Origin of the sequence: Nonomuraea sp. NPDC000554 (assembly GCF_040300065.1) — a bacterium.
GTDB lineage: Bacteria > Actinomycetota > Actinomycetes > Streptosporangiales > Streptosporangiaceae > Nonomuraea.
In genome coordinates, this window is the sequence record NZ_JBEPDC010000017.1 from 57,378 (window position 1) to 112,357 (window position 54,980).

A 54,980-nucleotide genomic window follows, 5' to 3' on the forward strand; every position below is an offset into this window, starting at 1 on the left:
TGCGTTCGATCGAGGGCGGGCGACACGCGATCGCGGTGGAGTTCGCGGACACGATCGCCCGCTGCGTGCGCGAGTTTCTCGGGGTGAACGCAGCATGAGCGGCACGGCGCACATCCATCGGCACGACGTCAGGTACGTGCGGCAGGGGTGTACGTACCCGACGTCGTGCTGGCCTGGTCGCTCTTCACCCTCGCGACTGTCGCGACGTCCGTGTCGGCGCGCAATCAGCGGGGCGCGCCCGCGACCAATGCGGCTCCGCAGTCATGACTGACGCCGGCCGCGAGGTCGCGAACCGGATGGCCGAGGCAGCCCAGGCGTGGCTGGACTCCCTGGACGCGGACCAGCGCGCGGTGGCGGTCGGCCCGGCGCCGGGCACTGATGGCGCGGCCGAGGCCGAACGCACCCGCTGGTTCTACACGCCCACCGATCACGGAGGCCTGACCTTCCACCAGCAGCGCCCCGCCCAGCACCGGTTGGTGATGCGGCTGGTCGCGAGCGGACTGTCCGAAGCCGGCTACACCACCGTCGCCACCGTGCTCGGCCTGGAGAACGTACTCGACCGTACCGAGGGCTTCTCGGTGAACTGGGGGCGGGAACGTACCCGCGACCCCGGCATGTACTACATGCGGGTCTTCGGTGAGCCCGGCGGACGGCGGCCGTGGGGATGGCGGTTCGGCGGCCACCACGTCTCGCTCAACAACCTCGTGGTGGACGGGCGGGTTGTTGCCTCCACGCCGTGCTTCCTGGGCGCGGACCCGGCCGCGTCACCGCTGCTGGGCGGCGCGACGCTGCGTCCGCTGGGGACGGCCGAGGACCTGGCCCGCGAGCTGGTCCGTTCCCTGCGCCCCGAGTGCGCGGCCCGCGCGGTACTGCTGCCCCGCGCCCCGAACGACATCGTGGCGGGCAACAGCACCCGGATCGACGACCGCGTGGTGAAGCGCAGCGAACTCTGGCGGCCCGGCCCGCACATCCCGGACGGTGCCCAGAACCCGGCCACAGGCCTCGACGGTGCGAACCAGCGGGCGCTGGCCCTCACCCTGACGCCCAAGGGCGTGCCGGGCGCCGAACTCGACGCCGCGCAGCGGGAGATGCTGCGCGCCCTGCTCGGTACCTACCTCGACCGCGTCCCGGACGGGGTGTCCCCGCTGCCCCGCTACGACGACCCGGTGGCGCTGGACGCCGTGCACCTCGCCTGGGCCGGCTCCACCGTGGCGGGCGAGCCGCACTACTACCGCCTGCAGGGCCCGCGGCTGCTCGTGGAGTGGACCAACATCCACCGCGGCGTCAATCACGCCCACGCCGTGTGGCGGGACCCTGAGACCGACTTCGGCGGTGACGTCCTCGCTGCCCATCACGCAGCCCACCACGTGTCCTGAGAACGGGATGTGAATGGCATGGCCGGTCAACAACCGTCACCGACCGACGCTCCACTCAGAAGACGCGCCCCACGCTGCGGGGATCATTCGGCATGTTCGCGTCGACGCACTGGCCGGCTTCCGCGACGGCCCGGTCCGTACTGGAGCAGGGTGGCGACGCGTTCGACGCGGCGACGGCCTGCGCCTTCGTGCTGCCCACCGAACCCCATGTCAACGGGCCGGGCGGTTATCTCGTCGCCGTGTTCGCGACCGCGGCGGGCTCGTCTCCGCTCGTGCCGGCGGGACAGAGGCCACGCTCCTCGAGGCATTGAAGACGGCCATGGTTGGCCGGGAGGCCCTCTACGGACATCCGGCGGACGCGGCGAACGCGGCCACGACGTGACCGTCTCCGGGCCATGGAGCCAGGGCCGGCTGTCAGTCGTCACGCGTGATCCGAACAGCGGCGACCTTCAGGCGGCGGCAAACCCGCGCGGTGCTCAGGGTTACGTGGCAGGGCGATGAGCGGCGTTGCGTCCGGTACCCGCACCAAGGGCCGGCTTGTGCGACGGCGTGTGACGCCGCTGGGTCTGATGCTCGCCCTCACCTTCGCGACGGGTGTCGTCGACGCTGTCGGATACCTGCGCTTGGACGGGGTGTTCGCGGGCAACATGACCGGCAACGTGGTCATCCTCGGGATGGCGGCCACGGGCGGGACGGGGTTGCCGGTGCTAGGTCCGGTCGTGGCTCTGGTGTCCATTCTTGTTGGCGCGGCCGTGGCCGGGCGGGTGCTGCGCACCGCCGCCCCGGGCTGGCGCCGCCGGTGCACGGGTCTGCTGGGCGGCGCCGGGCTGGTCCTGGCCGCCACGGCGCTCGGCCTGGCCGTAACCGGGGCGGGCGCCCCCGGCGCCCGCGCGTTGATGGCGTCGTCGCTCGCCCTGGTGATGGGTGTGCAGGCGGCGACGGCCCGCCACCTGGGGGTGAAGGACGTCACCACCGTGGTCGTGACCTCCACGCTGACCGGCCTCGCGGCAGACTCCCGGCTGGGAGCGGCCCGCCGTCAAGGGGCACCGCGGCGAGGTGCGGCCGTCACGCTCATCATCGTCGGAGCGGCCACCGGCGCGGCGCTGTGCCAGGTGCACGAAGGTCTCGCGGTGGTGGCGGCAGCGCTCGTCGTGCTGGCCACGAGCGGCCTCGGCCACGCATTCGCCCGCTCCGCCGAATACGAAGTGGCAGCCACGACTGGATCGGCCACGTCCCCAACGAGCAGTTCCGCGACTGTGCCATCGCCGGGCTGCGCGGGCGGCCGCGCTACGCATACGGCCGACCCCTTATTCGCCCAGCAACGGAAAGGACGCTCATGACCGCGACCCTGGCCCTCCCGGTCCCCATGGGGAAGGCCGCTGTCAGGGCCCTCGGCATGCTGGCAGTCGCCAGCGGTGCCTTGGAGTCGGTGGTGGCACCGACGCTCCCGCTCCTGCAACGCGAGCTGGACATGAGTCCGGCCGAAGGGGCGCTCCTCAGCATCGTGCTCGCCGTCACCGGCGCGCTTATCACACCGCTCGCAGGCAAGTTCGGCGACCGCTACGGCGGAAAACGAGTCCTGATCCGGCTGATGGCGGTGGTCTCGGTCGGAGGCCTGGTGTCGGCCCTGGCGCCCAACCTGCCGGTGCTGCTGCTCGGTCAGATACTCCAGGGGGCCATGGTGGGTGCACTGCCCCTCTCGTTCATCGTGGTGCGCAAACACCTCCCCGCGAAGGAGTCGAAGGTGGCCATCGGGCTGGTCAGCGGGATGTTCGTGGGCGGCTCGATGGTGGGACTGCTGTCGGCCGGGCCCGCGGCTGAAGCACTCTCCCGACACTGGATGTTCGCGGTGCCGACGTTCGCGATCATCGGGTTCACCCTACTGGTGAACAGACTGATGCCGTCTGATCCGCCGGGCCGGTCGGACGACGCCGGGATCGACTGGCCCGGCCTGTTTCTCTTGAGCGGGATCCTGGTCACGCTCATGCTCGTGTTCGCGCTGGCGCCCGAGGCCGGCTCGCAGCCGCTCATGCTCGGCGCCCTCATCGTGGTTCTGGCCGCCTTCGTGACCGGATGGATAGCAGTCGAACGTCGCGCGGCCGCGCCTATGGTCGATCTGCGCATGCTGGCACGGCCCGTGATCTGGAAGTCGTGTGTGGTGACGTTCGTGGTATGCCTCGGTACCGCGATGGGGGTCTATCTCGTTCCGCAACTGCTCGGCCTGTCCGGCGACGGATACGGTTTCAGGGCCAGCCCCACCGAGATCGGCTTCATCCTCCTGCCTGGCGCCGTGGCCGCGACGCTGGCCGGACCAGCTGGTGGGATCGGGGAGCGGCGCTTCGGCTCACGCGCCGTGGTCACGACCGCGACCGTCATCATGGCCGCCGCCCTGCTCGCCCTGTCAGCCGCACACACCGAGGTCTGGCACATCGTCATCGGCAAGGCGCTGATCGCGCTTGCCAACGGCCTGTGCGTCACGGCCATGATCACCAGTATCGCCTCTTCCGTCGATGAAAGTGACACCGGTATCGCCACCAGCCTGGTCCTGGTGACTCGCGTGTTGGGCTCCGCCGTGGGCGGCATGCTCGGTGGTGCGCTCCTCGCCTCGGGGACCCCTTCCGGGTCGGATGTCCCAACTGAATCGGCCTTCGTCACCGGCTTCCTCATCGCTGGCGTCGTCGCGGTGCTGTCTCTGCCTGTCGTCCATATCATGAGCAAAGGAGTCAAGGAATGACCCACACCGATCAGCTGACGGATGTCCGTAGCACACCGAGGCGCAAGGTCCTGATATCCGGGGCCAGCATCGCGGGTCCCGCCCTCGCGTTCTGGCTGAACCGCTGCGGATACGCGGTCACGGTGGTGGAGAAGGCAGGCGCGCTTCGTAGCGGTGGTTACCCCATCGACGTGCGCGGCACCGCACTGGACGTCGTCCGGAGGATGGGGATCCTGCCACAGCTGCAGGACGCACACATCGACCTGCGCCGGCTGACCTTCCTCGACGGGAACGGCAGCGAGGTGACCTCGCTGCACCCGCATGCCGTCACCGGCGGGGTTGCGGGACGGGATCTGGAGGTGCGGCGTGGGGATCTGACCGACGCTCTCTACATGGCGGTCCGAGACGACGTGGAGTTCGTGTTCAACGACTCCATCGACACCCTCGACCAGTCCGACCACGGGGTCGACGTCACCTTCCGCGGGGGCGGCAGCCGTACGTTCGACATGGTATTCGGTGCGGACGGCATGCACTCGCGTACCCGGGAGATGCTGTTCGGTCCCGAAGAGCAGTTCCACCGGTACCTCGGCTACTGCTTCGCTGTGTTCACCATGCGCAACACCTTCGGGCTCTCCCACGAGACCGTGATGTGGAACACTCCGGGCAGGGCCGCCGCACTCTACGCTGTGGGGGACGACGAGGTGCACGCCTTCCTGAACTTCGCCCAGCCGGAACCGCCGTTCGACGCCTACCGGGACCCGGATGCCCAACGCGACCTGGTCGCCAAGGTTTTCGCCGACGCGGGATGGGAGGTCCCGGGCATGCTGGCCGCCATGCGCGACGCGGATGACGTGTTTTTCGACGGGGTCAGCCAGATCCACATGCCCCGCTGGTCCAGCGGCAGGGTCACGCTGGTGGGCGACGCCGCGTACGCGCCCTCGTTCCTCACCGGACAGGGGACCAGCCTCGCACTCGTCGGCGCGTACATGCTCGCCGGTTCCCTGGCCGACCGAGACCACGCCGCGGGCTTCGCCGTCTACGAACACGACACCCGTGAGTTCGTGACCCTGAACCAGGGGCTGGTCGACGAGGGCGGTGCCACACTCTTCCCGACCACCGCCCAGGCCCTGGAGCAGCGCAACAACAGGCTACGCAACCTCAGCTCCATACCCTTCGCGGAGGGACGACCGGCCCATTCGGCCCTCACCCTGCCCGAGTTCACGCCCATGACGTGAGCCCGGTCCGGCTATCCAGGCCCGGCCCTCCAACGGCACGATGGTCCGCTCGTCATGGTCGGGCGGGTGCTGTCGGCGGGACTGGTGCGGCCGATGACCGTTGTCATGATCGGCATACTCACCCAGCACCAACCGTGCCGTTCGTCGTAGATCAGCATCCGGTCGGTACATTCGGCCCGCAACGTACGCACCCACCCCTCGGCATAGCAGTTCGCCAGCGGCGTTCGCGGTGGCGTCTTCACCACCGCGATGCCCTCACCTGCGAAGACCTCATCGAATGCCACAGTGAACTTTGGCGTCCCGGTCACGGATGAGGAGGCGGAATGATGCCGCTCGCTCATCGAGACAGGATGCGCCGCACGGTCGCCTCACTGACTCGGTGGCCGAGCCACACCAGCTCACCGTGCACCCGTCGATGGCCCCACACTGGATTCTCTCGCGCCAGACGGACGATCAAGTCCCGGATCTCCCGGCTCGTCCTCGAACGTCCGCCACGATGCGGGTAGATCCATGCGCGTCGGAGCAGGCGACAATGCCACGCCAGCAACGTCGCCGGAGTGACCAGCCGATGAGCGCGCAGCACCGCCGGCAGCGACCGGGCCAACGCCGCGAGAACGGCCCGATCAGCCCAGTCCGGCTTCGGATGCCCAACCTGACGCCGCAACACCGCCACCTCAAGCCGCAACACCATGATCTCCACATCCTTCGACGCCTGGCTACGGCCCAGCAGCATCAGCCAGCCGAACACCCGGACCGTGAGCAGACAGAGCAGGCGAAGAGGCACACGACGTGATCTTGTCGGCGCGGGGAGGCTGGGTCAAACCCCAGCTCGATGCGGTAGCGAAGGTGTTTTGACGCGCTACAGGTGCTTCGCACGCCTTCCAACGCGCTTCGCGCGGAGAATCGGCCGTGTTCGTCGACCCTTACCGCAGGCCCGTCCGCTATTGAGAGGTGTCCCCCGCGTCCCCGAACCGCTACCCACCTGCGCAAAATGCGGTTGTCTATCTGGGACAGTCGAGGGACACGGGGCTACCGTATGTCCCTCGGAGGTGTCCTTGGTCCGACGCCCAACTCAACAGTCTGTCTGAGCGGCCGAGCCCGTTGGCCCGGATCGGGCGCTGCGCGGGGCCCCCGCCGGTTCCGCGCCCGGCGTGCCTGCGCCCACGCAGCGTCCGGTCATGACCGGCGGCTCAGAGGAGCTTCCATTCCTGATAGGGCCGGTCTTTGGAGCACCCCTGCTGCACCACGCCGACCCCGTTATTGAGATTCCCGTCCGGCACCTCCAGGCACTTGCCGCTGTTGCGGGCGACCACACTGAAGAAGCCGTTGCGCCGCTGGACGAGCCGCCATTGCTGATTGGTCTTGGCAGGGCCGCACGTCATCTGGTGCACCGTTGCCTTGTCGGCGGTGCTCCCACCCGCGACCTCCAAGCACTTGCCGCTGTGGTCGGCGCGGATGGTGTAATAGCCGTCGGCGAGGTAGCCGTCGGTGAGGTCGCTGTCGCCAACAGCGACGAAGTTCCAGGTCTGGTTATCGGGCGCGTCGTAGCACATCCACTGCTGGACGAACGCCGCGTCAAGCTGGCTCGCTGCCGCGACGTCCAGGCACTTGCCGCTGTGATTGGCCATCAGCTTCGCCCTGAACAGCGGGGCGTTCTCCGCCAGCGCGGCCGAGCCGGCGTTCAGCATCGCCCCGCTGACCGCTAGGGTGCACAGGCTGGCGGCGAACGCTCGCCTGGGTGCCTTCAAGGTGATCTCCCTCGGTTCAGGCCGCCCTTTGGGCTTGGGCAGCACACCCCAGCATTTATACAATGAGTGATCGACTACTAGCTGTAGGTAGTGATCTCCGCGCGCCTCGGTCGCTCTCGTCCACACCTGTTGGTTACACCGGGCTACGCCGATTGTGGCGTGAGCCAGCCCGAGGCCTCTATGGCAGGCCACCGTCTACGCTGACCAGCACCACTGTCCCTCTCACACTTGCTTGGCCTTTACACCGCTCCGTGGAGTACGCCCAGAGATCTGGAGGTGATCGCTGATGCGGTCATGACCTGATCGGAAGCTCGTCGTCGCCAGCCGGCGCAAGTCCGGTCCGGGTAATCGTCAGGGAGCCCGGTAGCAGGCTGGCGGCCCGGCCTGGAAACGGGCCGGGCCGAAGTCCAGCGTCGAAGGCCCTATAAGGGGAGGCGAGTGTGCGGTCCGCAGCGTCAAGCGAACTCTGCCGCGCCGTTAGTGCGCCCGCCATGTGCGGGGCAGGGGCGGCCGGCCGGAGGCGTACTGCCACCGCGCAATCCAGCAGCTTCTCAGTCGCACTGAGGCGGCGACGCGAGGCGCGGACCGCTCTCGTCGGACTCGGGGCGATCGGCGCCGACCGCGCGCAACAGCAGCTCGTGAAGGGTTGCGCGCTCCTTGGGGCTGAGCGCGTGGAGAATCGTGCCCTCAACTCTCGTGAGTCGCGCCTGAGCCGCCTTTAGTTCCGTCTCGCCACCTTCGGAGAGTTCGACGATGTGCCGTCGGCGGTCGGCCGGGTCGCGACGGCGGATTGTCAGCCCACGCTCCTCGAGTTCGTTGAGGAGTCCAACGACGTTGCTTGGATCTAGGCCGAGCATCTCCCCGAGTGCCTGCTGGCTCATGGCCCCGCGTTGGCTCAGCAGGTTGAGCGCGATGACCTGTCGGTGGCGAATACCGCCGGGCTCGGTCGACGCGTCGACGGCACGCCGCCCCATGCGCGCAAGGTGGGCAATCAGCGGCATGGACAGGCCCTCGAAGGTCGTCCGCGTGCTTTCCATTCTGCAAGCGTATCCCTGTCCAGCATGATTTGCGTTCTGCAATGATTGGTGTTCTGCAATGACTAGCGATACGCTCACGATCTGTTGATCACAACCCGGAGGTGCGGATGTCCAAGCTGAAGATCATCGTGGGAACCACTCGCCCGACCAGGGCGGCGGATCGGGTGGCGCCCTGGGTGGCGTCCGTCGCGGCCGCCCACGAAAGCTTCGATGTCGAGGTGCTGGACCTGCGGGACTGGCCGCTGCCGTTCTTCTCCGAGCACTTCGGCACCCTCGGCGATATCAACGACCCGACGTACTCCGAGCCGGTCGTGAAGGCATGGAACCGGAAGATCAAGGACGCGGATGCCTACATCGTCGTGACGGGCGAGTACAACCACAGCCTCCCGGGTGTCCTGAAGAACGCCATCGACTCGGCCTGGCAGTCCAACGCGTTCCGCAACAAGCCGGTCGCCGTCGTCGGCTACAGCGCCGGCATCGGGGGCGGGATTCGGGCGATCGAGCACCTCGCCCAGATCGTGGTGGAGACAGAGGCCGTGCCGCTTCGCAACACGGTCGTGATCCCGTTCGTCAACGACGCGTTCGATGACGCCGGCCGGCCGACGAGCCCCCTGACGAACGTGGGACTCGATGTCGTACTCGACGATCTGGCGTGGTGGTCGGTGGCACTGGAGCAAGCCCGCGCAGCCGGGGAGTTGGTGCCGGGCCGGATCCGGCTGCGCACCGCGATGCTCAACGCAGAAGCCGCCAAGGAGTCAGCGGCATGACGTCGCCACCAACGGACGTCACACCATCACCTACCGGCAGCCAGCGCCAGTCCAGCCAGAGAAAGTGGGAACCCGTGTCCGACACCCTCTCCGCCGTCCCCGAACCGGACGAGGCCACAGACCGTAGGCAGGCCGCGTCCCCGAAGGAGCACCCGGGGCCCATAGTCTTCACCATGCGGCTGCAGGCCCGGCCGGACAAGATCGAGGCAGCCGAGCGGGCGCTGGAAAAGATCGCCGGCCCGACCCGTGCCAACCCGGACTGCCTGGAGTTCCGCATCTTCCAGGATCGAAACAACCCGCACCTGTTCACCCTCCTGGAGCACTGGGTCAGCGTCCAGGCCGTCATGACCCACGGTCAGCGCGACTACATGGCCGAATACGTGGCCACGAAAGACTTGATCTTCGAAGACATGTCCGGCGAGCACGTCCAGGAGATCCACCCGCTGAACGCAGCGTCCTAGGGCCTGTACGGACTTCGGATCTTCAGATCGGTTGAAAGCTTCGGATCCACAAGATGACTCCCCGTAAATGAAGGCCGGCCAGACCCATACTGCAGTCGAGGTCCTCCACCACGCCTATCGGACACGTTCTGCTCAGCGAGCCAGGAGCTTGCGGAGCTGCCGACGATGGCCTGCGGTGGGTGCCGCATAGTGCTGCGCCGGTAACACAGGCGACCGCTTGCCCGCCGCGGCCGGCGCCAGACCTCGTCGACTTCGCTCGCCGCCCGATCACGACCGGTGGTCGGGCACGTGATCCTCGGTGAATGCGGGACTAGCCGCTGCGGCATCGGGCGCGCTGTCGGCCGGATTCTCCTCGAGATTGGCGACAAGCCTTCTCAGTAGGTCCAGAAGGAGATCGACCTCTTCGGCGCTGAAGCCTCGCAACGCCTGATCGTTGGTCTCGAACAGCGCTGAGCGCACCTGTGTGAGCTTTGCCAGGCCGTCCTCGGTCAGCGAGATCAGGCTGACCCGTCGATCATGCTCGGCGGGGGTGCGCCGGATGAGACCGTCGCGGTCCATCCGGGCGAGCAGCTGGGCCATGGACGGCTGCTCGATCCGGGCCAGCACCGCCAATTCCTTTTGAGAGAGCGCGTCGGCCTTGCTCAGCGCCGCCAGCACGGGCATCTGCGCGAAGGTCAGCCCCAGCGGTCGCAGTCGCCGGTCGTTGACCCGGGACAACGCACGCGAGGCGATGTTGATCAACGCGGCTGGCGCGGAGTCGAACCTGGGGAGCGTCACGCCACGAAGTGTATAGGACCCTATTGACCTATTACATAGGCACCTATACGGTCCTGAGTGCATAGGAGCCTATGCAGTTGGTCGTCCAGACAAGGGAACACACGTGATCATCCGTAATGTGACCGTCATCGACGGACAGGCAGCCGCGCCGATCGCCGATGCCGAAGTAGTGGTGACCGACGGGCGGTTCAGCGCTATCCGCCCGGCGGCTGACGCGCGACCGGCGGCCGGCGAGGATCCCGTGATCGACGCGCGGGGCGGCTACCTGGTGCCGGGCCTGTGGGAGAGTCACACCCACCTGAGCGGACACGCCTACTCCAAGCCCGAGAACAAGCGCGCGGAGTACATCTCCCAGCTACTCACCGACTTCCTGAATGTCGGGGTGACCAGCGTCGTCAACCTCGGCGGTCCACTGGACATCGAACTCGCGGTCCGCGACTACCGCAGCACCGCCACCGACGCCGCCGCCAAGTTGTTCTTCGCCGGGCCGGTGTTCACCGGGATCGAGGGGTGGCCGGTCCTGAGTGATCCGAAGCGTGCCTCCATCGCCTACCAGACCGACAACGCCGACGTCGCCTATCGTCAAGCACTGGAGCTGGCCGACCAGGTCGACTTCATCAAGTGCATCTACGACGACGAACCCGGCGCTCCGGACAAGCTGCCCCTTGATGCCCTCAAAGCCATCGTCGCGGCCGCACACGAGAAGGGCAAGAAGGTGCTCGTGCACGTCCACGAACGCACCGATCTGGAGGAGGCGGTGGCATCCGGCGCGGACGGCATCGAACACGCCTTCCGGCCGCAGGACCCCAGCAGTACCGCGGAGGCCCACGATGTCGCCGCACTGCTGGCGGAGACGAACACCTATTACTGCCCCACCCTGGTCACCTGGGAACAGATCGCGAACAACGGCGATGCCGGCTACTTGCGGCAACTGGTCGACGAAGGCTTCGCCACGCACGAAGACATCCCGCAGATCACCAGCCGCCCGATCTACGGACGCGAGTTCCCCCGGCATTCCGCGCGGGAATCCCGTGTCCGTTTCGACTATGCGATGCGCACTCTGGCCCTGATGCACGACGCGGGAGTGAAGATCTCCGCGGGCAGCGATGTGGCCATGCTGCTGCCCGCGCCGCCCGTCGCTTTGCTGCGCGAACTGCGCTTGCTGGCGAAAGCCGGTCTGCCGATGCCCGCGGTCTTGGCGGCCGGCACCCGGCATTCGGCCGAGAAGATCGGCCAGCAAACGACGTCACCGGGTACGATCACTGCCGGATCCGTCGCCGACGCGCTACTGCTCGACGCCGACCCCTACGCGGACATCGCGCACCTGGTCGACCGTTCACACCACATCGGGACGTTGCGGGCCGGGCGGCCAAGCTGGGAGGAGGGCCACCCCACAGCCTGACACGGCCGATTCCAGGTTCAGACGCGCCAGCTCGACAGATGCGGATTCCTCGAATCCCGTTGGTGCACACCAACAGGCGAGACAACGGTTCCTGGTCTCAACGCCACGAGCCCGCGCTGCCGGTGGCTGATCTCATCCCGATCACCGAGGACAGATCTACAGGGACGGCTGCCCTTGGATCGAGTACCTGCGCGGCTACACACACGGCGACCTCCACCCGGGCAACGTCCTGGTCCCACGAACCCGGGCGGGCGAACTGCTACCCGACCAGTTCCGCCTCGTGGACCTCACCACCTACGAGGCGGCGGCGCCGTTGACCAGGGATCCGGCCATGCTCCTGCTGTCGATCGTCGCGAGGAGAGTGCCCGGCGATCCCTCTGCCCAGGAAGAACTGTTCGACCAGCTCATCCGAGGCGGTGGCCGCGACGACCTCATCGGCCCCCATGATCAGGATCCTGCACGATGGGAAAGCCGCGGGTTGATCGCAGAGGACTTCCGCGACGACTGGCTGAACCAACTGCCTCTGTCGTTGCCCGCGGGGTCTGCCGTCCGCGCCGCACCCGAGGCCGAGAACGCCGTACACGCCATACCCGTGGGGTTTGCCGATCGGAAGAGGACATGTCGATTAAGAAGCTGAGGCCCCAGCTGACGACATTTCGAATTGTCAAGGGCTCGCCGCGTGGGCAGTTAGATGCCGATAAGCCCGGCGTTCCGGTTCTCGACTCTCTTCTGAGAGGCGAAGACGGCCGAGATCATGCTTGCCCATATGACCCATGATCGAAGCCGCTGCGGATCGGGCGAGGAGGCGCGCCCTGAAGGACGAGCAGGCAGAGGAGCGAAGCCCGGCGGGTTCGGAGCCGACTGTCGTCACCCCCGCGAGCCCTGGCCCGACACCGGCGCCGTCGATGACGGACCCGGCGAGCACCTGACGGCCGGAACCCGACAGCCAGCGTGGAGGTGGCGGTTAGTTGTCGAGTCTGGCCGCCTGCATGGTGCCTAGCCGCCGCACGAACAGGGCAGTGACGATCGTTGTCGGCACGACCAGCGCGTGCACGGCCAGGCTGGGCCAAGTTCTCAGCCTGAACTCGTACGTCAGGATCTCGCCACCCTCCCGGAGTATGGAGCTTGTCCTGAGAAGTGTGGTCCATTCGATCCAGAACAGGGGCCAGGTCAGGAGCGTGGCCAGCCACAGAGCCCACCACGCGTGCAGGAGCCAGGCCGGCGCGGTCGTGCCGTCGCGTCCGGGCGGGCTGGAGGCGTGCCAGATGTCGTCGGCGATCTGTTTGGGCAGCAGCAGGTTGCCGATCGGGATGAGCCAGCCGTACACGGCCATGGAGGGCTGGTATCGCAGCCGGCCGGGCGCGAGCTGTTCGGCTGCGACGCGTGCTTGGTGGAACCAGAGCAGCCACGAGGCCGCCAGCCCCAGGCCGGAGACGATCTGGGCCGCCCATAGGACGGCGCCGACCCTCTCGTGGATATCGCGCATGCCGTCGAAGGTCGACTCGTCGTAGTACCGTCCGGCGTCGTCGAGGACGGCGATCTGGTGGGCCACCGTGGACACCGACACCAGGGCGAACAGGGCGAGCAGCACGTACACGGCGATCTGGTAGCCGGTGGAGGGGAACTTCGGTTCGCTGCCGCGGCGTCGGCGGCGTTCGTTGACCAGCAACGGCTGGGGTGAACGCTGCTGACCAGTGTGCTCTGGCGGCGGCGGCATCTGCTGGAGACTGCCGGTTGCAGCGGCCGGGTCGTGCAGGGCGGTCAGTGCCGTGGTCCGGCGTTCGGTGATGACCTGGGTGAGCGCCTCCGGCAGCCACCGTCCCTGGCCGGGAGTCGCGAGGGCGGTGAGGCGGGTCAGCACGTACTGCAGGCCGGGCCGGGCGGCGGGGTCCTTGGCCAGGCAGGCGGCCACGAGATCGGCCAGCGGGGCGGGCACCGCGCGCAGGTCGGGTTCAGCGTGCACGACGCGGTAGACGACCGCGTGGGCGGGTCCTGTTCCGAACGGGCCGCGGCCGGTGGCGGCGAAGGCGAGGACACAGCCGAGCGAGAACACGTCCGAGGCCGGCCCGATCTCCTGCGCCATGGCCTGTTCAGGGGACATGAACGCCGCGGTGCCCAGCACGGTGGCGGTCTGGGTGTGGCTGGTGGCGTCCAGGGCGCGGGCGATGCCGAAGTCGATCAGGCGGGGACCGTCCTCGGCGAGGATGACGTTGGCGGGTTTGAGGTCGCGGTGCACCATCCCGCAGCCGTGCACGGCGGCGAGTCCTTCGGCCAGCCCCGCGCCGAGCACCGCGGCCGACTCCAGCGGGAGCGGCCCGTGCTCGTCGACGGCCTGGTGCAGGGAGGGGCCTGGGATGTAGGCGGTGGCCAGCCACGGCCGGGCGGCGTCGGTGTCGGCGTCCACGACCTGCGCGGTGTAGAAGCCGCCGATCTTACGGGCCGCGTCCACCTCGGCGGCGAAACGACGCCGGAAGTCGGCGTTGTCGGCCAGTTCTGGCCGGACCACCTTGACTGCCACCAGGCGCCCGCCCGGGGAACGGCCCAGGAACACCTGCCCCATTCCTCCCCCGCCGAGCCTCGCGTGCAGCCGGTAGGAGCCGATGAGGGTCGGATCGCCGTCGTGCAGGGGGTCGGCCATGGCACCTCTTTCGCGTCGAGATCTGCACCGGTCGGGGACGATGATCCCAAATGGGCGCGTGTCCCGAAGGAAGATCTTGTCGCCTGGGGTAGGCCTGTATACCAGCTGACGTGGTCTCACCGGAATCATGCGTCTCGCAGCGAGCGCGTCGGGATGGCGAGTGCGTATGCTCACCTGGGCGTCTGAGCGGCCGGGAGAACCTCGGGCAGAGGCACGATGGTTGTGGCCGTGAGAAGCAGCAACGTTTGTTCGCTGGTCTGAGCGACGGCCGCGTGGTAGTCGGGGCGGTGATGTCGATGAGATATAGCGACAGTGTCATGGGGTTGCATAGGTAAAGCGCGGGCGTGGTGCCGATCTGCCTCCTGCCGCCGAACTTGAGGCGTCGCCAGCGAAGCCGAGGCAGCTGTCGATCTTGACCGCTATGGTTGGCGGGACTTGATCGCCAGATCGCTTCGAGGTCCGGGTCGCAGCGGTCGGCGCGTTGTCACCGACCCTGGAGCAAGCCGTTGATCGAAGTTCTGACACCGATTCGCAAGATAGGGATCGAGCATGCGTACATCCCCGAGGCGCGAGCGGTCCTCCCTGACGGGGACACCTGTGCGGTCGTCGACGCCTACGGCCAGTTGTTCACCGTCTCGCTGTCCACCAGTGAAGTGGTCCGAGTGGAGTCGGGCTCGCTAGGGGTCTCCGCGCTTTCGGTGACCCCAGATGGTCGGCTGATGGCCACGAGCATGCACGCCTTCGGCGAGTACGGCATCCGGATCTGGGACGTGGCGAGCTGGACGGTAGCCATGGAGTTGCCCGGGCACAGCCACCCGATCTTGGCGGTATCGGCGGTGGGTCGAGTCGTGGTCACGGCGGCCCGGGACGGTACGCGGGTCTGGGATTTGCGCCAGGGATCCTGCAGATTCACGCTGCCGGGCACGGAAGAGGTGATGTGGGTCGCGGTAACCCACGACGAGCGCCATGTGATCACGATGAGCTGGGATCGTTCGATCGTGCTCTGGGACCTGCGGACAGGCGTACCGATCCGGACGCTGCGGGACGCCGACTCCCGATTTCCAGCCTTGAGCTCGCCCGCGAGTGACAACGGGGTCTGGATCCGGACCGTCCTGGCAGACTCAGTACGCGATCGCGTGCTGGCGGCCGACGGTCAACTGTGCGTGGGCGGCCTCGACGGCCGGCGTCCCCTGGCGAACTGGGAGACGATACCCCGACACGACAGGGTGCACATGATCCCGGGAAAGGACATGGTGCACACCTGCGTGGCGGCGCTGAATCCGGCGGACGGGACCGTGGCCGTCGACTACGGCGGACGCGTATACCTCCTGGACCCAGGCGGGCAACCGCTCGCAGTGATGGGACCGGAACCGGGGCCGGGATGGATACCGGTGAGCACCATGACCTTCACTCCGGATGGTCGGCTGGTGTGCTCCTTCCCCGGCGCCTTCGCGGCCGTGGAGGTGTGGCCGGCGCTCTCAGAGCTCACCGAATGAGACATCTGTGCTCACCAACGGGTCACAAGGGGCTTTGAGGGGTGATGGTGTAGTTGGTGGCAGTGGTCAGCCAGTGGCTACGTTCGCCGCATGGCCTGCGCTTCGACCTTGGCACCCTGCAACCGCAAGTGCGCAGCATGTCCTCGTCGCTGTGGTCCAGACAGCAGTGTTTTTCGATTATCTGAAATCCTGTCGATGTGCGGAGGAGTCATCCGCCCCGGCCGGCCTGCTCTGCAACGGAGTCGCCGTCTTCGAGGGCACCGGCGAAGTTTTGCCCGACGGACGCAACATCCCTGACCACCGCAGCCTATACAGATGTGCGGCATGAGCCAGACCGAGCCGCTCAAGGCCGTTTCGGGAACCGGACGCCTACGAGCCTGGTCGGCGAACTCGCCACCCAGCCGCTGCACGGCCCCGGCGCCCAGATCGCCTCCTGGGCCTTGCCGCCTCATCCGTCCTCGGTGCTCAAGGCGCGACATTTGACGTGCGCTCGGCTGACCGCCTGGGAACTCGAAGGGTTCAACGGGGTGATCGACCTGCTCGTCAGTGAATTGGTCACCAACGCACTGCGTCATGCACCGGGACCGATCCGGCTCACTCTCTGGTTCACCGACAGAACCGCCCCCGCAAGCCTGTACTCAGCGCCCTTCGCGTGCCGGACAGGAAGCCCGCTAAACCCTCCGCACGCCCGAGCCTGAGCGCTCAGGATCGATGGCGTCCAAGGTCGTCGTCCTCACCGGAGTCGGGATCGTCTCCCTGCTCGTTGTCGGACCCTGCGCAGCGCACGAGGAGGTCGGCGCGGACTGCGTGGACCTTGCCAGCAGCCGCCTGCTCGACGGGTCGTATCTGGTCGTGGACGACGACAACTGCGACGACCCGCGCTACGGCGGGTCGCACGGGGCTTACGACTGGTACTACGGCGGGACACGGATCGGCCCCAGGGTGGCGCGCGGCACGGCGGTCCGACCCGCCGACGTCATGATCGTCAGCCGCAGTGGCACCGTGATCCAGCGCGGCGGATTCGGCGGCCGCGGCTCCGGCGGCGGCTGAATCCGCCGCTCAGAACGCTTACAGGAAGGCCGAGAACGGAATCGAGTCACGTAGGTCTCGACGAGTTGCGCTCGTTCCTCGTGGTCGCGGAGATGCAGAATGTCTCGCGCGCCGCAGCGATGCTCAACATCTCGCAACCGGCGCTGTCGCGGACCATCAGACGACTCGAACAGGCTTACGGTGTGGAGCTTTTCGACCGGCCGAACCGTCGCCTTCGGCTCAATCAGTACGGCCGAGCGCTGGTCGCCCGTATCGAAGCCGCGCTGCGTGAGCTGGCCCAAGCCGAGGACGACATCGCCCCCATACGTGGCCCGCGCACTGGCACCGTGGAGCTCGCGTTCCTCCATTCGTTCGGCACCTGGCTCGTGCCGGATCTCCTGGGCGAGTACGCCCCGACCGGTCCTATGTCGAGCTCGTGGAAGTCCTCCACGAGCGCTTCATCGCCATGCCGGCAGGGTTCGGGCTTCGGCAGACCACCGATGCCCTCTTCGCGGCCCGCGGGGTTCACATGGACGTCGTCCTCGAAAGCGCGGAGATCGCGACCATCAAAGCGCTAGTGCGGTCCGAGCTCGGCGTTGCGTTCGTTCCGGGCGGGGCCACGGCACCGGCAGTCGCGGGTATCACTCTCGTGCCGTTGAGCGACGAGGACGCCTTCCGGACCATCGGGGTGTCGTGGCATTCAGATCGGCGCCTGCCTGCCGCTGCCGGACGCTTTCGCGGATGGGTGTTGTCGCGCCCCTGGACCGGCGGCTCGCCGGGAGGCGGCCAGTCGCCGTCCGCCCCGGCGGCCGGCGACGGCGAACCGATCGATCACGACTTCGCGATGTCAGGTCAACGACGACGTCTCGCCGGCCAATTAGCCGCAGTGGACGCCTCTCTTCATGACCACGGCCTTGCCGATGTATCCCCGGACGTCGATGCACTGGCCCCGTGCGGAGACGTACACAGGACCCGCGTAGTAGGTATAAGTTCCCTCATCCACGTCGCTCCAGACTTTCCCCGCCAGGCCGATGGCCACCTGCTTGAAGCCGGAGCGGGGTTTGGTGGCCCGGGTGATAGCGCAGTTCTTCCCCTTGGCGGAGTTGTAGTACACCTCCAAGGAGCCCAGCGATCCGATCTGGTAGTCGCCGGCCTTCACATAGCCAGCCCCACACTCACCGGCCGCACTAGCCGGTGCAGCGCTTGCGATGAGCCAGGAAGCGGCCACCGCCACGCTGGCCAGAGCTGCGACCTTGCTGCGTATCCGCACTGCAATTTCCTTTCGTCGATCATTCTTTTCAACGGAAGCGTGGTTCTCTCGACAAAAGATCGCCACGAAGTAGTCGACGCCGAGCTGAATCATCCGATCCCTGCGGCGCACGCCAGGAGAAGCCGGGCAAGCCGAATGACCTGCGCGGATGACATCATCGATAGGCGGAGGTTCGCTCACTCCTCTGTGATCTGGACGATCATCTTGCCGGTGTTGCGCCCGCCGAGCATGCCGATGAAAGCGTCGACGACGCGGTCGAATCCGGCGACGACGGTCTGGTCCACTACGACACTGCCCGACTGGATGTGTGGGATGAGCAGTGCCTCGAGCTCGGCCTGCAGATGCCCATACTCGCGCACGAGGAAGCCTTCCAGGCGGATGCTCTTGCCCACCACGTCGTACAGGTTGCGGGGGGCGGCGGGCGGGTGGCCGAGGTCGTTGTAGGTGGACACCGCGCCGCACCACACGATGCGGCCGTGGGGGCGCACGCCGCTGATCGCCGCCTCCAGATGCTCGCCGCCGACGTTCTCCAGGCAGACGTCGACGCCGTCAGGCGCCGCCCGCGCGAGGAGCTCGGCGACGTGCCCCTCGTGATAGTCGAAGGCCGCGTCGAAGCCCAGGTTCTCGGTGAGGTGCTTGACCTTGGCCGCCGATCCCGTGCTGCCGATCACTCGCTCGGCACCTAGGATTCGGGCGAGCTGCCCGGCCGCGGTGCCCACGCCGCCGGCGGCTCCGGAGATGAACACCGACTCCGCCGGCTGGAGCTTGGCGACGCGCGTGAGCGCCACGTAGGCGCTGAGCCCCGTGCCGCCGAGCAGGCTCAGGAAGGTGCTGGTGGGAACACCGTCCACCCGAGGCAGGACGCGGGCCTCGTCCGGGCCGACCACGGCGTGCGTCCGCCACCCCTTGCGGTGGAAAACCAGGTCGCCGACCGCCAGCCGGGGATCCCTTGACGCGATGACGCGCCCGATCGAGCGTCCTTCCAGCGGGCTGTTCAGCTGCCATTCCCCGTCCATGCACTCGCGCATGTAGGGGTCGACCGACAGGCAGAGGTTCTCCACCAAGGCCGTCCCTTGGGCGGGTGAGGGGACAGGGCCGGTGACGAACGCGAACTCCTCCGGCGTCGGCGCCCCCTGTGGTCTGGCCGTCTGGTGAACGGCGATGAAGTCTCCCATGATCTCCTCTTTCATCGGGTTTCGCCGGGCGAGACCGCGAGGGTCAGCGCTTCGGCGATGGTGTCGGCGGACGGGATGACGGCCTGTGCCAGTGCCGGCGCGGCCGGGATCCGGGTCGGCGGGGCGCCGACCCGGATCGGGGGCCGCCGCAGCGGTATCCCCGCCTCGGCCACCGCGGCGACGATCTCGCCGCCCACCCCGCCGGTGACGTGCGCCTCGTGTACCACGACAAGTCGTCTGGTGCGCTTGACGCTGCCCAGCACCGTGTCGAGGTCCAGCGGCCTGATCCACCTGGCGTCGACGACCTCCGCTTCGACCCCCCGCGCGGCGAGGCGGTCCGCGGCCTCGAGCACCCGGTGCTGCATGGCGCCCCAGGTCACCACGGTCACGTCGGCGCCTGGTCGGCGGATCCGGGCTCCGCCGATGGGCCGCACCTCGCCGCCGATCAGGACGTCCTGCCTGCCGGCGTGATAGAGGGTCCTGTTCTCGATGACAACCACCGGGTCGTCGCACCAGATGCTGGACAGCAGCAGGTCGTAGGCGTCCTGGTGGGTGGCGGGCATGCACACCCGGAGCCCTGGTACGTGGGCGAAGAGCGCCTCGAGGCTCTGCGAGTGCTGGGCGCAGGCGCCGGGCGCGTGGCCCTGCTGCGTGCGTACGGTGATGGGCGCGCCCACCCTGCCGCGGGAGACGTAGCGGACGTTGGCCGCCTGGTTGACCAGCTGGTCCAGCGCGACCAGCGAGAAGTCCGCCCACATGATCTCGGCGATCGGCCGGGCGCCGAACATGGCGGCACCGATGGCGCCGCCCAGGATGGCGGACTCGGAGATGGGCGTGTCGAACACCCGCTCCCCGAACCGCTGGCGCAGCCCCTTCGTCACGCCGAAGACACCACCGGGGACGGCGACGTCCTCGCCGAAGAGCAGGGTCGTCCGATCCTCGGCCAGTGCGCGGTGCAATGCGGCGTTCACGGCCTCGGCGTAGGAGAGGTGCAAGGTCGACTCAGGCATGGAGGTGCTCCAGTACGGTCGAGGGATCGGCGAGCGGGTCCGCCAGCGCGCGCCGCGACGCCTCCGCGATCTCGGCGCGAACCCGGTCGGAGCGGGTCTCCAGCTCCGTCTCGGACACCCCTGCCTTCTTGAGCACCGCGAGCAGCCGTGTGATCGGCTCCTCTGCGCGCGCCCGATCGAGCTCCCCCGCGGGCCGGTAGTGCTGCGCGTCGCCGATGTAGTGACCGACGATGCGCTGCGTCATGGCCTCCAGCAGCACCGGGCCCTGGCCCTCCCGTGCACGCTGGACCGCTTCAGCGACCGCCCGCTCGACCGCGCGCGGGTCGTTGCCGTCGATTCGCGCGCCCGGCATGCCGTACGGCGCGGCACGTCTGAACAGCGTGTCCACCCGCGCCATGGCGGAGATCGGGGTCAGCTCCGAGTAGAGGTTGTTCTCCACGAGAAAGATCACCGGGAGCCGGCGCACGGCGGCGAAGTTCATCGCCTCATGCACGGCGCCCTGGTTCATCGCACCGTCCCCGAAGGCGGCCACGGCAACGCGGCCCGACCCGTCGAAGGTGGCGGCCAGCGCGGCACCGGCCGCGATCGGCGCGCCCGCGCCCACGATGGAGTTCTCGCCGTACATGCCATGGTCGGGCGCCGTGAGATACGCCGACCCGCCGCGGCCGCCGTTGATCCCGCTCTCGCGCCCGAGCAGCTCCGCGAACAGCGGGTACGGCGGCGCCCCGCAGGCCAGCGTCCATCCATGCCCGCGATAGGTGGGGAAGACCGCGTCCCTGGTCAGGTCGAGCGCCGCGCAGGCCCCCACGTAGATCGCTTCCTGACCGTCGCACAGGTGGACCGAGCCGACCACGTCACCGGCTGCCCGCAGCCTGGCGACCTCTTCCTCGAAGAACCTGATCCGCCGCATCGACTCGAGGAAATCGAGCAACCTGGCTGTTTCCGGCATGGGGGTACCCACGCTCCTTTCGTCGAAGTGATCCGGGCAGAGCTTGTGACGCTCAGCGCACGGCCTGCGGCACCGCCAACCGGCCGGTACGCAGCAGCCCGGTCGCGATCGAGGAGGCTTCACGGACCTCCGTGGTCAACCATGCCTGCCGTTCGAGAAAGCGGGTCATCGGAACGGACACGGTGAACGCGCCGACCGGACATCCCGAGCCGTCGAAGAACGGCGCGGCCACGCAGGACACACCTTCGCTGAACTCCTCACGATCCAGGGCGTAGCCCTGCCGGCGCACCAGCGCCAGCTCGGCGATGAACGCGTCGTAGTCCGTGATCGTCCTCGGGGTCAGCCGCTCCAGCTTTACCCCCTCGAACATGGCGGCCACCTGCTCCTGGGGCAGAAAGGCAAGAACCGCCTTGCACGAGGCGCGCGCGTGCATGTGCCCGGTGTAGCCGACGTCGAGGCCGCCGACGCTCACGGCGTGCAGGCCCAACAGGTAGTGCTGCATGGTGAGCGTGCCGTGCCGCCACCCGGACAGATAGGAGGCCTCCTGGGTCTTGTTGTGCAACCTGGTCAAGATGACCGCGAGCTCGGGCGAAGGCCCCGCCCGCTGCTGCAGGTGCCGACTCAGCGATGCCGCGCGCGGACCGGCGTCGTAGCAGCCGCCGGGGAGGCGGACGAGGTAGCCGGTCGCGACCAGAGTGCGCAACAGGTGGTAGCAGGTGCCGAGCTTGAGGCCCAGCTGGCGGCTGAGCACCTTCGCGGTCGCGGCGCCGTCGGCGGCTGCGACGGCCTCGAGCACGAGGAGGCCGCGCTCCAGCGTGTGGAGCACGGTCGTCTTCTCCCGCTCGTCGTCGCTCTGCTGCTCAGACATCGTCGGTCACCTCCTCCGGATGGTCACACTGTGCCGCCCTCGCCCTGGTTTTCGCACCAGGTTGAAACCAATTTTCGACTATCTGAAATCAGCCTCGCAGGCGGCGCGGGCGACCGGGGGCTTGCGTCTAGCGTGAACCTGGATGAACGCGTCGCGAGGAAAGAGACCGCCTATGATCCGCCGCTGGAACCCGGCCGCCATCGCCCCGCCCATCGGCCAGTACAGCCATCTGGCGAGCGTGCCGGCCGACCACGAGCTGGTGTTCGTCTCCGGCCAGGTCGGCGTGCTGGACGATGGCACCCTGGCGGGCTCTGACGCACGGTCGCAGACGCGGCAGATCTTCGCCAACATCGAGCGGCTGTTCGACTCGCTCGGCGTCGGGCCCGAGCACCTGGTGAAGCTGATGACGCTGGTGGCGGGCACTGAGCACCTGTACGGCTGCAGAGCCGCCCGCCAGGAGGTGTTCGGCAGGTGGTATCCGGACGGCGACTGGCCTGCCCACTCCCTCGCGGTGGTCGTCGCGCTGGCGACCCCGGAACTGGCGGTGGAGATCGAGGCCGTGGTCGCGGTCCCGCGCCGATGACCCCGGCACAGTTCCGCGCGTTGTTCCCCGCGCTCGCGTCGACGGTGTGGCTCGACACCCCTGGCGCTCCGCCAGGCGCGCGGCCCGTGGTCGAGGCGTTGCGCGAGACGCTGTCGGCCTGGTCCTCAGGCGACTTCGACTGGCAGGACTGGGACGCGGCCGCCGCCACTGCCCGCACCCTGTTCGCCGAGTTCACCGGTGTGGATCCGGCGACCGTGTCGACTCTCGGGTCGCTCGCCGAGGCCGCCGCCACGGTCGCCGCCTCGCTGCCGCCCGGCCGGATCGTGGTGCCTGCCGAGGAGTTCCGCAGCAACTTGTTTCCCTGGTCGGCACGGCACGAGGTGGTGGCGGTGCCCACGCGGGACGGGGTGACGCGGGTGGAGGACCTGGTCGACGCGCTGGACGACCGGGTCTCCCTGCTGGCGGTGAGCGAGGTGACCAGCAGGGAGGGGCAGCGGCTCGACCTGGCCGCCCTGCGCGCCGCGACCGACCGGGTGGGCGCGCGGCTGTTCGTCAACCTGACCCAGTCGCTCGGGGCGCTCCGCTTCGACGCCGCCAGGATCCGCCCCGACTACTTCGCCGTGCACGGCTACAAGTGGATGCTGTGCCCGCGCGGCGCGGCCTGGCTGGTCACCAGGCCAGACCGGGTCGACGGGCTACGGGCCCTGGCGCCCAGTTGGAAGTCGACGAGCCCGCCGTACGGCTATTTCGGCGGTCCCGCGGACCTGGCGCCCGACGCCGCGCGCTGCGACGCCTCCCCGGCCTGGTTTTCCTGGGTCGGGGCGATCCCCGCGCTGCGGCTGCTCGCCTCGCTGGACGCCGAGCGGGTCGAACGGCACTGCCTCGCCCTCGCGGGCGAGCTGACCGAGCGGGCCGAGGCCGCCGGCCTGCGGCGGGTGACGGACGGTCCCGCCTCCCACATCGTCGTCCTGCGCACCGGCCAGGCCGACGGCATCGCCGTACGGCTGCGCGAGCGCGGCGTGCGGGCCACCGCCCTGGGCGACCGGGTCCGCTTCGGCTTCCACTACTTCAATGACGAGCACGACGCCGCAGCCGCCGCGAGCGCCCTGGCCCACGGCGGCGCCCCTGCTGGTGCTGTGACCGGAAATGATCATCGAGTTGAGTGAGAGTTTCAGGCTGCGGTTGTAAGTGGTCTGCCACCCCAGCGGATGCCTTTCTCGCTGCGGATGCGGGCGCGTTAGCGGCGTAGGGCGGCCAGGATGTCGGGGGTAGCGGGCGTGGGTGTTGCGCCAGCGCAGATAAGCGTTTTAGCGGTGTGGTTGGGGTGGTCGGAATTGGCCAGGATGTACTGGCGCAGCGGACCGAAGTGCGCCTCGATCGGGTTGACCCAGGAGGCATACGTGGGCGTGAACAGCAGCCTGACCTTGTTCTTCCTCGCCCAGGCGCGGATGCGCCAGTTCTTGTGCGCCGACAGATTTTCCAAGATCACGTAGATCGAGGCGCCGTCCGGGCGGGCGGCGCGGATCGAGCGCAGCGCGGCCCAGGTGTGGTCCGGGACGGCGCGTAGCGGAACTGCCTGAGCCAAGGCTTGATGGGCTCGGTGCTCGTTATAGAACTCCTCATACTCGCGCAGCGCATGCCGCAGACGGCGTTCGTTCCAGAGCAGGCAGCGGTCCAGGAGCTCTCGGCGGCACGACTGCACCCGCCGCTCCATCACCGCGTTCATCCGCGGCATCCGGATACCGGTAAGCACGGTCCGGATGCCGGCGTCGGTAAGGATCTCCTCCATGAGCGCTGGGAACTTCCCGTCCCGGTCCCTGATCAGATAGCGCGCCCGGCAGCCCGCGTCCTCCAGGTCCATCACGAGATTCCTGAACGCCTGGATGACCCAGGCCGCGGTCGGGTGAGCGGAAGTGCCCAGCATACGGACCCGCCTGGTGGCGTGCTCGATGACCGCCAGAATGTATTGACGCTGCCCGTTCAAGGTGACGGTCTCGATGAAATCGCAAGCCAGCAGTGCATCCGCTTGGGAACGCAGGAAGTCCGCCCACGTCACCGATGCCCGCTCAGGAGACGGATCCACGCCTTCCTGCTTGAGGATCTCCCAGACGGTGGAAGGCGCGACCTTGATGCCGAGGGTGGCGAGCTCGCCGTGCACTCGCCTTAACCCCACGAGGGATTCTCCCGGACCAGCCGCAAAATGAGCACGCGGATGGACCGCACAGTGGGCGGGCGCCCCGGCCTCGTGGGCCGACAGGAGCGAGCGTGGCGCTGCTTCAGCAGATCGCGGTGCCAGCGAAGGACGGTATCCGGACGCACGAGGAGCCGCAGCCGACGCAGAACTTCGCGCGGTAACGACGTGAGGAGCGCGGACAGGAAGGCGCGATCCTCGGGAGCGAACCTCACCCTGGTAGCGACACCGAGCTGCCGTTCAAGCACGGTGATCTGGTGACGTAGAGCAAGGATCTCGGTGTCCTTGTCCCTATCCCCCATCGGCAACAACCGCAGCGCGGCAAAGGCATTCGTGACGGTCAGATAGGCCAGACGAAAGAGCACAAGCGATCATTCTGCCGCGATCGGCCCCTTCCGAGGGCCGAAGCGGAGCACACCAGGAACAGCCGGGCAAGCCGGATGACCTGCACGGATGGCATTATCGGCAAGGACACAGTTGCTCAGCCGCCCACTGCTCGGTCCACACGTCGGCCGGATATCCGGGACGCCGGACCCCACGCGAGGTGACCGTCTCGATCCAGGCGAGCATCTCCGCGGCGGAGGGCACGTCTTCCATGCCTGGGTCTAACCATTGACAACAACCTCCTGTGAAGCAAAAGATACGGTCATCCGTACAACATGTGGAGGTTGTATGAGGCTTCTGGCCGCGGTGATGCTGCTGTTAGGAATCAAGGCCTCCCCCGCGCAGGCCGCTAGCGCGATCGAATCCCACTACAAGGTCGCCGGACCGTGGGCGGTGGCCACCGCCCACGTCGGCAGCGCGTACAAGCTCTACTACCCGGCTAACCTCGGCGCCGGAGGTGTCAAGCACCCGATCGTCACGTGGGGCAACGGCACGTACGCCGTGCCCATGCAGTATCCGGGCGTGCTCCACCAGCTGGCGTCCTGGGGCTTCGCGGTGGTCGCCTCGACGGACAAGACAACGGGCACCGGATCGGAGATGATCGAAGCCGCGCAGTACCTGGTGGCCAGGAACGCTGACTCCACCAGCGTCTTCTACGGCAAGCTCGACGTGACCAAGGTCGGCGCCGTCGGCACTTCGCAGGGCGCGGGCGGCGCGGTCAACACCGCGACCAAGTCGGACGGCCTGATCAAGTCCGTGGTACCGATCGCCCTGCCTGCGCCGAAGTGGGTGGGGTCGGGCGACAAGTTCTTCGTGGACCAGCTCACCTGCCCCGTCCTGTTCATGAGCGGCACCAACGACGGCATAATCTCGCCGCACTCCGCCGTCCTCGGCTACTACGACGCCGTCCCGGGCGCCGCCGCCAAGGCCATGCTCAAGGGCGCTGGGCACAACACGATCCAGGGGACGGGCGGCGGCTACCTCGGCTACTTGACCGCCTGGTTCATGTACACCCTCCAGGGCGACACCTACGCCAAGGGCGCGTTCGTCGGCTCACCACCGGAGATCAACACCAACGCCTCCTGGAAGAACGCCGCCCAGAAGAACCTCCCCTAACGCCAATGCCGGGTGGTTAGGGCTTGCAGAGGATTAACCCGTAGCGTCCAAGGTTCTGGCTCGATGTTGTGGTATGGGCGTGGCGGAGGAGACCGACATTGACGCCTTAACACCAGACGAGGCCAATCGAGCGTGCTATTGCTCTTCAGGCCCTGACTACCCGGCATTGCCCAAACGCAGGGCGAAGGCGGCCTGAGCGTTGCCGATCAGAGCCGCCTTCGCCACCTCGCCGAGTCCCGCGGCCTCCAGCCGCGGGACGAACGTCTCCAGCAGGTACGGCAAGCCCGGGCCGCCACCGAGACTCGGCCAGTAGGACCTGCGCGCCAGATCCATGCCGAACAGCAGCCGGTCCCCCAGCCCCCGCGCGGCAAGCGCCTCGACGAGCGCGACGATGTCGCTGTCCGGCCCGTACTTGATCCGCCCCGGCCGGTCAAAGGCCAGATAGGCCCCACGCTCGGCCAAGGAGGCGAGATATCCGGCGTCGGGGTTGTGGTCGATGTGTCCGAGGACGACCCGGTCCACCTGGAGCGCGTCCAGCAGCTCGTGTCCCATGGTGCCCTTGTCACAGTGGGTGACCACCGGGACCCCGACCCGCTGGGCGGCCTCGGCGACGGCCTTGATCAGCCGTTCGCCGGGCAGCCTGTGGTAGCCGGCCGCCAGCTTGATGGCACCGGCCCGCGCGGGCGAGCGCCGAATGATCGGCCCGACCAGGCCGAACTCGTCCATGCCCTCCTCGATCTCGGCGACCAGCAGGCCGGCGATCTCGTCCACGGTGTAGTGGTGCAACCAGTGCGCGTCGCTGTAGTACGTACTCTTGTGGAAGCCGGTCACGGCCACCACGTGCAGCCCGGTCCGCTCGGCGAGCGCCCGCATCAGCCGTGGGCTGCGGCCGAAGCCCAGCGGGGTCATCTCCACGACGGCGGACAGGCCGAGCCGCTGCGCCGCGGTGACCTCCTCGACGGCGGCCTCCAGCGAGTCCAGCCGGTAGTCCGGCTCGTTGCGCACTGCCCAGTCGCCGGTCATGAACAGGTGCTCGTGCGCGTAGGTGACGCCGAGCTCCTCGACGTCTCCCAGCACGGTACGGACACTCACAACAGCGCTCCTTCCGCCAGCAACCTGCTGCGCAGCACGTTCACGTCGATCTCGGCCGGATCCAGTGAGCCCTCAACCGCCAGGGCGGCAGCCGTACCCGCCGCTTGGCCCATCGCCATGCACTGCCCCATCGAGCGGGCGGAGGCATGTGCGTCGTGTGTCGCCGACAGGCATCGCCCTGCGACGATCAGGCCTGGTGTCTCGACCGGCAGCAGGCATCGGTACGGGATGCCGTAGGTGCCGAAGTCGCGGACGTACTCCCAGCGCGTGCCCGATCCCGAGTCGTGGTCCTCGATGGGCGCACCGCATCGGGCGATCGTGTCGGGATGATCCCGCCCGGCCAGCACATCCTCTGCGGTCAGGACGTACCGCCCGACCAGCCGCCGCGACTCGCGCACTCCGATCCTGACGTTCGTGCCGAGCAGGACGGCGGAGCCGTACCCGGGGACCTTCTCGCGCAGGAAGCGCACATACTCGCCCACCTGCCGCCGCCCCTCGCGCTCGGCTTGCGACAGCTCCATCGGATCGGTCGGGTCCAGGCCGGTCACCCGGGTGAGGTTGGTGTGCACGATCCCGTCGTGCACGGTCCTGTGCACGGACCCCTCGCGCCTGGGCAGGTCACTGTCGGCCATGAGCGCGTGGAGCTCGGCCGTCGAGGTGGCGGACAGGTCCACGCCGCCGAGCCTGAAGGTCGCTGTCATGGGCTGCAGCCGCATGCCGGGCCTCTCGAGCGCAGCCCCGGCCCGCCAGGCGAGTTCGGCGTCGCCGGTGGCGTCGATGACGACGGGCGCCTTGACCTGGAAACGCCCGGCGACGGTCTCCACCTCGACTCCGGGGCCGCAGACCCGGGCGTGCAGCAGGACGGTGACGCCGGAGGTGAGCTCGTCCCACACGACCTTGAGCGCTTCAGGCTCGTAGGTCACCCCGGTCCCGGCCCCGTAGGTGTTGGGCCGCTCGAAGGCCGACCCGGTGTCGAACAGCCGCTCGCACACCTCCCACCCGATCCCGCCGACCACCCGCGGTGACTCGGGGCCTGGTGCGTAGAAGCCGTAGAAGGTGTCGAGCACCGCGGCGCCGGTGCCGCCGAGGAACCCGTTGGACTCCACGAGCAGGCAACGGGCGCCGGAGCGGGCAGCGGCCACGGCGGCGGCGCACCCCGCACTCCCACCTCCCGCGACGATCACATCGCCTTCCCAAAGGACCTTCATCGCAGATGCCAGCCGCCGTCGACAGGGATCACCGCGCCGGTCGTACAGCCGGAAGCCGGGGAGAGCATCCAGAGGACGGCGGCGGCGACCTCCTCCGGTTCGCAGAGCCTGGCGCCGAGCGGCATGAGCTCGGGCAGCCTGGCCCGGATGGCGTGATCGGTCTGGGCGCGGCGGCTCATCGCGGTCGCCACGAGCCCGGCCGAGATCAAGTTGATCCGCACTCCGCGCGGAGCCGCCTCGCGGGCCGCCGACCTGATCAGCGGTATGAGCGCGCCCTTGGCCGAGGCGTAGGCCACGGTGCGGAAGCCGTCGTCGAGCGAGGTCCCCAGCGCGGAACCGATCACCACGATCGACCCGCCCTCCCCCATCGCGGGGACCGCGGCGCGCAGCAGCCTGAAGACCGACTCGTGGTTGACCCGGTGCACCTCGCTCCAAGCCTCGTCGCTGCATTCGGAGATGCCGCCGTCACCCAGGGACCTGCCGGACATGCCGACCGCGTGCACCACCCCGGTGAGCTTTCCATGTACGGCTATCGCCTGCGCGACCGCCTGCTCGGCGCCGCCCGGCCTGGTGATGTCGATGCCGTCGCCATCGGCGAAGTCGACGCCGAACGCCGTGCCTCCCTCCGCCTCCACCGCCTCGACGCAGGCCCGGCCGATGCCCCCGGTCGATCCGGCGACCAGAACGGTCATGAGACCTCCTTCGACGGCCTCACGACCGCGAACGGGCTGTACTGGATGATGACCTTGCGATGCTCGGTCAAGGCTTCCTCAAGACCTCGGCCGCCCGGCGTGCGTGCTCCAGGTAGGCGCTTTCGAACAGCTCCTCGGCGCGCCGGCGGCCGACGAGCTTGGCACTGGAGATGACGGGCGGGACCAGGCCGTCCATGGCGAGGTGCTCGGCCGCGCGTACCTTGATCTCGTTGACCACCGCGACGGCCGCGACCGTGCTACCGGGGCCTACCGGCTCGGCCAGCCCGTCGACCTCGCACATCGCGTCGCCCACAGGGGTGCAGAGGTCGATGACCACGTCGGCGTGGTCGGCCAGCCTGGTGCCGCTCGGATGCCCTGGCTCGACAGCGGTCGTCTCGCGCATCGACGTCACCACGATCACGGGCAGGCCCGCCTTGCGCAGCCCCATGGCCATCTCGATGGGGACGGCGTTGAGCCCGCTGACGCTGAATACGATGGCCGCGTCGGTGGGCCGGAGTTCGTAGTTGGCCAGGATCTGGTCGGCCAGCCCTTCGACCCGCTCGATGAACATCGCCTGCCGCATCCCGTTCGGGCCGGCGACCTGCGTGTAGAACGTCGACGACAACTCCACGATGGGATGGAACCCCGGGTAGGAGCCGTACCTGGGAAACAGTTCCTCCACGCCCATCCGGGAGTGCCCGGTGCCGAACGTGTGCACCACGCCACCGGCCCCGATCACCCGAGCCGCGGTCGCGGCCGCGGCCGCGATGGCCTCCTCCTGGGTTCGCTCGATCTCCCCGAGCAACTCGACCGCCCGCTTGATCCACTTCACTAGGATTTACCTCCATAAAGAGCGGCACCGATCGCCCCGGCCAAGGGGCCGAGCACAGCGGGCAGCACCGCCACGTCACCAATGAGCGGCCTCCGCCGCTCGAACACGTCACGCATGGCGGGCCGCATGAGATCGAGCGCTCCGGCCACGCCACCGCCGACGACAACCGTCCGCACCCCCAGCAACGCCACCGCGTCGCCAAGCCCCACCCCCAGCGCCCACCCAGCCCGGCTCAACGCCTCCGTCCCTGCCCGCTCCCCCCTCCGCGCCGCCTCGGCAACCTGAGCGGGAGTAACCCCACCAAGGACGTCGTCGCCCCGGTATGTCCGGACGATGCCTGGGCCTGCGGCGAAGGCTTCGACGCAGCCGCGGTTGCCGCAGCAGCACTCCGGGCCGTAGGAGTCGACGGTGATGTGGCCGACTTCGCCGAGGTTGTCCCTGGGGCCGGGCAGAACCTCGCCGCCCAGTGCCACCGCCCCGCCGACCCCCGTTCCGAGCACAGCGAAGAGCACGTCGGACAACCCCTTGGCCGCGCCCATGCGGAGCTCGGCCAGCGCGAACGCCCGGGCGTCGTTGATCACGGCCACTGGCAGCCCGGTCCTGGCACTCAGGGCGGGCCCGATGGGAAAGCCGTCCCAGTCGCCGGGCGGGTTGGGCACGAACAACGCGACTCCCGAGGCCCGGTCCACGTGCCCGGGCAGACCGATCCCGATGCTCTCAACCCCCGCAGGCAGCAGCTCGGCGACCAGCGCCACCACTGCTTCCGGCCCAGACGGAGTGGGAACCGTCCCGGAACCGACCACCTTCTGGTCCTCCAGGAGCACCCACTTCACTGTGGTGCCTCCGACGTCGATACCGAGACGTGTCACCATGCGAGAGCCGTACCGGACAGGACGCCGGACGGGGTGACCACCTCGACCTCGCCGGCGGCGGTCAGCCGCCCGGTCCCATCGGCCGAAACCGTCAGGAAGCGGCTCTGGAACGAGGCCCCGCCACCCACGCGGAGCCGGCCTGAAGCGTCGGGCTCGACCCCGAGCAACCGCAGGTAGGCGAGCAGCGGCTGGGCGTGCGCGTGCAGGTTGGCCACAGGGTAGGCCTGCATGGCGACACCCACCTCGGCCAGATCCCACGTGCGCCCAGGACGTTCGGACTCCGGCGGGAGGTAGGCATCAGGGCCGGACAGCGTGCCTTCCCAGACATCGGGATACACCTCCGCATGGGTGTTCGTCGACATCCGCCGCCACCAGGCCCACCCCAGTTCGGGGTGGTGCTCGGCGGCAGCCCAGATGAGCGTCATGTTGATCGCGTACCAGATCGCGCTGTCCTCAGCCCCGTTGCCAGACAGGACCGGCCAGTTCAGGCGAGGACCGAGCGGCGACTCGGCGCCCGCCGTCATCTCGATCGTCTGCAGCAGAGCGCGCGCCTGCTCGGGCGAGGCGGCACCGCACAGGATCGCCCACGGCTGGACCTCCAGCCACAGGTCGTCCTCGCCGACCACTGCTCCAGGCCCGTAGGCGCGCCGGAACCAGCTGCCGTTCCACTCCCCCTCCACCGCGTCGCACAGCTCGGCGCCAAGCTTGCGCGCCTCAGCACCGGTCGCCTGATCGCCGAGCCGCTCTGCCACCGCCGCGTAGCGGGGCAGTACCCAGGCGGCCATCGCCGAGTTGAGCACGGACTCGCCGCGCTCGATCATCTCCTCGTGGGGCACGCCGCTCCTGGAGATCGCCATGTCGTTCCAGTCGGCGTTGAGTATCCGCACGTGCCCGTGCTCGCCTCTGCCGACGACGTCGGCGAAGAACCGGAACTGCCGCCGCAGATTCTCCTCCAGCGACACGGCCGAGGCACCATGCACCTGGTGGTACGGCACCCCCGTGCCGAATGCCTGGATGTCCCCGGTCGCCGCGAGGTATTCGGCGGCGAGCCACAGAGCCCACAGATTCTGGTCGGAAGGCCGGAATACGTCGGTCCACGGCGACTTGTCCGGTCGCAGCGCGTACGGCAGGTCCCCATCGGGGCTCCCCCACGCGCACGTGTTGCGCAGCACGGACAGCGCCAGGTCAGGCTCGGTGTACACGAGAGGCAGCGCGTGCTGCAGCGGGTCACGCGCGGCGCCGTTGAACCCGTGTCTGAAGGAGTAGCACGACCCCTGATCCAGCGTGTGCCCGCCGAGCACCCCGTCGGCACACGCGCCGCCCGTCAACAGCGCCGCATGCCACGGCACCTCCCGCTCCGCCTCAGGAGCCTGTACGGCTCTCGCCACCGGCAACCGTTCGGCGAGCCCGCGCAGGCTGTCCTCAAACCCGGTCACGTCGTCGTCCAGCAGGCCGTAACGCAGGTCCACCACCGTCGAGGCCCCTGCATCGAGCTCCAGCGCCAGGTCCAGGCGCCCGGACCGGGTCCGCTCCCCGCCGAGCACCTCCAGCTCCAGCCCGGGATCCTCGGCGGGAACCGGACCGCTGATCAACCGGACGTCCGCGGGATGCGCCGCCCATTCCTCGGTCAGAGGCAGCCGTACAGGATTGCCTGTCAGGTTGCGCACCACCAGCCTGATCAGGACCCACGGCTGCTCCCCCTCGGGGCAGAGCACCGTACGTTCCAGCGACACCCGCTCATCGGCCACCCTGACCACCGCGAACGTCGGCCCGAACAGGCGCTCGGTCGTCGACCCTGCGGTGGTCAGGTCGCCGATGCTGCTCACGCCGGTGCCGCGGGTCAGCCAGCGCAGGCCGGTGTGCTCGTCGAACAGGTCGCAGCGCCCGTAGTTGTCGGCGACCAGTGTGACGCGCCGGTTGCCGAGGTGGACGAAGTGCCGCCTGCTCGGCGGGTCGAGGATCGGGTCCCAGGTAGCACGCGGATCGCGTTCCTGGTCCATCGTGTAGGAGAAGGCGGGCAGGCCGTGGACGCTCGTCCACTCGCCGAAGGAACTCATCGTTTGACGCCCCCAAGGGTCAGTCCTGCGACGTAGTAGCGCTGGAGGAAGAACATGAGCGCGATCGGCGGAACCGCGGTGACCAGCGCAGCGGTGGTCATCAGGCGGATGTCGTAGCCGATCTCGGTCTGCAGCTGGGAGATGCCCACGGGCAGCGGCCACAGCGACGGGTCGTTGGCGACGAGCAGCGGCCAGAGCAGGTTGTCCCACTGCGCGAGGAACTGCAGCAGGAAGAGTGTGAGCAGCGCGGGTCTGAGCAGCGGAAGCGCGATCGTGACGAAGATCCGGAACTCGCCCGCGCCGTCCACGCGGGCCGCGAGCAGCAGCTCCTTCGGCAGGCTGAGCGCGAACTGGCGGACCAGGAACACCCCGAACGCGCTCATCATGCTCGGCACGATCATGCCCTGGTAGGTGTCGATCCAGCCGAGCTGGTGGACGATCACGTAGACCGGCACCATGACCACCGTCGGCGAGAGCGCCAGCGTGCCGACGACCAGCGCGAACAGCGCCCGGCTTCCGGGGAAGCGCAGCATGGCCAGCGCGTAGCCCGTCGCTCCCGAGAAAACCACGTCGAGGAAGCCGATGCCGAGGGAGAGGATGAGGCTGTTGCGGAAGTAGACGGGGAAGTTGCCGCTGGAGAACATCTCGGTGATGTTGGCGAACAGGCTGAACTCCCCGCCGCCGCCTTCCGGCTGCGCGGCCACGACCAGCATGACGCCGATCGGCAGCAGCATGACCGCCACGACCAGCGGGAGCAGGACTCTACTCATCGCCGCCTCCCCGCAGGAAGCGGAACTGCACCAGCGACAGCACGATCAGCACCGCCAGCAGCACCATCGCCATGGCCGACGCGTAGCCCATGCGCTCGAAGCTGAAGGCGGTCGCCCACATGTAGTACGGCAGCACCTCGGTCGCACCGGCAGGCCCACCGCTGGTCAGCAGGAACGCGGGGATGAACGCCTGCATCGACCCCACAACGGCAATGACCAGGACGAACAGCAGCGTCCGCCGCAGCAGAGGCAGCGTGATGGACCAGAACGTGCGCACGGGGCCGGCTCCATCAAGCGCCGCGGCCTCGAACACGCTCGGCGACAGCCCCTGGAGCCCCGCAGCCAGGATGATCACGAAGAGCCCGAGATGTTTCCAGATGACCATCAGGACCAGCGCCCAGACGGCCATGCGCTCGTCGGTCAGCCAGGACACCGGCCCGAGACCGACGGCGCCGAGCACCGCGTTGGCGGGACCGCCGTCGGCGTAGATGATCCGCCACACCACCGAGGTGGCGACCAGGGGCATGACCGCCGGAATCATGATCAGTCCGCGCAGCACGCTGTTGAGCCGTCCAGGCCTGGCAAGAGGTACGGCTATCGCCAGGGCCAGCAGGATGGACGGGATCACCGAGCCGATCGTGTAGATGACTGTGACCTGGGCGGAGTTCCAGAAGCCCGGGTCCTCCAGCATCCGGGCGTAGTTGCCGAGGCCTATCCATTGGGGCATACCCGCCAGGTCGTAGCGGGTGAAGCTGAGGTAGAGCGCCGACAGGAAGGGCAGGAGCCAGAAGACGCAGAAGAAGATCGCCGCAGGAAGCGCCAGCAGCCCGCCGACCGTAGCCTCCGCGCGCCGCTGCCCCTTGGCCGGCAGCGCGACGGGAGTCGCCAACCGTACGCCGACCGTGGTCATAGCGCGAGCCGCATCGCCCGGTCGAAGTCCTGCGCCGCCTGCTCCGGGGTCTTCTTGCCATAGGCCACGGTGTCGCCCGCGTCGGTCAGCGCCTTGGCCATCTCATTCCAGATCGGGGTCTGCGGCCCGAAATCGGCGTGCGGGGCCGAGGCGACCATGATGTCGATGGCCTTCTGGTCGGCGCCGCTCAGCTTCTCCCATCCGGCGATGGGGGTGAGCGATCCCGCCTCGCGCAACTGCTTGGCGGCCACGTCGGGCCGTTGCAGGTAGTTGATGAAGTGCCAGGCGGTGTAGGGCAGCTTGGACTTGGCCGAGACGCCCCAGCCCCAGGTGTAGGCGGGTGCGACGGCCGGTCCCGCGTCGAAGCGCGGCATCGGCGCGATGTCGAAGTTCTTGCCGAACTCCAGCTTTTTGCTGAGCGTCGGGAACAGGTCCATGGCGAACAGGCCGGAGACGAGCATGGCCGCCTCGCCCGTGCCGAACAGCCCGAAGCCGGACAGCGGGTTGGAGAGCTTGGGGTTGCCGACGCTCGCGTAGTAGCGCAGCGCGTCGACACCAGCGTCCGTGGCCAGCGTGGCCGTGGTGTTATCGGGGCTGAGAATGCTGCCGCCCTTGCCTTTGACCAGGGCCAGGAGCTGCATGACCGTCCACTGCGGATTGCCGAGGATCCACTGCAGGCCCACCTTCTTGCCGTCGGCGGAGGTCAGCTTCTTGTTGTACTCGGCGACCTCCTCCCAGGTGGTGGGCGGCTTGTCCGGGTCGAGCCCGGCCTCGGCGAAGCGGTCGCGGCGGTAGTAGAGGTAGCAGATCGTGTAGTCGGTCGGCACGCCATACAACTTCCCGTCGTATGACAGGGAGTTGATGGCCGTCTGGTCGTAGCCCCCGGCGACGGCCTTCGCATCGGCCGCGCCCAGCGGTTTGGGCATGATCAGAGCCAGGCGGCCCTTGCGTGCGTGGCCAGGGAAGGTCCAGCCACCGATCCTGAACACGTCGGGCGCCGCGCCACCGGCGAAGGCGGTGAGCAGCTTGGTGTCCAGCTGGTTGACCGGGACGTAGAGCGGGGTGACGTCGACGCCGCCGAACTCCTGGACGTACTGGTGCACCAACGGCGTGAAGACCGCGTCGTAGGCACGCGTCTGGTGCAGCCAGACCGACAGCTTGCCGCGTGGCACGCCGTCGGCGGGGACGGTCGGCTCAGCGGGTCCGCCGCACGCGGCGAATAAGGGGGACAGTGCGGCTGCGGCGAGTAGCTGCCGCCTCGACGGATGGTTCAACGTGGCTCCTGACCCATGAGGGCGTTCTTCGCGTCGTTGAGCTCGACAGAGAAGACGGCGAGGTCCCCTCGCGCGTGCCGGATCGTGTACTCCAGTGGCAGCCCGCCCTCGGTGATCGTGGTGCGAGCGGTGGCCAGGAGGGCTGCGGCCATGGGCACGTGCAGCAGCCCGGCCAGCCGGTAGTCGGCGTTGACCGCGCCGATCGTCTCCCTGCCCGAGGCCGGGGTGAGACCGTACTTGAGCCCCAGCAGGCCGTAGAGGGACCCGGTCAGGTCCTCCTCGAGGATGCCCGGTACCAGTTCGGACGGGAGATGAGCGCTCTCGATCATGCAGGGCTCGCCGTCGAGCAGCCGAATGCGCTCCAGGAAGACGACTTCGGCGCCGGTCTCGAGGCCGAGCGCCGGTGCCACCTCGGCCGTGCACACCTGCATCCGCGCCTCGAGCAGCTGCGTGGTGGGCCTGCGTCCCAGCCTGGCCATCGTCTCGGTGAAGCCTGCGGGCCTCGAGCCCAGCTCGGAGGCGACTCCCAGTGGTGCCGTGTAGGTGCCGCTGCCCTGCCTGGCCACCAGCAGGCCCTCCTGGACGAGGTCGCCGATCGCCCTGCGCGCGGTCGCCCTGCTCACTCCGGCGAAGACCATCAGGTCCTTCTCCGCCGGTATGGAGGTGTTGGGCTCGCACTCGGCGATCACCAGGCGCAGTCGCTCGCGCAGCTGGTAGTAGAGCGGCACGGCGGCGCCGGGTTCCAGAGCCAGCCGCCGCGCCCAGTCGATATCGCTCATCCGTCCCTCAATGCCTGAGAAGTTGTACGGACGACCGTATCTTTTATGGATCGCGCCGTCTCTGTCAACGGCGAACTCGCCGACTACGTTGCGCAGTTGCTCGATTACATGTCAGGCCATGGTCGGCCGCCCGGTGAGGCGCTCGATCACGCCCGGGCCCATCCCGGACTCGCCAGTCCGTACACGATCGAGCGCATCCCGCCCGAGACCCGCACCCTGTGGGGCTCGAATATTCAGTCACCGCGTCCGATCTGCGGATTCACTCGACGCGTCGAGTCTCGCACCCTTCGATTGGAGCCGTCGCTCACATAGTTGTGAGCAACCGCTCAGACTGCAGCACTCAAGACCTGCAAGCGCGCAAAGAATCACAGGTCACCACGTGAACCGAATATTCGAGCCCCACACGGTTCTAGCCGATCTGCAGGACGGGCTTGCCGCGTGCCTGTCCTGACTGGCTCAGCTCCGCGGCCGTGCGCCAGTCCTCGAGCGGGAACACGCCGGCCACTGGTACCGAGAAGCGACCCTTGGCTGCTAGCTGTGCGTATGCGCCGAGCACGTCGTTGCGCACGGTGCCCTCGCCGCCGGGCCCGCTGAAACGCACGCCCAGGTCGTCGGCCGCGGCGAAGTCGCTGAGGGTCAGCACGCGTTCGGGCGCCTTGACGGTACGCACGAGGCCCGGCAGCGCATTGCTGGCCGGTGCCGCGTCGAGGGCGAGGTCGACCGGTCCGCCCGCGAGTGCTCCCACTCGCTCTGCCATGCCGTCGCCGTAACCGGCGACTTCGGCGCCGGCGGCGCGCAGGGCCTTGGCGTACGTCTCGCCGACGGTGGCAATGACCCGTGCCCCGCGCTGAACCGCGATCTGCACCGCGACTGCGCCCCACAGACGGCGCGCCGCGGAACTGACCCCGGCACCGGAACTGCGCGCCCGGCGTCTGCTGTCGGCCGCGCAGGCGGCCATGTTCGCCGGCCACCCGCAGTGGGTCGGTGAGATCAGCGGGCGCGTGGGCGACCTGACCGAGGACCCGCAGCTACGCTCCGAAGCCTCCCTCCTGGCCGGGTGGGCCCTGGGGGTCACACTCCGTCACGAGGACGCGCTGACACTGCTGCTCGGCGTGGCCGAGTCCTGCGCCGCCCAAGCTCCGGACCTGGCGCTCGGCACCCTGAGCACCGCCGCGACGTCCGTCTACAACTCCGGGGCGCCGTTCTACCGGGCGGAACTGCGGCGGATCAGCGCGCTGATCGGCGAAGCCGACAATCCCGCCGCCCTGGCCTGGTCCCAGGCGGTCATCGATCCGCATCACCGGCGGGCGAGGCTGATGGAGCTGCTGAAGACGGGGCTGGCCGACATGTCGCAGGAGTCGCTGGGGGACCTGACGGCGCTCGGCGGCACGACCTGGATCCTGGACGAGACCGAGCAGGCCGTTCGCATTCTCGGGCAGACCATGGACGTCCTGCGGCGAGCCGGCAGCGCGGGCACGAACGCGACCGTCACCCAGGCGCTCGCCCTCGCCCTGTTCGAGAGCGGTTCATGGACAGCGGCCCAGTCCGCGGCGGAGGACGCCCTCTGCATGGCCACGGAAGCGGGCGCCGACAACGTCACCGTGGGCTCCCGCATCCTCCAGGCCACGCTGCGGGCCCTGCGGGGCGACCATGCGGATGCCCGGACGCGGGCGTTGGAAGCCGTGCAGGACGTGGACCTGCGCAGATCCTTGAGCCTTCAGGTCCGGCACCGCCATGCCACCGGTATGGCCGCGTTCGTCGCCGGAGATCACGCCGAAGCCTACGATCAGCTGCGCGCGGCCTTCACCCGCGACTTCCGCCCCGCTTCCGTCCACTATCACGCCTCGCCGTACTACCTGGGCGATCTGGCCGCCGCGGGCGGGCGGACGACGCGCGCACGGTGGTCGACGCCGTCGAGCACGGCCTGGGGCCGGACAGGCCACCCCGGCTGGCCGCCGTGCTCCACCGGGACACAGCCCTGCTGAGCGGCGCCGACGACGCCGAGGAACATTTCCACGCCGCCCTCGCCGACTCCATCGTCGACTGCTGGCCCTTCGAGAAGGCACTCACCCAACTCGACCTCGGTGAGTGGCTGCGCCGGCGGCGCCGCAACGCCGAGGCACGCCCGCACCTCAGCGCGACGCTGGAGTGCTTCCGGCGGCTCGATGCCCAGCCCTGGATCGATCGCGCTGCGGCGGAGCTGCGGGCGGCAGGAGCACCCGCGGCAGGTGCGGGCCCGGCGAGCGAGCTCACCGCGCAGGAACAGCAGATCGCCGAACTGGCGGCCCAGGGCCTGACCAACCGCGACATCGCCGCCAGGCTCTACCTCTCGCCCCGGACTGTCGGCTACCACCTGTACAGGATCTTTCCCAAGCTCGGCATCAGCGCCAGGGCCCAGCTCCGCGACGCCCTCTCGCAGGATCCGCCGCAGTGAACCCGCTGGTTCACTGGGACTAGGGCCCGTCGGTCGGTCGGGTGGGGATTCCTACCAGCCGCCCCGGTGCAGCTGGCCGCGTACGGCGCCGCCGGGGAATTCGCCGGTGTGCAGGTTGGCGTACCAGAGGGATGCGCCGCGTCAGGGGAGGCTTAGAACGATCTTGCCGCGGGTGCGCCCCCGTTCGCCGCGCCTGTGTGCCTCGGCGGCCTCGTCGAGTGGCAGCACCGCCTCGACCTCGACGGTGACCTTGTCCCGGTCGATGAGGTCGGCGATGCGGGCCAGCGCCGTCCCGTCGGGCTCGACGAGGAACGGGGTGGCGCGCACGCCGACGGCCAGGGCGCTGTCCAGCAGTTCGGGTGACACGCCCGAGGGGATCGCGACGAGGAGCCCGCCGGGACGCAGGACCTTCAGCGAGCGGTGCCCGTCTCCGGTCAGGTCAAGCACCACGTCGACGTCTCGGGCCACGTCCTCGAAGGCGGTGGTGGTGTAGTCGATCGTCTCCGCGGCGCCGAGTTGGCGCAGCCACTCGTGTCTGCCGGCGGATGCCGTGGTGATGACGTGCGCGCCCAGGTGGCGGGCGAACTGGATCGCCAGATGGCCGACACCGCCCGCGCCGGCATGGATCAGTACTCTCTGCCCGGTCTCCACCTTCGCGGTGTCGACGAGCGCCTGCCAGGCGGTCAGGGCCGCCAGCGGCACGGCGGCGGCCTGCTCGTGGCCGAGCGCGGCCGGTTTGCGGGCGAGCTGGCGGGCCGGGGCGGTGACGTACTCGGCGTAGGCGCCGGCGGGACGGGGAAACCACGGCATGCCGTACACCTCATCGCCCGGCTTCCACCGGGTGACACCGAACCCGACCTGCTCCACCACTCCCGAGACGTCCCAGCCCAGAATGAACGGCGGCTCCCCCAGCACTCCCGCCATGCCGCCCCCGGCCCGGGTCTTCCAGTCCACCGGATTGACGCCTGCGGCTCGCACCCGGACCAGCACCTCGGTTGGCAGCGGCTCCGGCCTGACCACCTCGACCGGCTCCAGGACCTCCGGGCCGCCGAACCGCGCCTGACTGATCGCCCGCATGGCCGATCTCCTCGCTTCCGTGTTTCTCGACGTGACGGACGGAAGCTATCTCCCGGGTGGTAGTGACCCGCAAGGGGTACTACTATCCATTGGGAAGTAAGGAGGCCTGCTGTGGTGATGCGCTGTGAGAGCGGCAAGCACGACCACCATGACGTCTATGCCGCGCTCTGTCCCTGCCGCGATGTCCTGGACCTGCTGGCCAACAAGTGGTCGGCGCTGGTCATCGGTGCATTGGAGAGCGGGCCGCGGCGTTTCGGCGAGCTGCAACGCCACCTGCAGGGGGTCAGCCCCAAGGTGCTGACCCAGACCCTGCGGCGGCTGGAGGAGGCCGGCTTTCTCGACCGCACCATCTACCCAGCCGTCCCCCTGCATGTGGAGTACGCCCTCACCGCCTTGGGCAGCAGCGTGACCGTCCCCTTGGCGTTGCTGCGCGACTGGGTCGAACAGCATCTCGACGAGATCAAACCAACTACCACCGCCTGAGCCTGGACGTTGCCGGGGTCGGGACCGGCATGAGTCGTTGATCAAGTGGTCTGCATTCGAGCCGATTCCCCTGACGTCGGCCACTCTGAGTGGTCGGTCGGTGCGTAGTGGTTCCAGGCTCCGCCTGCGCCAGCGGCGACTCTGCTGATGGTCTCATCGCGGAAGCCGAGACCTCTGGCGATGACCGGCGCAGGGGCCTGGAGGCGTGCGTGGAGTGCGATCTTCCCGGGGGTGAGCGGGTCCCGAGGTCGGGTATGCGCGATCATGTCCGAAATGGACGCTCGTTTCCTTGGTATTGCTGATCTGGTCGAAGTCCCGCCCGTGGCGGTCGTGGTCGACGTCATGCGTGCTTTCACCGTGGCCGCTTGGGCCTTTGCCCAGGGGGCGGAAAAGATCGTTCTTGCTGAGTCGCTGGACGAAGCCCTGGCGCTCAAGGCTCGCCACCCGGATTGGGTGGCGCTCAAAGACGGTCCGCCCGCGCCCGGGTTCGACACCGTCAACTCGCCGGGCCTGCTGCGGTCTATTGACCTTGGCGGACGGACCGTTGTGCAGAAAACCACGGCAGGAACAGTCGGCGCCCTTGCGGTCAAGGAGGCGCCGCTGGTGCTGTGCGCCGGCTTCGTGGTGGCGGAGGCAACGGCTCGGCTCTTGCGGACACGCAAGAGTGACAGCGTCACGTTCGTGGTCACCGGCGAAGATGGGCAGGCCGATGAAGATCTGGCGTGTGCTCAATACATCGCTCGGAGGGCCACCGAGGCTGGGACGGATGCTGCTGAGTTCCTCCGCCGCGCTGCCGAGTCGCGCGCCGCCGTCGAACTGGCGGAGGGGGTGCGTCAAGGAGTCCATCCCGATGACGTTGCGCTCTGTCTTGAGGTCGACCGGTTCCCCTTTGCCATGGTGGCGACCTTGGAAGGCTCGCTCATGGTCCTGCGTCCACGCGCGATGCCTTCGCTGACTGACGAGGACCCGGGTCTGATCACTGGGTCTGATCACTGGGTGTGGTCGCTGGGGGCGTAGTGGGTCCAGGATCCTCCGGCGTCCGCGGCGATGCGGGTGGTGGTCTTGTGGTGGAAGCCGAGGGAGTTGGCGATCACTGGTGCGGGGGCTTGCAGGACGAGTTGGCGGGGCGCTGAGGCTCTGGCCGTTCCGGTGCCGAAGCCGGAGCCCCGCGCGGTTGCTGGCCTCGGACCACTGGATCGCCTGCCACCACCCGCACACCTCCGGGAACGTCACTCCAGCCGGGCCGCGGCCTCCAGCGGCTCGGACGAACGGAGGAAGCGCAGGTCCTCCATGACCAGGGCGGCATCGGTGGCGCCGCCGCGGCGGAGGGCCGGGGCCAGCGCGTCCAGGTCGGACCAGCGGGACGGGCGGAGGTGGACGCGGTAGCCGTCTCCGGTGGGCTCCAGGGTGAGGGCTTCGCCGATGGCGAGCCTGCTCTCCGGGAGGTGGGCCGCGGTCGCTCCGGCGGCTCGTTCCAGGGCGGTGACCGAGGTGACCCCGGCGGCGATGGGCAGGGTCGTGTCCGGGCTGGTGACGTGTTCGTGCAGGCCACGCAGGCGGGCGGCGGCGGTCGAACGGGCGGGGTGGTTCTTGGACAGGCGGTCGGCCAGGAGCCTCGCAGCGCGGGCGATGTGACCCAGCGGCGGTACGGACGGACGCTCGCCGAGCAGGGCGATCAGCGCCTCCAGGGCGTCCTCGGCGCCGGAGGCGAGAGCGACCCACTGCTCGGTGGTGAGCGGGGTGAGCCTCGGGTGGCGTTCCGTCCAGTATGCGACCGCCCGGTCCAGGTCGGGGCCCGTACGCCAGAGGTCGGCGGGGTCGTCGGGCATGAGCAGCTCGACGACTTCGACGGCCTCGTCGGTGGTGGTGAGCGCCTCCAGGGAGAGCGCGGCGATGCGCAGTTCGATCTCGGTCAGGTCGAGTTCGCGGGCGCGGGCGGCGTCGCCCTTGCGGAAGGCGGCGACGCGGCCCCGCGCCCAGCCGTCCGGCCAGGAGAGCGTGCGGGCCGAGGTGGACAGCAGGATCAGGCACTGGGCCGGTGACAGGCCGGTGGCCTCGGCGAACGCCCGTACGGTCGCCTCCCGGTCCACGGGCGGCGGGCCGTTCTCGGCGATCAGGTCGAGCGCCCGCCGGAGCCGGTCCGGGTCGCTCCAGCCGCGGCAGGTCCGCAGCTCGACGGCGCGGTTGCGGGTGAACAGGAGCGGGTCGGGGCCGTCCGGGGTGTAGAGGAGCGCCGTGACCGCGTACCCGTGCCCCACCTGCTCGTAGTCGGCGACGGCGGCGGCCGTGATGGGGCCGCGGCCCGAGCGGATCTGCCCGAGGTCGTACTCCGGGCGCAGCCGGGCGACGTGCCAGGTGCCGTCGGTACGGAGGAGTTCGGGGACGGCGGCCAGTTCCAGAAGTTGCGCGCGCCCGCCGCCGTTGCCCCACGCGGACTCCAGGACGGCGGCGCCGAGGCGGCCCAGCGTGTTCTCGACCCCCTCGACGGCGGGGGGGTCGAATGTCGCGATCGTCTTGTCGTACGGCACATCGACGGCGGCACGAGTGAAGTGGACGATCCTCTCGTACGCGGACTCAGGCCCCGGATCGTCCAGCTCGGGGGACTTCGCGGACCGGACGGTGGGTGCCGCGGAGGCGGGCGCCGGGCGCAGGTGGGGCGGCGGGGTCAGCGCCAGGCGTTCCAGCAGGGCGAACGCGCGCTCGCGGCATTCGACGGCCGTCCACACCAGGAACGTGACGCCCTTCCAGAGCGACTCGTCGGTGATCTCCGGCAGGAGCGGGCGGAGCCGTCCCGCCAGCTCGTCGCGGGCGGCGTCCTTCTCCGCGTACCCGCTCTCGGGGTCCAGCACCCGCATGAGGTCGGCGGCGAGCGCGGCGTCCGCGACGTCGATCAGGGCCTGCGCCTTCTTCTCGTCGACGGCGCGCAGCGCCCTGGATCCTTCGGGGTCGCGCGGCCGCATCGCCGACCACCGGCCGGGAGGCGCGACCAGGCGGGTCCCGGACGCGTAGCGGTGGTGCTCGACCGTGCTGATGTTCTCGGCGCCGTCGTGCTCGGGCACCCTGCCCCAGCCGCGGACGTAGCGGCCGATGGTCCGCCCGGCCGGGTCCCGCAGCTCGATGATCCGCCCCTGGCCGCGCCACACGGTGGCCTCGGCGCCACCGGGGAAGGCGACGCGTTCGCCGTCGGCCGGTACGACGCGGCGGGCGGCGGGGTGCGCGCTGCCGTGCGGGCAGTGCGGGCCGCCGTGGTCCAGTACGGTCACCCGGCCGTTCACGGCGATCAGGCAGCGGTCGTAGAGGTCGCGCGCCTCGGTCCGTTCGTGGGACCGGTTGGAGACGTCCTCGTACGTGCGGAAACCGTGGGACGGGCCGACTCCATCCGGTGTGACGACGGAGGCGCGGAACTTGTGCTCCCAGAGCCGGCCGGACTCGATCAGGAGCAGGTCGGTGCCGCTCTCTTCCAGGTAGTCGGTGATGGTGTTGACGTGGCCGGAGACGAAGGCGGGCAACTCCAGTTCGTCGAGGACGCCGCCGCTCAGCGTGGCGGCGAGGGCGCGGGCCGGGTCCGTCCCGGTCGCGATCGTCCGGACGCTGTCCAGGAGGGGGCCGGGGACTCCGGCGATGGTGAACCGTTCGGCGTCGCACAGGGCGGCGTGCGCGTCCGGAAGCCCTTGATTTGGGACCCGCTCGGCATGCTCGGCCAGGATGGCGGCGACAATCTGTGCCGTTCCCGGTGTCGCGGTCAGGGCCCGTACGGTCTCAGGGGCGGTCTGTTTCGGGACGGCGGGCTCGGTGACGTTGAGCTGGTTGGTCACGTTGCCCACGATCGCGTCGCGCAGCAGCGGAGCCCAGTCCGGGTCGGTGGCAACGGCGGCCAGGTCGGTGCCCGCTCCGGAGGCGAGCCGGTCGTACAGCTTGAACGTGTGCAGCAGCCGGGGCCGCGCGAGCGGGACGCCGCGGTCCAGGAGGAGATCGAGGAGCGGGAGGTCGGCGGCGGTCTCCTCCCAGCTGTTGACCTCGTCCTCGTCCACTCCCAGTACCGCCTCATGGTCGTCGCAGGTGAGGCCCTCCGCGCGCAGCCGCGTACCGGCGTCGTGCAGGAGGTCGCCGAGACCGGCGACGGGGAGTGCGAGCCCCGCGTACAGCTTCAGGAAGCGGCCGAGCCAGTCCTTCGCCGCCGCCCCCGCCAGCCCGGGGGACGTGGTGAACGGGGCGGTCAGGCCCGCGCCCGCGAGGTTGCCGAGGAGGAGCGACACTGCCGCGCTCTTCGCCTTGGGGATGTCCTTGACGGGCAGCGGCAGGATGCCGAGGACCGCACGGCCGATGCCCGCGTCCGCCCGTGCCATCGGGCCGAGCAACGGAAGGACGAACTTCCAGAGGGCCTGCGGTGCCGACTCCATGCAGCCGCTCTCCAGCAAGGCCCGTACGGCGCGTTCGTCCTCGGGCCCGCCGAGCGCGCGCCCGGCGGCCTTCGCCAGCGCCGCCCAGCCGTCGGCCAGGGCCAGCGCGCCGTCCGCGCCGTCCGGGACTTCCTCGCACCACTCGGTAAGCAGGCTGCGGTGCCAGCGGTACGCGCCGGGGGCGGGATGGCGGGCGGCGAGCCGCTTGCCGTGCTTCTTGAGCGTGGCCGTTCCGGCGGCGTCCGGTCCCGCGGCGAGGTGTGCCGCGACGAGCGCGGCCTCGTCGACCGGCAGCGCGTGCGCGTCCTCGGCAGCGCGGGCCTTCTCGAAGAAGGCGGCGGCGAAGCGGGCGCTGCCCGCGGCGGCCAGGATCCGCGCGCACTCCTCGTAGAACGGCGGCAGCAACTCGGGCGCGTGCGTCTCCAGGTCGTCGCCGGTACGGGTGAGCGCGGTGCGCGCGAGGCCGGGCTTGCGGGCGGCCAGGCCGCGGGCGGCCCGCAGGTCGGTGTGCGCGGCCAGGATGCGGGCGCGGTGCGCCGGGTACCGGTGCAGGGCGGACGCGAGGAAGCCGAGCGGGCCCGCGTGCACGGTGCCGACGCCGGTCTCCGCCACCGGGTCCAGGTCGTACAGCGACTTCTCGGCCTTGTCGCCGTCGACGGCCGCGCGCCGGACGAGTTCGACGACCGGCTCGTCCAGGACGGAGTGCTCGTAGCGGACGGCGACGCACGTGTCCTCGTCGGAGCCGGCGGGCGTGCCCGGCAGCACCGCCCCGGCGCGCAGCAGCACGTCGCGCGTCGGGCCGGCGATGCCGGAGGGCACCACGGTGCCGGGCTCGCCTTGGTGGGCGTCGCAGTAGTGGGAGTACGCCTCGGCTGCCTCCACCACCGGCTCCGTCTCGTCCACGGTTCGGTCCGCGTACAGAGCCATGAGAATGCGGACGCCCTCGGACCAGGCGATGTCGCCGATCTCCCGGCCGCCCGCGGCGAAGCTCAGCCACGCCATGTAGGCCGGGCTCATCGGCCCGCTCCAGTCCAGGTCGATCTCGATGCCGAGCGGCTCGGGCGCGTGCACGGTGAACCGCGCCCTGTCCCCCTTGATGCGCCCGCCCAGCTCGTGCACGTGGCGCTCGAACGCGGCGCCGCTCTCGTACCGGGCGTCCATGTATCCGAAGGTGTCGACCACGCCGAACGTACGGTCCATGCTCGCGGGACGCGTCCACACCTCGCGGCGTACCTGCTCAACAACTTGCGTGAGGTTCCGTCCCCGCCAGATGGGCAGCTCGTCGCCGAGCAGCAGCGGGTGCGGGATCGCGAAGGCGTCCGCGCCCGTCCACGCGCCCTCGCGCAGGAGCGCGCAGCGGCCGAGGTCGGGCGCGCCGTCGACGATCGGGGCGATGACCAGGTCGGTGAGCGTCTCGCGCCACACCGGGTCGTCCCACACGGCCGCGAACACCGCGGCCGGGACAGGCAGCGACCGCACCATCCAGGACTCGACCTGGTCGTGCACCGCCCACGCGTGCTCGCCGAGCCGGTCGCAGAGGGCGGCGAGCCGTACCGCGATCGGATCCTTCCTGACGTTGGCGGGCACCTTGGCCAGCACGCGGCCCGCGGCCGTCCGGCAGGCGAGCACCGGCCGCCGCGTCCCCTCGACGGTGAGCTCGTGGCCCGTCGCGATCCCGATCCATCCCATGGCACGCCATTCTTGATCATCCCTACGACGTTCCGGGCGGGAAACGGATGATTTACCCGCAGTGACGGGGGCAGCCGGTAGGGCGTGGGAAATATCGATCTTGTCTTTGTCATCGTGGGCGCCGGCGCGCTGCTCGCGGCGGCCCTCCCCGGCGTTCGGCCGGAGTACAGCGGACATGTACCGCGCCGAGGTCGGGGTCGAGGAACCTGCTGACAGCCATGAGCGGTGAGATGGATCTTGCGAGGTGAAGAGTCTCCGACCTGCGCGGCTTCGCGTGTTGCCGAGGTGGTCGGCGGGGGCGGCCGCTGCTGACGTTCGCATCGGATGCGAACTCGGGGACGTCCGGGATGAGGCTTCTTCGGCGTGGGTGAGGTTGGCTGACAACGCTTCTGGGGACGATGAGATCTGAAGGCCGGTCGCGGTGCCAAGGGCCATGTCAGGCTTATGACCATGAGTCTGATCAAGGTGCTGGTCTCAGCCTTAACAGTCACCGTGCTGTTGTCTCCCATCCCGTCGTGCGGCATCCACGTGGCGGAGTGCAAGGAGCGGGTGGCGCAGCAGGCGCCCCAACTTGAAAGGGAAGTGATCCGGCTGCTTCCCGCAGGCTCGGTCAAGACGGTCGACCTCGAGGATGACTGTAAGGCCGACCCGGACAGCGACGGCCTGGTGGTCGTGACAGTGTCAGGTGCCGATAACGTGCGAAAAGCGCTGGCTGCATTTCACCGAGAGCGCTGGCATTTCACCAGCCCCTTCGAGGAACTCGATCCGTCCGACATTCAGGTGCTCGCTACCAAGAAGTTCGCGCATGGCGAGGTCGATGTGCTGGTGAATGGTCCCCGTGACGATGCTGGTTCGGGTGCGCCCACCTGGGGTTTCGAGATCAGCTACTCGTCCTGAGCCCGACCGGGCCGGAATCGATGACACTGGGCCAACTTCAACGGCGAAGGACACACCGGTGCGCCGGGCCGCGGCGCCGGCGGCAGGTGTCAGCGCTCGCCGAAGAGGTCCTCTCCGTCGCTGCCTCCGAGGAGGAAGGTGAAGCGTTCCAGGTCGTCGCGGAGGGCGTCCAGGCCGTAGGCGGGGTGGCCGACATAGGCCAGGAGCGATGGCGACAGCCTGGCAGGGTCTGCGGCGAGCCAGCTGGCGATGAACCGCAGGAGCTCGGCGAGTTCGATGGCGTCGGTGGTGTCGAGGCTGATGGCGGGCATGACTGGCTGGTCAGGCTTGCTGGGCAAGATCATTTACGGAATGCGTGGGCCTGAGCGCCCTTCTTTGCGAAGTACGGGGTTGATGAGCCCAGGAACAGCCGTTGGCGCCGAGAATGATCTTGTGCGAAGTGTGACGTCCGGTCTCGGTATGCGATCGCTTGGGGGTCCTACCTCGAGACCTCTGGTCCGTGGATGATGCGGAACGTCCGACGCTGTGCTCGGTGGCCAGGTCGGCCAGAGACACCTCGCCCTCGGCGTAGCGGCGGCGGATGGAGCGCCGGGCCCCGAGGGCAGCGCAAAGGTTTGCGAATCTTCCGTCCGGGCTGGGGCTGGTCAGAGGTGTGCGCGGGCTGGGGCGGACCAGTGGGGAGCGTTCCAGCGGTCGGCGATGGCGGCGGCCCGGGCGAAGTGGGCGGCGGCCTCGTCATCGCGGCCGAGCAGCAGCGCCAGCTCGCCGAGTGTGTGGGCGGCCGGGCGCACGGCCAGCGACAGGCTGGTGGCGCCGGCCGGAGGACCGTCGCGATGAGGGAGCAGGGCCGCGTAGCACTCCTCAGCGGCGCCGGTGTCGTTCAGCGCGATGACGGCCATGGCGCGCAGGGTGGTCAGGAAGGTGAAGAAGAAATCGGGCCGGATCGGGCTCGGTGACGTGCGGGCCCGGCGTGCCTCGTCGCTGCGGCCGGCGGCGTGGAGGGCGAGTGCGAGCAGGTCGGCGACCATCGGGCCGAGCGCCTCGTGGAGAGCGCGCACGTCGTCCAGGTGGTCGCCGAGCGTGCCGTCGTTCAGCCAGATCGCCGCCAGCGCGAGGCGGACGAAGCCGGCGTGCACCGATCCGGCGCGTTCCATGTGTTCGGTGGCCTCGACGTAGAGGCGCTCGGCGTCGGCGAACCGGCCCTCGATGAGCACCAGGGTCGCCAGCGCGATCTCGGCGGCGCCGATCGCCTCCGGCATCCGGTAGGCGCGGGCGAGGTCAAGCGCCTCCCCAGTCACGCGGCGCATCGTCGCCGGGTCGTTGGCCGCAGCGGCGTTCGCGGCCTGGTTGATCAGCCCGGTCACGCGGTAGACGGGCAGGTCGTGCTCGACGCCGATCTCCACCAGCTCGCGGGAGTACTCCTCCCCCCCGGGGTCGCCGGCGAGGACCAGGAGCGCCGCGGCCCGGAGGCGGGGATCGGTGGCGAGGTCGAGGGCTTCCCGCGCCGCCGCCATGACCGTCGGATCGTCCTCGCCCACCAGCTCGTTGGCGTACGCGATGAGAAGGCGGGACCGCACGTCGGGGGCGAGACCGGTCCGCTTGAGCAGGCGGCTGAGGCGGCCGACGATGGGACGGTCGACCGTGCCGTACGTGCGGGCCTGCCAGGGGGTGGGCTCGGTCCAGGCGGTGAACGCGGCGATCATCAGGTCGTCGCGGCCGATCGACTCGGCGTACTCCACGGCCTGCTCGCGCGTGTCCCTGGCCGCAGCGACGGCCCCGGCCCTGATCTGCGCCCGGAGCAGCCTGCCGAGCAGGCCGACGCGCTCGTCCGGTTCGCTGGAGTTGGCGACCGCGTCGGTGAGGAGGGCAGCCGCCACGTCGTGGGCGTAGCGCGCCTCGGCCAGCTCGGCGGCCCGCACGCAATAGCCGACGGCCTTCGGCGAGCCCGCTCGCGCATAGTGATGGGCGAGCGCCGCGACGTCGCCAGTGCCCTCCAGGGCGGCGGCGATCCGGGCGTGCATCCTTGCGGCCCGCAACCGGCTGACGTCGGCGACCAGCGTGTCCCTGACCAGCGCGTGAACGAATCGGACGCGCCCGGGCCCGGGCTCGTCGAGCAACCCCGCGATGACGCCCGCATCCAGCGCGTCCAGCACGCCATCCCCGTCGGAGTCGGCGGCCTGCACGAGCACGTCCACCGAGCTTTCCCTACCGGCCACCGCCGCCAGCCGCAGGACGGACACGCCGCTCTCGGGGAGCCTTGCCAGCCGGCGCCGCAGCACGTCCCGTACGCCCTCAGGGACCTCGGAGAGCGCGACCAGCGCACCCTCGCCGTTCAGCAGCCGCGCGCTCTCCCGCACGTAGAACGGGTTGCCGCCGGTGCGCTCGGCGATCCCCGCCACCGTCGCGTCGTCGGCCTCGCTTTCGGCCCGTACGAGCTCGGCCACCGCCGCGCCGTCGAGCCCGGGCAGCGCGATCCGGAGCGGCGCGGTGCGAGCGAGCGCACCCAGCGTCTCGGTGAGGTGCTCGCTCTCGTCCGAGCGGTACGCCGCGACGACCAGGATCGGGGCCCGCACGCCGACGCCGCCGCCGAGCAGCCCCAGCGTGGTCGTGTCCGCCCAGTGCAGGTCGTCCAGCACGACGGCGACCGGCCGTTCCGTGGCGGCCGCCGCGAGCCAGCCCCACACGGCCCGGCGCAGCCGGAACCGCCCGGCGGCGGCGTCGCTGTCCACCGGCATGGAGTCGGAGAGCAGCGGCGCCAGGTCTTCCGCGAACTCCCCCGGAGGAACGGCCGCGGCGACGACCCGCAGCGCCTCGACCCACGCCCACGCGGGCGGCGCGCCGTCGACCTCCGGACAACGTCCGGCGGCGACGAGCCAGCCGTCGCGCTCCAACTGCGCGCCGAGGTGCTCCAAGAGCGTCGACTTGCCCAGCCCCGCTTCCCCAGTGACAAGAGCGACGCGCGCCCCATCGGCGGCAGCCTCCCCGGCGGCCGAAACCAGCGCGGCAAGCTCGCCCTTCCGCCCCACGAACGAGGCAGCGCGATGCAGGGTCGCGTCGTGCGAGGCCGCGCGGTGCGGGGACGCGTCGTGCAGGCGTGCATCGTGCGGGGGCGTGGCGTGTGGGGGTGTGGTGGCCGGGGGTGGGGGGACGGCCGTGCGGAGGATGTCGATGCGCTGGGCGAGGATCGCCTCTTCCAGGGCGACGAGGTCGGGGCCGGGGTCGAGACCGAGTTCGTCGGCGAAGGTGGCGCGGGCGCGGCGGAGCGTCGCCAGGGCGTCGGCCTGGCGGGCGCTGCTCCACAGCGCAAGGGCGTGCAGGCGCCAGCCCTCTTCGCGCAGGGGTTCGTCGCGGGTGAGGCGCTCGGCCTCGGGGACCACCGAGGCGGGGTCGCCCGTCCGCAGGCCCGCCGCGACGTCGAGCTCGCGGGCGAGCAGGCGCAGCTCGTTCAGGCGGGCGGTCTCGGCGGCGGCCCACGGCTCGTCGTCGACCTCGGCGAACGCGGGTCCCTGCCATAGGCCTAGTGCCTCGGCCAGCCGGGCGCGGGCGGCCTGAGGCTCGGTGAGCGTGCGGGCCTCGTCGAGCAGGTCCTCGAAACGCCACGCGTCCACCGACTTCGGCGGCAGCCGCAGCGCGTAGCCGGGGGAGGCGCTCACCAGGAGGCGGGCCGGGGTTCGGGGCGGGCGGCCGGGCTCCAGCAGCCGGCGCAGGTTGGAGACGTACGCCTGCAGGGAGGCCAGCGCACGGGATGGCGGCTCGCCGCGCCAGAGGTCCTCGATCATCCGGTCGACCGACACGACCTGTCCGCGCGCCGCGACCAGGAGGGCCAGGACGCCGCGCTGCCGCGGCCCGCCCAGGGGGACGGACTCGCCGTTGACCTCGGCGCCGAAAGAGCCCAAAACCCGGATCAAGACCATGACGTGGAACATCGTACGCGCGCGGGTGCTCCAAATCGGTTCCAAGTGCCTTCCAAACGCCCGGGAGCAGCCTTAACACGTCGAACCGATGAAGGGCAGGAACGAAATGAGCGTCAACACCCAGGACATGGAGATCGTCCACCGCGCCTTCCGTCGCGAGTCGCGGCTGCTGATGGAGCTCGTCGCGGGGGTCGCCCCGGGTGACACCGCTCGCGCCAAGGTGATCGCCGACCACTTCCGCGACTACCGGCTGGGACTGAAGAACCACCACGAGGGCGAGGACGAGCTGCTGTGGCCACCGCTGCTGTCCCGGGTCGATCTGGAGGCCGACATCGTGCTGCGCATGGAGGCCCAGCACGAGCGCGTCGCGGCCACGCTGACCAGGCTGGACGCGGCGGTCCCGGCGTGGGAGGCCGCCGCCGGGGCGGACGAGCGCGACACGCTCGTGGCCGCCCTGGCCGACCACCGGGCCGTGCTTCTCGAGCACCTCGACGACGAGGAGGCCACTCTCCTTCCGCTCGCGGCCGAGCACATCACCGAAAAGGAATGGGCCTCCTTGGGCGACCACCTGGTGGCCAACACGCCCAAGTTCACCCTGCTCACCCTCTTCGGCCTCGTCCTGGAGGATGCGAACCCGGCCGAGCGCGCCACGCTCCTGTCCGCCCTTCCCGCTCCGGTACGCGGCATCTGGCACATCATCGGCCGCCCCCGCTACGCCCGCCACATCAGCCGCGTCCGCGCCGCCTGACCAGACCCACAGACTCCCAAGCCCACCAAGCTCCACGAAGCTCACAAAGACTCGCAAGGAGAAGAACAATGTCGCTGAAGAAGGTCAACACCGTCCTGGCCGCCGCCTTCATCCTCTTCATCCTCTGGTTCGGGATGGAGTTCATCCTGAGCCCGGAGACGACGGCGCCGGGCTTCGGCCTGCCGAGCTGGCCGTCTGGCGACGGCGACGGCTTCCTGATCATCAAGGGAATCCGCGACGTCGTCTTGGCCCTGGTCCTGGGCATCCTGCTGGTGACGGGCCACCGCCGGGCGCTGGGCTGGGTGCTGCTGGTGGAGGCCCTCGCCGCGTACGGCGACATGACCACCGTGCTGGCCCACCACGGCTCCGTGGCCACCGCGCTCGGCGTCCACGGCCTGACCGCGACGCTGATGGTGGTCAACGGCCTGCTGATGATGCGCGAGACCCGCAAGGTCGCGGCCGCTCCGGCGATGCCCGCCCCGCAGCCCGCCTGACGCCACCTTGGCGCGTGTCGGCGTTCGCGTGCGCGACATCGCCTCAAGGCTGTTCATCGTCATCGTGCTGGCTGGCGGGACGACCCACCTGCTGGGCTGGTTCACGCTGGCTGCCAGCGCCATACCCGTCGGCGACGCGGTGATCGTGCTGCGCAGCAACGGCCCCAAGGCGGTCGCCTACGGCATCCACGGCGCCACCGCTGCGGTGATGCTGGCGATCAGCGCGCTCCTGCTGATCGCGTCAACCACGCGGTCCGGCGGCAGGAGCTCTTTGAAGCGTCCCGCCATCCAGCAGCGCGGTCAGGGCGCAGCACGGTGTTCCCCGCATTTGTGAGAACTCGAAAGAGGGAGACGACGATGACGATCAACGATTTGCGCGGAGTCCTCAAGGGGTGCGTGCTCCTGGCCGATGACGACGGCTTTGAACAGGCGGCCACCGCGTGGAATCTGACCGTAAGGCAGCCGGTGGCGGAGGCCGCGGATGCCGATGACGTGACGGCGCTCGTGCGTTACGCGCGGCGGGCGGGTATGACGGTGGCCGCGCAGCCGAGCGGGCATGGCGCCTCGGGTGATGTGGAAGGCCTGATCCTGTTGCGTACCGGCCTGCTGAACGAGGTGGAGGTACGCGCGGAGGAGCGCGTGGTCCGGGTGGGCGCGGGCGTGAAGTGGGGGCAGGTGCTGGCGGCGGCCGGTGACCGAGGCGGAGGAGCGCTCCACCGCCGAGAAGCTGGCGGCCCTGGCGGCCGCGCGCGGCGAGGACGAGACGATCGATCCGGTGGCACTGCTGGTGTTCATCATGGCGCTCGTGCAGGCCTGGCCGAGCAGGTACGGCGCGCTGGGCCGCCCCTCGTTCGCGGACGCCGCCGCCCAGCGGGCCACCGTCGTGGAGGCGGTCCGCCGCCTGACCGTGGGACCGGCATGATCACCGAGTTACGATGACGCCCGTTCCCCTCGCGCAGAAGGAGTAGCCATCGCCAGCTTCGCGGAGGTGCTGCGTCGCCACCGGCACGCGGCACGCCTGACCCTGGAGCAGCTCGCCGAGGCCTCCGGGGTCAGCGCAAGGACGCTGTCGGACATGGAGCGCGGCCGCAGCAAGGGCCCTCAGCAGCGGACCGTCACCGCCCTCGCGGACGCGCTCTCCTTGGCCGAGGACGACCGCGAGCAGCTCATCGAGCTGGCGCGAGACGGCCGCCTGAAGGATCGCTGGACGCGCCCGGCGGGTCTGTGCGAGCTCCCCAGAACCGTGGACGATTTCACCGGCCGGGATGCCGAGCTTGCCTGGACGGACGATCTCGTGCATGCCGACATGTCCACGAGGGTCGCCGGGGTGGGGCTCATCACCGGCCCCGCCGGTCTGGGTAAGACCACGTTCGCCGTTCGCGCCGCCCACACGCTGCGGTCGAGCTTTCCTGACGGGGTCTTCTTCCTCGATCTGTTCGGCATGTCCCCGGAGCCGCTCGCTGTTGACGAGGCGCTGACGTTGCTGCTTCGGGCGCTCGGTGTCGCGGATCAGCAGCTGCCCCCTGATATCCCCGGCCGTGCTTCGTTGTACCGTTCGCTGCTGCGAGACCGGCGCGTCCTGGCCGTGCTCGACAACGCCGCCTCGGAGGAGCAGGTCCGCCCGTTGCTGCCGGCTGACGGTGCGAGCAGGGCGCTCGTGACCAGCCGACGGCTGCTGGCCGGGCTGGAAGGCGTGCGCAGGCTGACTCTGGGACCGCTGCCCCTGCCGGAGGCCGCCGAGCTGCTGACCGGGATCGTCGGCGAACGCCAGGAGAGCGTCCTCACCGAGCTCGCCCGCCTGTGCGGCGGGCTGCCGCTGGCGTTGCGGATCATCGGGAACCGGCTGCTCAGCAGGCCCGAATGGGATCCGGCCGAGCTGGTGGCCAGGATGACGGACGAGGAACGGCGCCTGGGCCAGCTCAAAGCGGGTGACCTGGAGATCGCCACCGCTTTCGGGATGTCGTACGAGCAGCTGGCGACCTCGACCAGGCGGGTCTTCCGGCGGCTCGCGCTGGTGCCCGGCCGGGATTTCGACGCCACCCTCGCCGCCATCGCTGCCGGGGTCTCGATCGGGGAGGCCTGGGACGCTCTCGACGAGCTCGTCGACCTCGGCCTGCTGCAGGACGCCCCGTCCGGCCGCTACCGCTTCCACGACCTGGTCCGCCTGTTCGC

General features: G+C 69.6%; 55 protein-coding genes and 5 pseudogenes (2 of these 60 cut by a window edge). 30 read left to right on the forward strand and 30 right to left on the reverse strand.

The window, feature by feature from the left end; all coding sequences use genetic code 11:
• The 6 genes from ABT294_RS29275 to ABT294_RS29300 form a co-directional block, all read left to right on the forward strand.
• Positions 1-98 carry the end of an alpha/beta fold hydrolase gene (locus tag ABT294_RS29275; protein ID WP_350809505.1) on the forward strand. It extends 709 nt beyond the left edge of the window, so the window shows 98 of its 807 coding nt (coding positions 710-807); its start codon lies off the left edge, out of view; its stop codon occupies positions 96-98.
• Positions 99-263: 165 nt separating this feature from the next.
• The gene (locus ABT294_RS29280) at positions 264-1,376 is read left to right on the forward strand and encodes a DUF3500 domain-containing protein (RefSeq protein WP_350809506.1); all 1,113 of its coding nucleotides are present in this window, start codon (positions 264-266) and stop codon (positions 1,374-1,376) included.
• A gap of 92 nt (positions 1,377-1,468) precedes the next feature.
• Positions 1,469-1,687 carry a gamma-glutamyltransferase gene (locus ABT294_RS29285; RefSeq protein ID WP_502912154.1) on the forward strand — a complete coding sequence of 73 codons (219 nt, stop codon included), beginning with the start codon at positions 1,469-1,471 and terminating at the stop codon, positions 1,685-1,687.
• Between the two features lie 228 nt (positions 1,688-1,915).
• On the forward strand, positions 1,916-2,716 hold the full coding sequence (locus ABT294_RS29290) for a YoaK family protein (RefSeq protein ID WP_350809507.1): 801 nt from the start codon (positions 1,916-1,918) through the stop codon (positions 2,714-2,716).
• Positions 2,713-4,110: an MFS transporter gene (locus ABT294_RS29295; RefSeq protein ID WP_350809508.1), complete on the forward strand. Its 1,398-nt coding sequence runs from the start codon at positions 2,713-2,715 to the stop codon at positions 4,108-4,110. The genes ABT294_RS29290 and ABT294_RS29295 overlap by 4 nt, the downstream gene beginning before the upstream one ends.
• Positions 4,107-5,324: an FAD-dependent monooxygenase gene (locus ABT294_RS29300; protein ID WP_350809509.1), complete on the forward strand. Its 1,218-nt coding sequence runs from the start codon at positions 4,107-4,109 to the stop codon at positions 5,322-5,324. Before ABT294_RS29295 ends, ABT294_RS29300 begins: the two co-directional genes overlap by 4 nt.
• 11 nt (positions 5,325-5,335) lie before the next feature.
• Here ABT294_RS29300 and ABT294_RS29305 read toward each other — a convergent pair whose 3' ends face one another.
• From ABT294_RS29305 to ABT294_RS29320, 4 genes are all read right to left on the reverse strand, one after another.
• Positions 5,336-5,665 (reverse strand): hypothetical protein, encoded by a 330-nt coding sequence (locus tag ABT294_RS29305; RefSeq protein WP_350809510.1) that lies wholly within the window; start codon positions 5,663-5,665, stop codon positions 5,336-5,338.
• Positions 5,662-6,108 (reverse strand): hypothetical protein, encoded by a 447-nt coding sequence (locus tag ABT294_RS29310; RefSeq protein ID WP_350809511.1) that lies wholly within the window; start codon positions 6,106-6,108, stop codon positions 5,662-5,664. The genes ABT294_RS29305 and ABT294_RS29310 overlap by 4 nt, the downstream gene beginning before the upstream one ends.
• A 406-nt stretch (positions 6,109-6,514) precedes the next feature.
• Positions 6,515-7,072, reverse strand: a complete 558-nt coding sequence (locus ABT294_RS29315; RefSeq protein WP_350809512.1) for an RICIN domain-containing protein — start codon at positions 7,070-7,072, stop codon at positions 6,515-6,517.
• A gap of 551 nt (positions 7,073-7,623) precedes the next feature.
• Positions 7,624-8,109 (reverse strand): MarR family winged helix-turn-helix transcriptional regulator, encoded by a 486-nt coding sequence (locus ABT294_RS29320; RefSeq protein ID WP_350809513.1) that lies wholly within the window; start codon positions 8,107-8,109, stop codon positions 7,624-7,626.
• Positions 8,110-8,216: 107 nt separating this feature from the next.
• Here ABT294_RS29320 and ABT294_RS29325 point away from each other — a divergent pair, with 107 nt between their 5' ends.
• Together ABT294_RS29325 and ABT294_RS29330 are read left to right on the forward strand one after the other, a co-directional pair.
• Positions 8,217-8,876: an NADPH-dependent FMN reductase gene (locus ABT294_RS29325; RefSeq protein ID WP_350809514.1), complete on the forward strand. Its 660-nt coding sequence runs from the start codon at positions 8,217-8,219 to the stop codon at positions 8,874-8,876.
• Between the two features lie 74 nt (positions 8,877-8,950).
• Complete coding sequence (locus tag ABT294_RS29330) at positions 8,951-9,337, forward strand: putative quinol monooxygenase (protein ID WP_350809515.1); 387 nt, start codon at positions 8,951-8,953, stop codon at positions 9,335-9,337.
• 267 nt (positions 9,338-9,604) lie between these two features.
• Here the strand turns inward: ABT294_RS29330 and ABT294_RS29335 are convergent, their stop codons facing one another.
• On the reverse strand, positions 9,605-10,114 hold the full coding sequence (locus tag ABT294_RS29335; protein WP_350809516.1) for a MarR family winged helix-turn-helix transcriptional regulator: 510 nt from the start codon (positions 10,112-10,114) through the stop codon (positions 9,605-9,607).
• A gap of 103 nt (positions 10,115-10,217) precedes the next feature.
• Here ABT294_RS29335 and ABT294_RS29340 point away from each other — a divergent pair, with 103 nt between their 5' ends.
• A complete protein-coding gene (locus ABT294_RS29340; protein WP_350809517.1) occupies positions 10,218-11,516 on the forward strand; it encodes an amidohydrolase family protein in 1,299 nt (432 codons plus the stop codon).
• A 280-nt stretch (positions 11,517-11,796) separates the two neighbouring features.
• Positions 11,797-12,153 carry a hypothetical protein gene (locus ABT294_RS29345; protein WP_350809518.1) on the forward strand — a complete coding sequence of 119 codons (357 nt, stop codon included), beginning with the start codon at positions 11,797-11,799 and terminating at the stop codon, positions 12,151-12,153.
• 327 nt (positions 12,154-12,480) lie between these two features.
• Here the strand turns inward: ABT294_RS29345 and ABT294_RS29350 are convergent, their stop codons facing one another.
• Positions 12,481-14,154 (reverse strand): protein kinase domain-containing protein, encoded by a 1,674-nt coding sequence (locus ABT294_RS29350; RefSeq protein ID WP_350809519.1) that lies wholly within the window; start codon positions 14,152-14,154, stop codon positions 12,481-12,483.
• A 506-nt stretch (positions 14,155-14,660) separates the two neighbouring features.
• Here ABT294_RS29350 and ABT294_RS29355 point away from each other — a divergent pair.
• The 5 genes and pseudogenes from ABT294_RS29355 to ABT294_RS29375 form a co-directional block, all read left to right on the forward strand.
• Positions 14,661-15,650 (forward strand): WD40 repeat domain-containing protein, encoded by a 990-nt coding sequence (locus tag ABT294_RS29355; RefSeq protein WP_350809520.1) that lies wholly within the window; start codon positions 14,661-14,663, stop codon positions 15,648-15,650.
• A complete protein-coding gene (locus tag ABT294_RS29360) occupies positions 15,571-15,978 on the forward strand; it encodes a DUF5999 family protein (protein ID WP_350809521.1) in 408 nt (135 codons plus the stop codon). The genes ABT294_RS29355 and ABT294_RS29360 overlap by 80 nt, the downstream gene beginning before the upstream one ends.
• A 383-nt stretch (positions 15,979-16,361) precedes the next feature.
• Positions 16,362-16,700 carry a hypothetical protein gene (locus ABT294_RS29365; protein ID WP_350809522.1) on the forward strand — a complete coding sequence of 113 codons (339 nt, stop codon included), beginning with the start codon at positions 16,362-16,364 and terminating at the stop codon, positions 16,698-16,700.
• 65 nt (positions 16,701-16,765) lie between these two features.
• Complete coding sequence (locus ABT294_RS29370; RefSeq protein WP_350809523.1) at positions 16,766-17,257, forward strand: LysR family transcriptional regulator; 492 nt, start codon at positions 16,766-16,768, stop codon at positions 17,255-17,257.
• A pseudogene (locus ABT294_RS29375) lies at positions 17,146-17,373 on the forward strand (LysR substrate-binding domain-containing protein); the annotation flags it as partial. The gene ABT294_RS29370 and the pseudogene ABT294_RS29375, both read left to right, overlap by 112 nt.
• Before the next feature lie 183 nt (positions 17,374-17,556).
• On the opposite strand, the gene ABT294_RS29380 reads toward ABT294_RS29375, so the two are convergent.
• The 5 genes from ABT294_RS29380 to ABT294_RS29400 all read right to left on the reverse strand — a co-directional run bounded on the left by ABT294_RS29380 (position 17,557) and on the right by ABT294_RS29400 (position 21,951).
• Positions 17,557-18,042, reverse strand: a complete 486-nt coding sequence (locus ABT294_RS29380) for a spore-associated protein A (RefSeq protein WP_350809666.1) — start codon at positions 18,040-18,042, stop codon at positions 17,557-17,559.
• Positions 18,043-18,125: 83 nt separating this feature from the next.
• On the reverse strand, positions 18,126-19,124 hold the full coding sequence (locus ABT294_RS29385; RefSeq protein WP_350809524.1) for an NADP-dependent oxidoreductase: 999 nt from the start codon (positions 19,122-19,124) through the stop codon (positions 18,126-18,128).
• Between the two features lie 11 nt (positions 19,125-19,135).
• Positions 19,136-20,134 carry an alpha-ketoacid dehydrogenase subunit beta gene (locus ABT294_RS29390; RefSeq protein WP_350809525.1) on the reverse strand — a complete coding sequence of 333 codons (999 nt, stop codon included), beginning with the start codon at positions 20,132-20,134 and terminating at the stop codon, positions 19,136-19,138.
• Positions 20,127-21,083 (reverse strand): thiamine pyrophosphate-dependent dehydrogenase E1 component subunit alpha, encoded by a 957-nt coding sequence (locus tag ABT294_RS29395; RefSeq protein WP_350809526.1) that lies wholly within the window; start codon positions 21,081-21,083, stop codon positions 20,127-20,129. The genes ABT294_RS29390 and ABT294_RS29395 overlap by 8 nt, the downstream gene beginning before the upstream one ends.
• A gap of 52 nt (positions 21,084-21,135) precedes the next feature.
• Entirely contained in the window at positions 21,136-21,951 is an 816-nt protein-coding gene (locus ABT294_RS29400) for an IclR family transcriptional regulator (RefSeq protein ID WP_350809527.1), read from the reverse strand.
• 172 nt (positions 21,952-22,123) lie between these two features.
• On the opposite strand from ABT294_RS29400, the gene ABT294_RS29405 reads away from it, so the two are divergent.
• Positions 22,124-22,534 carry a RidA family protein gene (locus tag ABT294_RS29405; RefSeq protein WP_350809528.1) on the forward strand — a complete coding sequence of 137 codons (411 nt, stop codon included), beginning with the start codon at positions 22,124-22,126 and terminating at the stop codon, positions 22,532-22,534.
• Positions 22,531-23,661: an aminotransferase class V-fold PLP-dependent enzyme gene (locus tag ABT294_RS29410; protein WP_350809529.1), complete on the forward strand. Its 1,131-nt coding sequence runs from the start codon at positions 22,531-22,533 to the stop codon at positions 23,659-23,661. Before ABT294_RS29405 ends, ABT294_RS29410 begins: the two co-directional genes overlap by 4 nt.
• A gap of 5 nt (positions 23,662-23,666) precedes the next feature.
• Here the strand turns inward: ABT294_RS29410 and ABT294_RS29415 are convergent.
• The 3 genes and pseudogenes from ABT294_RS29415 to ABT294_RS29425 all read right to left on the reverse strand — a co-directional run.
• Positions 23,667-24,044, reverse strand: a pseudogene (locus tag ABT294_RS29415) (transposase); the annotation flags it as partial.
• A 30-nt stretch (positions 24,045-24,074) separates the two neighbouring features.
• Positions 24,075-24,419 (reverse strand): annotated as a pseudogene (locus tag ABT294_RS29420) (integrase core domain-containing protein); the annotation flags it as partial.
• 239 nt (positions 24,420-24,658) lie between these two features.
• Entirely contained in the window at positions 24,659-25,051 is a 393-nt protein-coding gene (locus ABT294_RS29425) for a hypothetical protein (RefSeq protein WP_350809530.1), read from the reverse strand.
• Between the two features lie 307 nt (positions 25,052-25,358).
• On the opposite strand from ABT294_RS29425, the gene ABT294_RS29430 reads away from it, so the two are divergent.
• Positions 25,359-26,186: an alpha/beta hydrolase family protein gene (locus tag ABT294_RS29430; protein ID WP_350809531.1), complete on the forward strand. Its 828-nt coding sequence runs from the start codon at positions 25,359-25,361 to the stop codon at positions 26,184-26,186.
• 156 nt (positions 26,187-26,342) lie between these two features.
• Here ABT294_RS29430 and ABT294_RS29435 read toward each other — a convergent pair whose 3' ends face one another.
• The 10 genes from ABT294_RS29435 to ABT294_RS29480 form a co-directional block, all read right to left on the reverse strand.
• A complete protein-coding gene (locus ABT294_RS29435) occupies positions 26,343-27,278 on the reverse strand; it encodes a phosphotriesterase family protein (protein WP_350809532.1) in 936 nt (311 codons plus the stop codon).
• Positions 27,275-28,486, reverse strand: a complete 1,212-nt coding sequence (locus ABT294_RS29440) for an FAD-dependent oxidoreductase (protein WP_350809533.1) — start codon at positions 28,484-28,486, stop codon at positions 27,275-27,277. The genes ABT294_RS29435 and ABT294_RS29440 overlap by 4 nt, the downstream gene beginning before the upstream one ends.
• Positions 28,483-29,178, reverse strand: coding sequence for an SDR family oxidoreductase (locus tag ABT294_RS29445; protein WP_350809534.1), 696 nt, complete (start codon positions 29,176-29,178; stop codon positions 28,483-28,485). Before ABT294_RS29445 ends, ABT294_RS29440 begins: the two co-directional genes overlap by 4 nt.
• Positions 29,179-29,245: 67 nt before the next feature.
• Positions 29,246-30,010 (reverse strand): sugar isomerase domain-containing protein, encoded by a 765-nt coding sequence (locus ABT294_RS29450; RefSeq protein ID WP_350809535.1) that lies wholly within the window; start codon positions 30,008-30,010, stop codon positions 29,246-29,248.
• A complete protein-coding gene (locus ABT294_RS29455) occupies positions 30,010-30,882 on the reverse strand; it encodes an ROK family protein (RefSeq protein ID WP_350809536.1) in 873 nt (290 codons plus the stop codon). Before ABT294_RS29455 ends, ABT294_RS29450 begins: the two co-directional genes overlap by 1 nt.
• Positions 30,876-32,939, reverse strand: a complete 2,064-nt coding sequence (locus ABT294_RS29460; protein ID WP_350809537.1) for a GH36-type glycosyl hydrolase domain-containing protein — start codon at positions 32,937-32,939, stop codon at positions 30,876-30,878. The genes ABT294_RS29455 and ABT294_RS29460 overlap by 7 nt, the downstream gene beginning before the upstream one ends.
• The gene (locus tag ABT294_RS29465; RefSeq protein ID WP_350809538.1) at positions 32,936-33,709 is read right to left on the reverse strand and encodes a carbohydrate ABC transporter permease; all 774 of its coding nucleotides are present in this window, start codon (positions 33,707-33,709) and stop codon (positions 32,936-32,938) included. The genes ABT294_RS29460 and ABT294_RS29465 overlap by 4 nt, the downstream gene beginning before the upstream one ends.
• Positions 33,702-34,619 (reverse strand): carbohydrate ABC transporter permease, encoded by a 918-nt coding sequence (locus ABT294_RS29470; RefSeq protein WP_350809539.1) that lies wholly within the window; start codon positions 34,617-34,619, stop codon positions 33,702-33,704. Before ABT294_RS29470 ends, ABT294_RS29465 begins: the two co-directional genes overlap by 8 nt.
• The gene (locus ABT294_RS29475; RefSeq protein ID WP_350809540.1) at positions 34,616-35,893 is read right to left on the reverse strand and encodes an ABC transporter substrate-binding protein; all 1,278 of its coding nucleotides are present in this window, start codon (positions 35,891-35,893) and stop codon (positions 34,616-34,618) included. Before ABT294_RS29475 ends, ABT294_RS29470 begins: the two co-directional genes overlap by 4 nt.
• Positions 35,890-36,672: a GntR family transcriptional regulator gene (locus ABT294_RS29480; protein WP_350809541.1), complete on the reverse strand. Its 783-nt coding sequence runs from the start codon at positions 36,670-36,672 to the stop codon at positions 35,890-35,892. Before ABT294_RS29480 ends, ABT294_RS29475 begins: the two co-directional genes overlap by 4 nt.
• 45 nt (positions 36,673-36,717) lie before the next feature.
• Here ABT294_RS29480 and ABT294_RS29485 point away from each other — a divergent pair, with 45 nt between their 5' ends.
• Positions 36,718-36,984 carry a hypothetical protein gene (locus ABT294_RS29485; RefSeq protein ID WP_350809542.1) on the forward strand — a complete coding sequence of 89 codons (267 nt, stop codon included), beginning with the start codon at positions 36,718-36,720 and terminating at the stop codon, positions 36,982-36,984.
• 97 nt (positions 36,985-37,081) lie between these two features.
• Here the strand turns inward: ABT294_RS29485 and ABT294_RS29490 are convergent, their stop codons facing one another.
• Positions 37,082-37,630, reverse strand: a complete 549-nt coding sequence (locus ABT294_RS29490) for a zinc-binding dehydrogenase (protein WP_350809543.1) — start codon at positions 37,628-37,630, stop codon at positions 37,082-37,084.
• Here ABT294_RS29490 and ABT294_RS29495 point away from each other — a divergent pair.
• Together ABT294_RS29495 and ABT294_RS29500 are read left to right on the forward strand one after the other, a co-directional pair.
• Positions 37,629-38,657: a hypothetical protein gene (locus ABT294_RS29495; RefSeq protein ID WP_350809544.1), complete on the forward strand. Its 1,029-nt coding sequence runs from the start codon at positions 37,629-37,631 to the stop codon at positions 38,655-38,657. The genes ABT294_RS29490 and ABT294_RS29495 overlap by 2 nt on opposite strands.
• Positions 38,630-39,106 (forward strand): helix-turn-helix transcriptional regulator, encoded by a 477-nt coding sequence (locus ABT294_RS29500; protein ID WP_350809545.1) that lies wholly within the window; start codon positions 38,630-38,632, stop codon positions 39,104-39,106. Before ABT294_RS29495 ends, ABT294_RS29500 begins: the two co-directional genes overlap by 28 nt.
• Before the next feature lie 51 nt (positions 39,107-39,157).
• Here the strand turns inward: ABT294_RS29500 and ABT294_RS29505 are convergent.
• Positions 39,158-39,232 (reverse strand): annotated as a pseudogene (locus tag ABT294_RS29505) (CHRD domain-containing protein); the annotation flags it as partial.
• A 15-nt stretch (positions 39,233-39,247) separates the two neighbouring features.
• Entirely contained in the window at positions 39,248-40,183 is a 936-nt protein-coding gene (locus tag ABT294_RS29510) for an NADP-dependent oxidoreductase (RefSeq protein ID WP_350809546.1), read from the reverse strand.
• A 117-nt stretch (positions 40,184-40,300) separates the two neighbouring features.
• On the opposite strand from ABT294_RS29510, the gene ABT294_RS29515 reads away from it, so the two are divergent.
• Together ABT294_RS29515 and ABT294_RS29520 are read left to right on the forward strand one after the other, a co-directional pair.
• Entirely contained in the window at positions 40,301-40,666 is a 366-nt protein-coding gene (locus ABT294_RS29515) for a winged helix-turn-helix transcriptional regulator (RefSeq protein WP_350809662.1), read from the forward strand.
• A 273-nt stretch (positions 40,667-40,939) separates the two neighbouring features.
• Positions 40,940-41,683, forward strand: coding sequence for a 2-phosphosulfolactate phosphatase (locus ABT294_RS29520; RefSeq protein WP_350809547.1), 744 nt, complete (start codon positions 40,940-40,942; stop codon positions 41,681-41,683).
• 212 nt (positions 41,684-41,895) lie between these two features.
• Here the strand turns inward: ABT294_RS29520 and ABT294_RS29525 are convergent, their stop codons facing one another.
• Positions 41,896-46,755, reverse strand: a complete 4,860-nt coding sequence (locus ABT294_RS29525) for a DUF4132 domain-containing protein (protein WP_350809548.1) — start codon at positions 46,753-46,755, stop codon at positions 41,896-41,898.
• A 450-nt stretch (positions 46,756-47,205) separates the two neighbouring features.
• Between ABT294_RS29525 and ABT294_RS29530 the strand changes: the two genes are divergently transcribed.
• Positions 47,206-47,652, forward strand: a complete 447-nt coding sequence (locus ABT294_RS29530; RefSeq protein WP_350809549.1) for a hypothetical protein — start codon at positions 47,206-47,208, stop codon at positions 47,650-47,652.
• A gap of 89 nt (positions 47,653-47,741) precedes the next feature.
• Here the strand turns inward: ABT294_RS29530 and ABT294_RS29535 are convergent, their stop codons facing one another.
• Together ABT294_RS29535 and ABT294_RS29540 are read right to left on the reverse strand one after the other, a co-directional pair.
• On the reverse strand, positions 47,742-47,963 hold the full coding sequence (locus tag ABT294_RS29535; RefSeq protein ID WP_350809550.1) for a hypothetical protein: 222 nt from the start codon (positions 47,961-47,963) through the stop codon (positions 47,742-47,744).
• A gap of 333 nt (positions 47,964-48,296) precedes the next feature.
• Positions 48,297-51,566 carry an ATP-binding protein gene (locus ABT294_RS29540; protein ID WP_350809551.1) on the reverse strand — a complete coding sequence of 1,090 codons (3,270 nt, stop codon included), beginning with the start codon at positions 51,564-51,566 and terminating at the stop codon, positions 48,297-48,299.
• Positions 51,567-51,672: 106 nt separating this feature from the next.
• Here ABT294_RS29540 and ABT294_RS29545 point away from each other — a divergent pair, with 106 nt between their 5' ends.
• The 6 genes and pseudogenes from ABT294_RS29545 to ABT294_RS29570 all read left to right on the forward strand — a co-directional run.
• Entirely contained in the window at positions 51,673-52,314 is a 642-nt protein-coding gene (locus ABT294_RS29545) for a hemerythrin domain-containing protein (protein ID WP_350809552.1), read from the forward strand.
• A 68-nt stretch (positions 52,315-52,382) separates the two neighbouring features.
• A complete protein-coding gene (locus ABT294_RS29550) occupies positions 52,383-52,808 on the forward strand; it encodes a DUF4267 domain-containing protein (protein ID WP_350809553.1) in 426 nt (141 codons plus the stop codon).
• 28 nt (positions 52,809-52,836) lie between these two features.
• Positions 52,837-53,142 carry a DUF4267 domain-containing protein gene (locus tag ABT294_RS29555; protein WP_350809554.1) on the forward strand — a complete coding sequence of 102 codons (306 nt, stop codon included), beginning with the start codon at positions 52,837-52,839 and terminating at the stop codon, positions 53,140-53,142.
• Positions 53,143-53,165: 23 nt separating this feature from the next.
• Positions 53,166-53,453, forward strand: a pseudogene (locus tag ABT294_RS29560) (FAD-binding protein); the annotation flags it as partial.
• 46 nt (positions 53,454-53,499) lie between these two features.
• Entirely contained in the window at positions 53,500-53,730 is a 231-nt protein-coding gene (locus ABT294_RS29565; protein ID WP_350809555.1) for a hypothetical protein, read from the forward strand.
• 66 nt (positions 53,731-53,796) lie between these two features.
• Positions 53,797-54,980 carry the 5' portion of an ATP-binding protein gene (locus ABT294_RS29570; RefSeq protein ID WP_350809556.1) on the forward strand. The gene runs 1,018 nt beyond the window's last position, so only the first 1,184 of its 2,202 coding nucleotides appear in the window; it begins with the start codon at positions 53,797-53,799; the stop codon falls past the right edge of the window.

Coding starts and splice junctions, on each gene's coding strand:
- ABT294_RS29280 (WP_350809506.1), top strand. CDS start 264: ATGACTGACGCCGGCCGCGAGGTCGCGAACCGGATGGCCGAGGCAGCC.
- ABT294_RS29285 (WP_502912154.1), top strand. CDS start 1,469: ATGTTCGCGTCGACGCACTGGCCGGCTTCCGCGACGGCCCGGTCCGTA.
- ABT294_RS29295 (WP_350809508.1), top strand. CDS start 2,713: ATGACCGCGACCCTGGCCCTCCCGGTCCCCATGGGGAAGGCCGCTGTC.
- ABT294_RS29300 (WP_350809509.1), top strand. CDS start 4,107: ATGACCCACACCGATCAGCTGACGGATGTCCGTAGCACACCGAGGCGC.
- ABT294_RS29305 (WP_350809510.1), bottom strand. CDS start 5,665: ATGAGCGAGCGGCATCATTCCGCCTCCTCATCCGTGACCGGGACGCCA.
- ABT294_RS29320 (WP_350809513.1), bottom strand. CDS start 8,109: ATGGAAAGCACGCGGACGACCTTCGAGGGCCTGTCCATGCCGCTGATT.
- ABT294_RS29325 (WP_350809514.1), top strand. CDS start 8,217: ATGTCCAAGCTGAAGATCATCGTGGGAACCACTCGCCCGACCAGGGCG.
- ABT294_RS29350 (WP_350809519.1), bottom strand. CDS start 14,154: ATGGCCGACCCCCTGCACGACGGCGATCCGACCCTCATCGGCTCCTAC.
- ABT294_RS29360 (WP_350809521.1), top strand. CDS start 15,571: ATGGTCGGCTGGTGTGCTCCTTCCCCGGCGCCTTCGCGGCCGTGGAGG.
- ABT294_RS29365 (WP_350809522.1), top strand. CDS start 16,362: ATGGCGTCCAAGGTCGTCGTCCTCACCGGAGTCGGGATCGTCTCCCTG.
- ABT294_RS29380 (WP_350809666.1), bottom strand. CDS start 18,042: ATGATTCAGCTCGGCGTCGACTACTTCGTGGCGATCTTTTGTCGAGAG.
- ABT294_RS29385 (WP_350809524.1), bottom strand. CDS start 19,124: ATGGGAGACTTCATCGCCGTTCACCAGACGGCCAGACCACAGGGGGCG.
- ABT294_RS29390 (WP_350809525.1), bottom strand. CDS start 20,134: ATGCCTGAGTCGACCTTGCACCTCTCCTACGCCGAGGCCGTGAACGCC.
- ABT294_RS29395 (WP_350809526.1), bottom strand. CDS start 21,083: ATGCCGGAAACAGCCAGGTTGCTCGATTTCCTCGAGTCGATGCGGCGG.
- ABT294_RS29400 (WP_350809527.1), bottom strand. CDS start 21,951: ATGTCTGAGCAGCAGAGCGACGACGAGCGGGAGAAGACGACCGTGCTC.
- ABT294_RS29405 (WP_350809528.1), top strand. CDS start 22,124: ATGATCCGCCGCTGGAACCCGGCCGCCATCGCCCCGCCCATCGGCCAG.
- ABT294_RS29410 (WP_350809529.1), top strand. CDS start 22,531: ATGACCCCGGCACAGTTCCGCGCGTTGTTCCCCGCGCTCGCGTCGACG.
- ABT294_RS29430 (WP_350809531.1), top strand. CDS start 25,359: ATGAGGCTTCTGGCCGCGGTGATGCTGCTGTTAGGAATCAAGGCCTCC.
- ABT294_RS29440 (WP_350809533.1), bottom strand. CDS start 28,486: ATGAAGGTCCTTTGGGAAGGCGATGTGATCGTCGCGGGAGGTGGGAGT.
- ABT294_RS29445 (WP_350809534.1), bottom strand. CDS start 29,178: ATGACCGTTCTGGTCGCCGGATCGACCGGGGGCATCGGCCGGGCCTGC.
- ABT294_RS29455 (WP_350809536.1), bottom strand. CDS start 30,882: ATGGTGACACGTCTCGGTATCGACGTCGGAGGCACCACAGTGAAGTGG.
- ABT294_RS29460 (WP_350809537.1), bottom strand. CDS start 32,939: ATGAGTTCCTTCGGCGAGTGGACGAGCGTCCACGGCCTGCCCGCCTTC.
- ABT294_RS29465 (WP_350809538.1), bottom strand. CDS start 33,709: ATGAGTAGAGTCCTGCTCCCGCTGGTCGTGGCGGTCATGCTGCTGCCG.
- ABT294_RS29470 (WP_350809539.1), bottom strand. CDS start 34,619: ATGACCACGGTCGGCGTACGGTTGGCGACTCCCGTCGCGCTGCCGGCC.
- ABT294_RS29480 (WP_350809541.1), bottom strand. CDS start 36,672: ATGAGCGATATCGACTGGGCGCGGCGGCTGGCTCTGGAACCCGGCGCC.
- ABT294_RS29485 (WP_350809542.1), top strand. CDS start 36,718: ATGGATCGCGCCGTCTCTGTCAACGGCGAACTCGCCGACTACGTTGCG.
- ABT294_RS29495 (WP_350809544.1), top strand. CDS start 37,629: ATGTTCGCCGGCCACCCGCAGTGGGTCGGTGAGATCAGCGGGCGCGTG.
- ABT294_RS29490 (WP_350809543.1), bottom strand. CDS start 37,630: ATGGCCGCCTGCGCGGCCGACAGCAGACGCCGGGCGCGCAGTTCCGGT.
- ABT294_RS29510 (WP_350809546.1), bottom strand. CDS start 40,183: ATGCGGGCGATCAGTCAGGCGCGGTTCGGCGGCCCGGAGGTCCTGGAG.
- ABT294_RS29515 (WP_350809662.1), top strand. CDS start 40,301: ATGCGCTGTGAGAGCGGCAAGCACGACCACCATGACGTCTATGCCGCG.
- ABT294_RS29520 (WP_350809547.1), top strand. CDS start 40,940: ATGGACGCTCGTTTCCTTGGTATTGCTGATCTGGTCGAAGTCCCGCCC.
- ABT294_RS29525 (WP_350809548.1), bottom strand. CDS start 46,755: ATGGGATGGATCGGGATCGCGACGGGCCACGAGCTCACCGTCGAGGGG.
- ABT294_RS29530 (WP_350809549.1), top strand. CDS start 47,206: ATGAGTCTGATCAAGGTGCTGGTCTCAGCCTTAACAGTCACCGTGCTG.
- ABT294_RS29535 (WP_350809550.1), bottom strand. CDS start 47,963: ATGCCCGCCATCAGCCTCGACACCACCGACGCCATCGAACTCGCCGAG.
- ABT294_RS29540 (WP_350809551.1), bottom strand. CDS start 51,566: ATGGTCTTGATCCGGGTTTTGGGCTCTTTCGGCGCCGAGGTCAACGGC.
- ABT294_RS29545 (WP_350809552.1), top strand. CDS start 51,673: ATGAGCGTCAACACCCAGGACATGGAGATCGTCCACCGCGCCTTCCGT.
- ABT294_RS29550 (WP_350809553.1), top strand. CDS start 52,383: ATGTCGCTGAAGAAGGTCAACACCGTCCTGGCCGCCGCCTTCATCCTC.